Origin of the sequence: Nocardia brasiliensis (assembly GCF_042691675.1) — a bacterium.
Classification (GTDB): Bacteria; Actinomycetota; Actinomycetes; order Mycobacteriales; family Mycobacteriaceae; genus Nocardia; species Nocardia brasiliensis_D.
On the sequence record NZ_CP170507.1, the window covers coordinates 5,065,315 to 5,122,313 of the forward strand.

A 56,999-nucleotide genomic window follows, 5' to 3' on the forward strand; every position below is an offset into this window, starting at 1 on the left:
TCGCGCAGCGCCTTCACCGAAACGCCACTGCGGCGAGACAATTCACCGATCGTCATCTGCTGCGTACTGGTCCTATCCATCAATGCTTCCTTACCGATCAGCCCGAGTTGTCTGCGCAGCACAACACCTCAGCCGTGGACAGATACGGCACCCAGGCGTGGGCGAGCTGATCCCGCCATACCGAACCGCTTGACTGTGATGATGGCCTTCGTGATGTTCCGGTGGGTCTGATTCTCCGCTCGATTGACACTTCAACGCCAGCATCGGGTGGTTGCCCTGATCGATGGGTGCTGCCGCAGAGCCGCAACAGCACACATGACCGCTTCGACATTGCGGGCTTCTTTGCGTCGTCGGGAGGGCACACTCCTCACCGCTGCCGACAACTCGATTGCGTTGTGTTGGTGAAGGTTCCGTGCGCGACTGCCATTGACACCGTCGAGGGGCCCCGATAGCCACCGTGAAACTCTGCGCACAAAGTCGCACACACGTCCGGCAGCCGGGGCTGGATAGAAGTCAATCCTCGATGCTCTCGGCTGGTCTGCGGAGGTTCATCAGCAGCGCATCGAGGTCTACGGCGGCGCCGTCAGGTGGCGCACCGTGGGACCGCACGTTCGCCAGGACCCACGTGGGCACCACATCGAGATCGCAAACCTCCACGCCGTATCGATCGCTCAACTCTGCTGCGGCTTGGGCGTGCACGCCCGAATCTGGCCACCGCGATGCCGACGTTGCCAATCGCAGCAACTCGATCCGCTCAGCGCGGACCCCGCGCAGGTCGACGAAAACACGTCCGGTGCACGCGACCTCGGCGTAGATCGGCGGATCATGGTCGTGGGCACTGTCGCTGAGGTATCCCGACAACGAGTCCAGTGTCCCCTCGAGCACCGCGTACAGACCACAGCGGCACCCGGGCGCCGGAGCGCGGTGATCCGCGTCGTGACAGGTGGCTTCTATGGTGCGCGAAGGGAAACATTCGAAGTCCGGGTTGTGGATCAGCGGCGCGGACAGCACGAAGCCGCTCGCCGAGCGGCGCACTCGGAACAGCCGCCAGCCGATGAGCGGCCGCGCCTGTGAACACCGCAGCTCTCGCTCCTCCATGGACCCGAGCATGCACGAAGTGTTCCGCGTAGGCCTGTGAAATCGAGCAAGGACATCGAGAGTCAAGGCCGCTGTGCAGAGTTCGGCTCACCGGCAACGGGCACGGGCAGTCAGCAACGTCGATACAACCGCATCCGGGGCAGTCAGCATCGCCAGATGGTGATCGGCATGCTCGAGCACCGCGAAGCCCAAGTCCCGCGCTCGAGCCGCTTGCTCCTGGTACGCCTCACTGAGCACCACATAGGCCGCTGGACCCGACCAGACATCCAGCGACAACGGCTCGGTGAAGTAATCGAAAGCCACACACGGTATCTCAGCGACAAAACACCTTCGCAGCTGATCGTCCGGCAGCATCTCGGCAAGGACCTGCGGTGGGAACCATTCGTGCCAGGGCGGCAACACACCATCTGTCACCATGGCGCGCAACTGTGCGACCAGGGCCTGCGGCATGCGCGCCACCTCCGGCTCACCGGGGTGCGGCAGCGTCGCGTCCACGTACAGCATGGCGCGCACCCGATCGCCGAGAACCGTAGCGATGCCGGGCAATTGCGGCCCGGCGCCGCTGTGCCCGACAAGCACGAGGTCGTTGTCGAGTTCGGACACACTCTGTCGCACCGACTCAGTGATGGCGGGCTGGTACGGCGGACCCCCACGCTCGACTGCACCTGTGAGGTCAGGTACGACCGCGCCATGACCTCGCTCAGCCAGAGTCGCGGCGACCGGACCCCATGTACATCGCCCGACCAACGGACTGTGGACGAGCACGAAAACCTTAGCACCCACAACGACAACGATACGACCGCACGCCCACCTCTCCCCCGGAGCAACAGACCCGACGTACCGTCCGCGAATCCGCCCAGCCTCGATGAGCTTGCCTTCGAGAGCTGTTCGCGATCCAGCCGCGAATGCTCCACTCGGCAAGGAGGTGGCCCCTACCTCGCGCCCGCGTTGTATTCCGGGTTGTCAGTCGGCCGTCAGAGTGCCAGGTCGTTGACCGCGATACGGTATCCATCGGTATCCGGGCTGGAAGACAACGTAGTCGTCACCTAGACCGAGCTCAGCGTGGAGCGCGTCGCACAAAACGAGACCGTCGATCGCCCCGGCGCGCAACTCGTCGATCCGGTCACTTTTGAGCTCGGCGGGATCGATAATGTCTTCGCAGTCCCAGCCGACCAGCGCGGCGATGTATCCATCGAACGTAGCGAGCAGCGTATACAGGCTGTTTCCGAGTTCTGTCAGCTCCGCCGCGGTAAGAGGAAATCTGGGGATCGAACCGTCCAGTGCGACGCCATACCCGACAGCCACCGGCAGCACCGACAACTCGATGTACGGACCATCGGAGCGCAGTATCGGCATGTGCAAGGGTATGCGCCGATCTCCCGCAACCAGCGTCGTTCCCGTTCTACGGCCCGCGCAAGTAAGCAATGCTGATCGAGCCGCGTCGATGTTGTTGCCGAAGTTGACCACCAGTTCGAAGCAGATCGCCACGCTCGCTCCATCTTTCGCGTCGATCAACTCTAACCATTGCCGAGCGATACGCACTGCAAATGCCGCGACCCGCGCGTTCGAGCAGGCAGAAACGTTGGCCCGCAGTTGATCTCGCGAACACGCGCACATGCCGATTATCGTGGGAGGTTCGGGAAAGGCTCATCGGCACCGTTCCGGCACGTCGTTCCCGATCTTCGCGTAGGTCTCGGCGAGCGGTACGACGCGGGTCGACGGCGTCTGAGTCCGCACACTTCCTAGCACTGTGTCGACACGCGACGTGCCGGACAAACTAGGGTCTCGCGGGACCGGTGTCGGTGCACAAGTATTGCGCCCACGCCGGTTTCGCTGGGGGCTATCGCGAGGCGAAACCGCCTCGATGCCATGCCACCTACTAGCCGCGGTCATTTGCGTTTCAGCGGGCTCGGCTCGCAGAGGGAGTACCAGAGACAGATGAATATCAAGCTAGCCGCCGCTGCCACGCTCGCCGTGAGTGCGGCAGCCTTCGGTAATGCCGCGCCGGCGTCGGCATACCCGGTCAATTGGGGCGCCATTGCGTTTTCGCCCGGGGGCGGCAGGCTCGGCTACGCAACCAACTTCCCGACCGAGGACGCCGCTGTGCAAGCAGCCAAGGCGAAATGCGCAGGCGCGAGCTTCGGCTCCGGCAATTTCGGTGCCCAAGATTGTGTAATCCGCGTGACGTTCACCAACGGATGTGCGGCAGTCGCGGAGAGCAATCTCATCTGGCTCAAAATCCGAATCACAGGCTTCGGCAAGGGCGCAACGCCCGAGGAAGCGGAGCGCAACGCAATCGCTGATGTGGACCGCGCCGCCCCTGGCACCGGAAGCGCGGGCTCCAGGACCATCGGCACGATCTGCAACGGGCCGACTGACTGACCGACACCGACCCGCGCGTCCCCGGATCGCAGTGAACCGTCCCGAATCCGGGACGGCACAAAACTATGGCCCGCACTGTAATACCTTGCAGCTTTGTTGCATTCGTGGGGCTACGCGGTCAGGAATACAGTCGCTGACGCGTCGCTTCGAGATCAGCGGCGCGAGGATTCGCGCGAAGACGTGGGAGACAACCGGTTTGGCGAGGCGGCGAGTGTCTCGTTGTGGTTCGGATACCCGACGGCCTTGGTCGGGGACAGCGTCGAGGCCGCCGACGAGAGCAGGCAGTCTCGCTCGATCCAGTCGGGGTGGGGTTCGAATCACCGCGGCGATTGGCGACTGCCTCGGGCGCTGAGCCTGCGGATCGGTCCGATCAGCACTCGGAAGATGGGTCGCACTACGCGTCCGGGGAGGAAGCGGTGTCGTTCTTCCTCGGCGGGGACAGGCGGAGGCGGGTGATGGAGATGTGTGCCGAAGCGCGGAAATCCGTCGACAGCGCGTTGGTCTGGGGGAAGTTTCCTGCCGATCCTCTTTCATTCGGTGCCGTGGCTTTGTCGAAGGGCTTCTCTCACGTCCAGAAACCTCGGTACAGCAGGTAGCAGCCGAACGCCGCGGCCCACCCTCGATCAGGCAGCCCGGGCGATCATGGCATTCGGCGGTATTCAGGACTGCTGCCTGCAACTGCCCGACGTCCCGCCCGAGCGACTACGTACGGCTGCGGTCGGTGCCGCGCTCACGGTGCTCGGCGCGGCGGCATAGCACGGTCGCGCGCTGATTTTTACACGAAATCGGTGCACATGCCGATGTCCTTGGCTGCGCTTGCGGCATTTCAGTGCGTTGCCGATGCTCGAGATGGTCTCCGCCCGTTGATATTTGGGGAGGGTGCCGGGTGGTCGGTCGAACCGCGCGCGGCGTGTGCGGATGTTGCGAGGCAAGCGGCCACCCTCCGGCTAGCGCTACCTCGGGTGGGTAGTCAGCAGGATTCCCGCTGTGCCGGTTCGTCTCGATGATGGTGTCCGAACCTTTTCGTACCTGCCCTGGCGCTCGCGCTCGCCGTACCGCCACGGCTCGCCTTGCCACGATCGGAGAGACGATGTCGCGACCTCGGAAATCGACACTGCCTAGTGCGCTGGCCACGGTGGTGCTGGTGGGCCTGGCAACAGCGTGTGATCCCGGTGCTGGTACTAACTCCAGCGCGACGAGTGAACCGCCCCCTACCGCGTCGAGCACGGCTGCACCGAACGCTGCCCCATCGACGGTGGGCGGGCTGGATCTGGAACGCGTCACGATCATCGATCTCCAGCACGCCATGGACGCCGGCAGGTTGACGTCTGAACAACTGACCGGGGCCTATCTGAAGCGGATCGAAAGTCTCAATCCCCTTCTGCACGCTGTGATCACGGTGAATCCGGATGCGGTCGCGATCGCGCGCGACAGCGATGACAGGCGCCGCGCACAGCGGTCGCGTGGCCCACTGGAGGGCATCCCGGTCCTGGTCAAAGACAACATCGACACCGCCGACAAGCAGCCGACTACCGCCGGCTCGTCGGCGCTGCGCACAGCCGAGCCCGCCACCGACGCTTTCCTCGTCGGTCGATTGCGTGCGGCCGGAGCGGTGATCGTGGGCAAGGCGAACCTCTCCGAGTGGGCAAACTTTCGCTCCACCAACCAGATCGCCGGCTGGAGTGCCACCGGCGGACAAACTCGCAATCCGTATGTCCTCGACCGCAGCCCGTGTGGATCCTCCAGCGGGTCCGCCGTGGCCGCCGCTGCCGCTCTTGCGGCGGTAACGATCGGCACCGAGACCGACGGGTCGATCGTGTGCCCGGCAAGTGCGACGTCGACGGTCGGCATCAAACCGACGGTGGGTCTGGTCAGCCGCAGCGGCATCGTGCCGATCACCTTGCGCCACGACACCGCCGGACCGATCGCGCGCAACGTCGCCGATGCCGCACTGACCCTGTCGGCTATCTACGGTGTCGATCCCAACGATCCCGACACTGCCGTCGCCCAGGACATGCTGCCCACCGACTACCGGTCCCTGCTCGACCCGAACTCACTGCGCGGCAAGCGAATCGGCGTGTGGCGTACCGGACGTGTCGGGATAGACCCCGATGTGGACCGGGTCTTCGATGCGACCGTGGCGCGGCTGCGTGCCTCGGGCGCTGTCGTCGTCGACGACATCGAGGTCCCCAACCCCGACGAGGTGGTGACCCGCGACCTGCTACCGGCCGTCTTGACCGAGTTCAAACACGACCTGAACGCCTACCTCGCCGCCACCCCCGGCGAGCACCCGAAGGACCTGGCCGGACTGATCGACTACAACCGCCGCCACGCCGACACCGAACTGGCCGGTTTCGGCCAAGAACTGTTCGAGATGGCCGACCAGACCGACGGCGACCTGACCGATCCGACCTACCGTGCGCACCGGCAAGCCGCGACCGATCAAGCCCGGCGAGCCATCGACGATGCGCTGACCCGAGACCGGCTCGATGCGATCGTCACCCCGACCGAGGGACCAGCCCCGAAACTCGAATATCAGGGCGGCGGAACATCATTCGCCAGTTCCACGCGCAACTCCGCGATGGCCGGGTACCCGATCGCCACCGTGCCCGCCGGATATGCCCGCGATACGCTGCCGCTCGGCCTGTCCTTCATCGGAACACGGTTCAGCGACGCACAATTGATCGCCTACGCCTACGCGTACGAGCAGGCGACACCGGTTCGCAAGGCTCCGGACTATCTGCCGACCCTGCCCTGAACAACACCGCCACAACCCACCGACGCGATCACGCGAGCCGCACTACGCCGACAATTTTCGGCGCTGCCATAGGTGGACACCCGGTGGTGCGCGTCAGCTCGGTGCCTGGAAGCCGCCGATCTTCTGTTCGAGCAGTTCGGCCAGCCGCAGTGGGGTGCGGTCCTCGAACATCGGACCGATGAGCTGCACTCCTACCGGCAGCCCCTCGGGCGACCGCCCTGCGGGTATCGCGGTGGCGGGCAGGCCCGGCATGGTGGCCACACCGGCCCAGACGAGCTGGTCGAAGTACGGGTACTCGACGCCGTCGATGTCGATGTGCCGGTTCTCCAGACTGCCGTTGTGGTCGTGCGGGAAGGCGGGAGTGGGCGTGATCGGGCACACCACGGCATCGAATTCGGCGAAGAGCTGCCGCCAGCTGTGGCGGTGGAGTTCGCGACGGTTGTTCGCCTCGACCCAGTCGCGGTGGCTGAGCACCATGCCGCGCAGCCGCGCCGCATCGAGACTCCGGTCGCCCGCGCTCAGGGCGGCGGCCTGGGTCCGCAGCTGTTCGTACACGTCGACGGAAAGACCCGCGGCGGCGTTCGACAGCATCAGCAGCATGTAGAGCGTCGCCGCTTCGGTCAGATCGGGCAGCAGCGGACTATGCCGTTCGACGCGGGCGCCCGCGTCGACGAGCGCCTCGGCGACCCGGTGCACGCCCGCCCGCACCGCCGATCCGGTCGGAATGAGCGGATGGTCCTCGATGATCAGGACGCGGAAGTCCGACAGCCGCTCGTGGCGCGCGGGTGGCAGTGCGACGTCGTAGGCGACGCCGTGGGTCAGCGGGTCCGGCCCGGCCATCACATCGAGCAACAGCGCCAGGTCGCGGGCGGTACGCGCCATCGGGCCGACGACGGCGAGGTCGAGGTCGACCGGCAAGGCCGGCGCGGGCGGCGCGACCATGCCGCGGGTCGGCGCCAGCCCGAGGGTCGGCTTGTGCGCGTAGACACCGCAGAAATGCGCCGGAGTGCGCAGCGAACCGGCGAGGTCGGAGCCGATGGACAGCGCGCCGAATCCGCACGCCAGGGCCGCCGCCGATCCGCCGGAGGATCCACCCGACGTGCGGCCGTGATCCCACGGATTGTTGGTGGTGCCGTAGATCTCGTTGAAGCTCTGGATATCTCGCAGCATCACCGGCACATTGGTCTTACCGAGCACCACCGCGCCCGCGGCCTCGAGCCGCGACACCTGTACCGCGTCCTCGGCCGGGATGTAGTTCGCGTGCTGCGGCATGCCCCAGGTCGTGGGCAGCCCGGCCATGTTGTAGGACTCCTTCACCGTCACCGGAATACCGAGCATCGGTTGCTCCTCGCCACGGGCGCGCGCCGCATCGGCCGAGCGTGCCGCAGCCCGCGCACGGTCGAAGTCCGGCACACAGATCGCGTTGATCACCTTGTCGTCGCGCTCGATACGAGCGATCGCCTCCTCGGTCAATTCCACCGAGGTCACCTCACCGGCCCGCAACGCCGCCAACAGTTCTTCCGCCGACTGAAGATTCCATTCCATGAATCCGACGCTATCGGCGCGCCGGAGAAGCCATAAAATGCCGATTCACACAACGGGAAAATCGAACAGGCCGCCGAAGTCACGCACTCGTTCTGCCTTCGTAGAAGGTTTGCCCAGGTCGCAGGGTCGACGATGGACCAACTCCACTGGCCCAAGCCATGAAATGGCGCTTTGTGCAACGGGATAGATGTCTCAATGCTCATCATGCTCCTCGCCGGTGTCGGCCTGGAAGTTCAGGAGACCTTCATCGGACACCCGCGCGTACTTCACGAAGCTGCGAACCGACGTATGCGCGGACAACTTCATCAAATCGACATGAGCACCGATTGCGTAGTCGATGCCGCAGCCGTCCGCCCGGCAGCGGCATGTGCGTGCGTCCTGTGATTCAGCCGCCGCCATGCCGGGGCAAGCGGTCGGCAGCGGTTGATGGACCGTGCGCCACGCAGATATCGTTGCGTGCTCCCGGTTGACGTGGTGCCATTACCGCGAACCGAAACGTAGTGCAAGACAGTACATTTGATGTCAGCTTTGCGCTGATTCAGGAATGCCGGACGTCGGTACGCCGGGATAGATTGGGTGGTGCCAACTGGCCCGGCGCTCCCTGGCCGAGTCTATTGCGCTGAACTTCCCGACTCGACGAAAAACCGGTAAACCTCGTGCCCGTCGCAGAACTGAACAACCAGACGTCCCGGCAGATCGGTGGTGGCCCCCGCGGGGCCTGGGCCGTTTATGCCATCGCGGCCGTAATCGGCCTGCTCGCACCACTGACAGTGACCAATTCCTGCGATTACCTGCTGTGCCGAGAAGCGCAGGTGCCCGTCGCACCCGCGGTGACCTTGGTCGGCGTCCTCATCGTTCTGGTCGCGACCGGCGTGATGATGGCAAGGTCTCAGGGTCGGCCGCGGTTCAATCGGGCACTGATCGCGTTGGCAGGCGTCGTGTTGACCTGCTGCGGCAGTTGGGCATTGATGGCTGTACCGCTATGGGATAAGCGACCGGCTCTAAGCCGAGAGTCTGCGGAAATCGAAGCCGCTCTCGGTCGGATGCCCGGAGTCCACACGATTTCGATCAATACCCACGATACGTTCGCAGCTGTAGTCGTACTGACCGAGGAAGCGTCGGCAGAGCAGACCAAGGCAGTGGTCCAGGCTTTCCGCGACCGGACGACCGGGTCGAACTTCCGTCCGTGGGAGATCGACATCGAGGTTCGGCGCGGTGGTACCAACAGCACCTTCAAAGTGGGTAAAGAAGGGTTCGACCAAGCACCGGATCGCGCTGCACGCTGGTTCGCCCTGCACGAGGCCTTCCCCCGCGCTGAGGTGAAGTGGACAAACCACACGTGGGCATCCTTCTTCTGGATCGGGCAGGCCGACAATTACAAAAACGGCGATGTCGGGATAGGTAATATTTCGCTGAAGCTGTTGAACACGAACGGCTTCAACGCAGTCGACGAAACGTACCGGCGCCTGATACGGGAGTTTCCCGATCTCGCCGGGGCTCGATGGGATGTCGGCGATCTGACCGGGACTCGATGGAATCGCGGTGCCTCGGCCCCCGGAAGTGGATCCCTGGCGACGACCAACCGGTACCCGACCGAGCTCGAACTCTCCGTCTGGAACCGACTCACCCAAGACCAGAACGTCCCCCACGCCGTCCTGATGAATCCCGTCCTCGGTGTCATAGTGCGGCCGCAGTCACCCGATCTCCGCACCATGGAACTGCTGGCCGAGAAGCATCTCCCGATCGTCGCGGAGTTGGGTGAGTCTGTCCGCTACATGGCCGTCGACAACGTCACCCCCTACGTCGGCAACCCCATCACGCCGCTCCACTACACCACCACCGGAAATCCCAAGGGGCCACTGCACATCACCATCGGTGGATGCACATCCCGTGACTACACACCCAGCGCGGCCGAGCAGCAGCTCGCGGATCGGTATGAGAAGTGCTGACCGACTAGCGAACACGCACTGGCCAATTGGAATTGGCACGCGTGGCGGCCGATCGGTTCGATCAATTCGTCGACCAACATCCTGAACCCGCAGGCATTACCGCGTGTTCGTTCGTTGTGGGCTCTGGTCGAGCCGCTGCTGCCTCGGTCCAGTCCACGTGATCACCCTGGGTGAACAAACGTCGCCCGAATTTCCGAGTCTCGGGCGCAACCGCGGTCTTCGGGGAATGGTGATCGTCCGGTGGCGTTCGGCCTGTCAGGCGCGGTCGTGGAGTGTGACCTGGTAGCCGTCGGGGTCGGCGAAGGTGAATGTCCGGCCGAAGGGGCCGTCGATCGGTGCGGAGACGATGGTGTGACCGTCGGCGACGAGAGCATCGTGGATGGCCTGGACATCTGTGGCGTGGAGCCAGATCGCGGCACCGATGCCGGGCTGGGCAACCGAGGCGAGATCGGTGCCGGGAACGATGTCGCGGAGTGCGAACGCGATCGGCTCGGTCTCGAAGACCACGGCGTGCGGCGGTCCGGCCGGCGAGCGGACCAGGCCGAGGTACTGCTCGTAGAACGCCTGCGAAGCGTCGAGGTCGCGCGCTTGAAGCGAGAGGAAGTCCGGGCCGGTGGCGGGCATGATGATGCTCCTTCATTCGTGTCAGTCTTCTGACACGGACCCGCAGGCACCCGTCGGAAAGGTTCTGCCCACCCGGCTCACCCCCCGCGGCCGACGCAGCCTCGAAAAGGCGACCGTAGCGGTCCGGTCCGTCGAGGTCAGAATGCTGGCCGGTATGACCGAGACCGAGCAGGCAGACGCGTTCCGGATCCTGCAAAACATGATCCACAACCTGCGCGAAGGCAACGACGGCGCATAGCTCGTCCCCCGCGCACATCTCGCCGCGCCCGGATAGAAGTGCACTGACCATGATCAAACCTCGAGCAGCGGTCCGCATTTCGAACCGATCGAGCCGGCCCGTCTTTCTATGCCGATTCCAGCACGTCGGGCACCGTAAATCGGAGGAAATACCGGGTTGGCTCTGCTGTAGTGACCAGGTGATCAAGATGCAGGCAGTCGTCGAGGTGCCGAACTCTCGATTTCGAGCCACCACAGCCGTGGCCGGTCGCTTCGGCCGAACCGTATTCATGGATGCCGATCGATGGTGGTTGCTCGGACGCCGAAGTCGGGTTGTTCGTGAGCGGGCTGTCTAGTGGGCTCGAGGTCGCCCAACCGGGTAGCCGAGAGGATGTGGTGGCGAGCTTGCTGGCCGCGGAGGCCCTTATCCAGTGTGGGGGCCTGCGGTTGACCGACACAGTCGGTGGGCGGTGGTGGTGCCGGGATGTTGTGCCGGGCTCGAGGATTGGCGAGCATGGGCCGGTACGCTCACGGGCACATCGCCGTGGCTGGGCCATGACCCGACCCCCGAAGTCGAGATCGGGGTCGACGAGCTAAGCGTGTGGCAGGACAGCGGTGCGAACCGCCGCGCCGCGGAAAGTGTCGTGGTGGCGCGCTCTTTGTTGCCGACTCTGCTGAACGGCGCGCACCGGGACTTGGTCGAATTCCTGTCGCGTGTGCAGACCTGGACTGAACGTAATGGGTTGGGAGCTATGGAACCGCCCTTGTCGAGGTCATCGACCGCGACTTCGACGTGACGGCTCCATTGAGGCTCCCGGCCAATTGAAGCCGCCATGGCAGACTCAGGTCCGCGTGTTGGTGATGGGCTGCGGAACATCCTGTCAGGCCGCGACCGCGCGTTGCTCGGCTGTCCAAACCGGTTGGCTGACAGCACTTCCCAACCCCCGCCATTGCCAAGTTGCGGATGCTTGTGGCCGCCAGGTTTGCTGCAGCAGCACAGGACATCTGGTTGTGCCCACCCGGGCGGCGTCACGTTCTACGATCTCGGATATGGGGGAATCCAGCTCGACAATGGAAACGACTCGAACCGCCAGGTGGTTGTTACGCCGTCCGACCATTGCGGATATCGATGCGATCTTCACGATCCACAACGATCCACTCACCTGCATCCACAACCCTTCGGATGCGCTGACCGAGCGGGAGCAGGCGCAGCAGCTCTTTGCTCGCTGGGATGATCAGTGGCAGCGCCACGGATACGGCTACTGGGTCGTGCTGCGACATAGTGCGGCAGAGCCTGTCGGGTTCTGCGGCGTCAAGCCAATGGAACTGTACAGAACACCGGTGCTCAACCGCTTCTGCCGCTTCGCGCCCGCAGCATGGGGGCGAGGTTACGCAGGCGAGACTATGGCCGCCGTCGTTGCTCGGGTGTCCCAACACGTTCCCCACGTGCCATTGATAGCCCGAATTCGACCGGACAACATCGCATCTCAGCGTTTGGCCCTGCGCGCAGGACTGACCCGTGCACAACACCTCGACAGCCCCGGCTATGACGGCTTGGACTGGATCTACACAACGGAGACGCCGGAGTGATCCACAACGCAATCGGCCATCTCCCATACCGCGACCCGCGGTCCGAAATGGCCACGCGGCGGCCCCGAAGATCAACGGGCTAAGTACATCCCAGCCGCCCGAACGCACTGAACTGCCGATATCCGCACGCGGTTCTTTGTCTTCAGTGCCGAGCAGCCACTTGACGCGACGAGATCCCCGCTGTTCGTGGAGGTCTCGTACCAGTCATGATGGCGGACGCACGAGCTGTGTTACCTGCATCCGGTCGGCATCGAAGTGTGCCGTGATTTCCCGGCCGCGCGCATCGATGATGCTGATCGTGTTGTTTCCCGCGAAGGACACACGCTGTGGACATCGCTGACCTTCAGGCGCTATCCACACATCGGTCTGCCTGCTGAAGAGGCCGCCGCGCTCCCGCAGCCGGACGGCGCAGAGGGTGTCGATCATGGCGTCCACATAGTGCGTGACGGCCTCGTGACGACCGTCTGAGCTCACCTCGACGGCCACGGTCTTCCTGTCATCCGAATCAAAGGCTGCCCACAACATTGTCAGCGGTACGAGAGGCACCACCGCCAGCACCAGCACGGCGGCGGGCACAAGCCAATCCCGCGTGCGCCGCCAACCCATCCTCGGTCCAAGGACAACCAGCGCCGCCAGCCCGATCAAACACACCGGAAAAGCCCAAACGGGGACATCCTGAAACCGATAGAAGCGGCCCGACGACCAGATCGCAGGTGCTGCCGCGAGGGCCGTCACCACCAGCGCGGCGACCGCGAGCAGCCAGGCAATCCGCCATCGGCGCGGCACCCTATCCGTCGCGCGCCCGTGCCCACTCGGCGCGGGAATCGTCTCGTCAGCCGTCTGCTTTGTCAACGATCGGCCCAACTCGTGCAATCCGTACTCGGCTCCGGCAGCCGAACTCACCGCCAGCCTATCGGCGTCGTCCGCCACACCCGATCTCGGTGAATTGTCATCTGTTTCGCGATCACCACATCCCACGCGGCCCCCAGTTCGCGTAATGCGGGCGACGAACCGAACGTCCGGAAATGCCGCTGGGCGCTCGTTGGTCAACTGTCCGAAAACTGGCTCGGATCGATTGGGGTGGCACGGACCTTTGCTCGCAGCCATAGGGCTGCGGAGAGGTACTCGCACGGGGGCGACGCGGCTCCAGGCCTGATCACGAAGTGTGGGCCAGATCCCAGGATTGGTGAACAGAGCCACGTGTCCCGGCGAAACGCCGCATTGTCCTGCCGCCGGGGTGCCGGAGCCAGGTTGGTGGTGATTCCCCGACCTCAAGGGAGTGACTGAAGGCTGCTGACATCCTGATGTCGCTGCACCGCTGACATTTTCATCTCGCCTCTCAGGCGCTGAGCTACAGGGTTTCTCGATTGATGTCAGTAGGTTCCCAATAGATGTCAGTTGTGACGACAGGTTTGGCGTGTTCACTTGCAAGTTCTATCTGACCGATGACCGGTTCTTCGGGGCTGTGGCGTTGCTGATTGCCGTCTCACTGATCGGGTTTATCGTGTGGCTCTGGTCAATCCCTCCGGGATCGGTCCAGCCGACGTGGTGGTCGTGTCGATCTGGGCCGCGCTGTCGTTCGGCGTATTCGCCGCCATCATCCGGGATGCCTACCACGCCCACGCCACCTCTGTTGGCGGCGACTGATGTCGGCCGTTCTGGGAAGGGGTTGAGCACACCGGTTGTCTGGTGGCGGTCATTGGGATCCCGGGAGACAACTGCGACACTAGTACCATTCCGTGTACCACGACCAGACGAGCCAGACGAGCGCGGCGAGCCGCAGCACGACGAATAGGCCACCGAATTCCAAGCCCGTCAGTAGTGAAATCGCCGCGGCGACGGCGGCGACCACAATCAGCAGCCCCAGCAGGGTGCTGAAGATAAAAGCAAGAGCCACGACGCCGACAATCGCCAGAAAGACGAACACAACCGCTTCCATACTCGGTGTACCGAAACGAACTTTCCCCGCGATACGAGGCGATCGTCTGCACCCGCGTTGAATACATGCCCGGGCAGGGCTGCTCACGCCCGAAGCAGCTTGGCTCGAGGGATCTCCACTGCATCACCACGTGGATGATCCGTAGCCGCTGGCCAGCGAACGCCCCCAGCTCACGCCCGAATTATCAACCGGCCCTGCCGCAACCACCGCAACGGAGATCGCGTGAAACGTGCTGATCCACAGGCCTTGACGATATCTCGGGCTCAGCGGAGCCAGAAGCCTGGTTCCCGGGGCTTGTGCGTCAGGCGGATCGTGTGACTGCGCTGTTATGCGGGCGATCTCAGGGAGTCGTACCACCGCGGGCCACGCCGAGGGTGCGTGCTCTCGAGATTCTCGATGCCTCCAGCGCGACCTTAGCCCTCGTCTCGTCTCGGAGCTGGGAGTCTTCGATACTGTTGATCATTGCGATGGTGAGCGCAAGGTTCCGTGCTTCCTTAGCTCGATTGCTGACCAGCAACGACACGCCGCCGAGCGTTCCGCTGGCCAGCGCGGCATAGACGGTGCCGGCCTCGCTGACCAGCCCCGAGGTCCCCAGCGCGACCGAGACGACGAAACTGATGACCGCCAGGAACGCAAGCAGTTGCCCGACCCACAGTGTTCTGCGCAGGTTGGCGTTGGCGATTTCGCCGAGCTCGGATTGGAAGACTGTCGACATGACCGCGCCGACGGCCGGCACTGAAGCTGCTGCTACAGCTGCGATATCGATACCTTGATCACCGCCGGACAAGGGGGCGGCAACCGCCAGAATGGCGCTCAGGCTCATGCACATTCCCATCAGGATTCGTATGACAACAACGGAACGGCCGCCGCCAGGTAGCGACGGCATACGCGGATTCGGCGGCCCGCCTGCCGGATTCGAGTATCTCGCCAACTCGCTGTCGGCCCGGGCCAAGGTGTAGCGGTTCTCGGCCGGACCTGGCGCCGGTTCCAGGCTCGAGGTCGCTTCGCTGTCCCATAGGTGACGGTTGATCGCTCGCATTGCCACGTTCAGCCGCTCCTGGGTGGTGGCGTGCTCCAGGCGCGTGAGCAGCGTGGTGCGCTCGGTAACCTGCTGCTGCAGCATCAACGCGCTGTGCTCGACCTCTGTCCTCGCTGTATCGGCAGCCCGCTGCGCCAGATCATTCACCGTCTCGAGCTGTTGGATGGACTCTTCGGTGATCGGCAATTGCGCCGTATACGCCTCATAGGCGTTGCGATACTGCAGGATCTTCTCCGTGTCCCCGATCGCTACGGCCTGGTCTGCCAGTTGCCCCGCTTGGCGCGCGTTGGCGGCCAGTTTTTCTGCCTCGTCTCGCCGACGACCCAGCTGTTCCTGGATCTCACGGTGATGTTCAATGATCGCCGCAGCCTGTTCGGACAGTGTGTGATGACGGCGTCGTTCGGCCTCGATCATCTGCTGCAGTAAGATATTCGGGTCGATGTCGCGATCGGAGTCGGCAGCGTTGCTGTTCTTCAGGCCAAGCCGAGACGCAAGGTGCTTCCAGCCGTTCACAATAACCCCCCACCCGACATCCTTGCGCGCATTCAGTTGGCGTCTACCGGTCGCATGCCCCATCGGAGCTGTAGATGGGGTTCGGTGCTGCATGCGCCGAACAGTCTTTGCAGGTCGGGTCTACCCGTCTTGGCTGTACGCCACTTCAGCTGCGCCGCGGCGCAGGTGGCGCGGACGTCGATGTCCTTGTCTGCTCCGCGGTTGGTTACCTTGGCATCTTGGTATCCAAGCCGTTGCATTTGCTGTGCTGCGTTGACCTCACCGGTGTCCTCGCAACCAATGTATTCCACGTGCGCACTCCCCTGCCGCGCAACGCCTCTAGGCGCTACCCATCTTACTGCGGGCGTAATCTGGCCCAGCCCGTCCACAGTAGCGGTCGACGGCGGGCCAGCGGCGAGTTCGTTCGAGCGGGTGTCCCGTGATCTCCACCGCTGTCCAGCGATCCGGCCGTTCACTGGAACATCGAGCGGGCAAGGCCCGGGGCGCTGCGCCACCACTGCCACCAACCCCCACGGGCAGAGAACTTGTCGATCTGGTCCTTCGAAGCTCCGGTGATGCCGCCAATGTAGCTGTGGGCCAGTCCAATCTTGGTCTTATTAATGGTGGCGGGCAGCGGCGCCCAGCTGTGGTCCGACGTGCCGACGTCTGCGGGCGGGCAGCCCCGGTCATCTCCGGTCAGCTAGCGGGGAGAGACGGCCAGGATCTCGAGTTCGACTGTGGCGGCAGCGGCATGTCGACCGATCTGAGCAATTCTTTCGCCTGTGCCGAGGACAAAACTCGAGTTCAAAGAATTCCAGTTGTCCGGGTTGTCATGGCCGCCAACAGGATCAGGTAACGCACCTTTGTGGTTCCGGAGCCCGGCTGCGGAGGGAGCTGATCGTTAGACAACGGTCCATGTCCACCACTGAGCAGCGGATCCGTCGCACCGCTCCAATGTCATGTGCCTGTCAGCGCGCACATGCAGGCAAGCGTTGGGCCATCCTGGATCCCGGCTGCGGATATTACCCGCGTTCTCTGCCAAGACATGGAGCACCCACTGCGATTTCGGTTCCCCCCTGTCGCAGAGCGTGAGTATGGCGAATGTGGCCCCAATGCCTAGGCAACCGCCAGTCTCTACGTGTCGGATTTGCGGGTCGCGAAGAGGCATGGTCCACCGGGACGCACTGTCATAGACGGGAAGGCAGGGTGGCACGCGGACGTATGGACGTTCTGCAGGCACGAGACACCCGCCGTTCGATGAAAAGAATCTGAGCGCATTCATCTGGTCAGGTGTGTCCGCTGCTGCGGCCGGAAACCCGGACAATACCGTGAACAGCACGGTTATGGCCGCGATGACCGGAGCTGGTCGCCTCGATCGCCTACCACGATGTAGTCGCATGACTGTCTCCTCGACTCGCTGGAGCGAAGGTCCAGCCCCGCTCGGATTCGTTGTTCCAAGAGCGCCGATCAGCCCTGCGTGGTGTCGTGCGACATCGGGTGACGGCGTCGATCGAGAATGCCTCCAGTACCGCGTGAATCGGAAGTGCCCGGTCAACTGAATGGACCGTTGTGTAAGGCGCTCACCGCAAGCCACTCGCACACGGCGGATTATCGAAGCCCGAGGTGGGCGCTGGCCTCGGCAAGATCGGATGCTCTACGCCACGGTTGATCTCGTTGTGCAGAACGCCCGTCCAGCGGCATGATGAGAGGACATTGTCGAGACCAGTCCGGCTAACCGCACGTAGTCGTGAACGAATCCCGCACTGGGTTATCCGCTCAGCGCGGATGGGTGAATGCGCCCGCGGCTGCGGCGAGCGTGGCGCTGGTGGCCGCGCGGTCGGGCAGGTGCGGGTCGGGCGGGGTGCGTAGCAGCACCCTTTGGTGGTAGAGGGGTGCGGTAGCGGCGATCAGCAGGGCGCGGGCGTCGACGTCGGAGGGTAGCTCTCCGCGCTGGATAGCTCGCTGAATGATGATCTCGGACTGCGTGTATCGGTCCTCCCACAATTGCCGTAGGGCTCGGGCGGCTGCCTCGGATCGGAAGGAGACCGCGATCAGCGCCACCGCGATCGAGGACTCTTGGCTCAACTCGGATGCGGGCGGTTCGCCCACCCGGGCGGTGGTACCGCCCGCTAAGCAGACGGGGTCGACCGACGCTGGCGATAGGCACGTTGCTGACAGGCCCTCGAGCAGTAGTCCCGTGGCCGTCCCCGCCCTCCCCCGTCCAACGGCTTCCCGCACATTACGCACTTCGCTCCCGCATTTTCGTCACGCATTACCTCACGACCCTGGCTTTCGACGAGCACCTGGACACCATCGAGCGTGCGCTGCAGCCCGAACTCGAACGGGTCGAGTGGCTCGTCCATCCCGCCGCTCTCCCACAGCCTTCCCAAGGCCGGATAGGCGTCCAATCGCTCGAACAGGGACTCGCGTTCACTCCACCAGCGCTCATGGGAGATCCCGGTGCGCCGCTGAAGTTCCGCGGTCTCCCCCGCCTGACGCGCGACCGACTCGACGAACCCACCCACGAGATTCACGACCGCGATCACCTGAGCCGGCGCCAGACCGCCGCGTGAAGCGAGGTCTAGCGCGTGGTCGTACCCGGCCATGATGTTCGGCCCCGGCAGGCGGCGGGTTCCCGCGCTGTAGACCAGCCAAGGATGCCGTTGGTGGATCTCCCACGCCCGTCGCGCCCAGCGTTCGAGGCCGGCGCGCCAGTCCAGCCCGTCCGCGGGCTCCAGAGGCGCCTCCCCGTAGACGGCGTCCCGCATGAGTTCCACCAGTTCCGCCTTGCCGGGAACGTAGCGGTAGAGCGACATCGTCGTGGTGCCGAACCGTTCCGCGACCTTGCGCATGGACAGTGCGCCGAGCCCCTCGGCGTCAGCGACCTCGATCGCCGCCGCGACGATCCGGCCGAGGCTCAACCCTGGCCGGTCCGGTTCGCGCGCGCCCCACAGCAGCTCGATCGCACGTTCCGGATCCGGCTGCGCGTCGTCTTCAGTCACCCGCTACTCCCTTGACGCTTGTCACTCGACCGTGTTTAACTGATAAACCTCAGTATATCCCATAAACCTCTGCAGGAGCGCCTCACCATGCCCGAAAACAGGTTGTACGTGTCCCCTGACGGCCAGGACGACTGGTCGGGCACCCTCGACCGGCCGTTCGCCACCCCACACGCGGCTCAGCGAGCCGTCCGCGCGCGCACCGCCGAGATGACCGGCGACATCGTCGTCGCTTTCCGAGCCGGTGTCTACCACCTCGAAGAACCGCTCACTTTCGACGACACGCAGGCCGACTCCGGAACGAACGGCTTCCGGGTGGTCTACCAGGCCCACGGCTACGGAACGGCCGACCAGGAGAAGGTCGTGCTCAGCGGCGGCCGCGAGGTCACCGGCTGGTCCGCGGGCGCCGACGGCGTATGGACCGCCCCGATCGGCGAACTGGAACCACGACGGCTCTCCGTCGACGGTCGCCCCGCTGCCCGGGCGGCCCGCACCACCGGGCTTCCGGGAAGCGTGACGAAAACAGCTACCGGTTACGTCACGGACAGCGTGGAGCCTCAGTCGTGGCCGGATCCCTCAGGACTGGAGTTCGTCTACCCAGGCGTCTATCCATGGTCCGAAGCTCGCCTGGCGGTCGCCGCGATCTCCGGAGACGGCTCCTCGACCACCATCACCATGGCTCAACCCACCTTCGACAACGCTAAGTCCCTCTACGACGCGAAGTGGTACGGCACAGAGGGTGACGGGACCTGGGACGGCCTCGCCGCACCGTCTGTGCTGGAGAACAACGTGGCCTTCCTCGGCGAGCCGGGCACCTTCGCCGTCGACCGCTCCGAACCGGGCCGACACGTCCTGCACTACCGCCCGCGCCCTGGCGAGGCGATCGGCAAGACCACCGCGATCGTGCCCGTTCTCGAGACGCTCGTCAGCGCGAAGAACGTGCACGACATCGTGCTGCGCGGTCTCACCTTCGCCGAGACGAACTGGTCGGGCCCCAACCGCACCGGTGGTTACCTGCACTATCACGGCAACGGCCGCCACGAGCAGGGCGAATTCCAGAAGATCGACATGGGTGCCGACGTGGGCTATGTCCACGTTCCGGCGGCACCGACCCAGTTACCGGCCAACATCATCTTCGACTCGGTCAGCCGGATAGTGCTGGAGGGCAACCACTTCACTCGCCTCGGCGCGGGCGGGCTGGCGATCGACGGCAGTACCGCCGTCGAAGTCCGGGGCAACGTTTTCGATGAGATCTCGGGCAGCGGGATCGCCGTCCAGGGCTCCACTCGCGTCACCATCGAGGACAACCTCGTCCACCACATCGGCACCGAGTACCGCGGTTCGCCCGCCATCCTGGTCTTCGTCTCCGAAGAGACCACCGTGGCGCACAACGAGATCCACGATGTACCGCACAACGGCATCGTGATCACCGGCGGCGAGCGGGCCAACGGCACCCAGGTGATCGGGAACCTCGTCGAACGGAGCATGAGCGTGTTGATGGACGGCGGCGGGATCTACCTGTCCGCACCGCAGGGCTCGTCGTTCGCCGGCGGGGCGGTGGTCCGGGGCAACGTGATCCGCGATGTCCTGACGTCGTACAACTTCGGGCTCTACGCCGACTACGGCGCCGCGTGGATCACCGTCATCGGGAACATCGTGTGCCGAGCCGACACGCCGATCGTGCTGCAGGTGGGCCCGCCGCTGGAGAACGTCGCCTTCATCGGCAACTTCTGGGACGTCCTGCCCGACGGCTACGACGACCCGCCCAAGACGGTGACCGTGGCCGGGAACACCGTGCTGCCCAAGGAAACCTTCGACGAAGCGATCAAGGCCGACCCGGCGGCGGCCGACATCCTCGCGCGGGCAGGACGGCGCGTCTGAAACGCTGATCGGGACTCCTGCCGGACGTACAGCTCGTACGCCCGGCAGGATCAGCCCCGACACGAACCCGGCTTGTCACACGCGTCGACCCCTCTAGCCATGTGCAGGACTGATGCTGGAGGTGTGGGGTATGCGCAAAATGCCCCGGTGCTGGCATCCGGGGTCGGGCAGACCGAATGGTTTGTCACCGACTAGTGGAGGAGTGATCAGTCATGAGTGTGAGTTTGGCCAAGGGCGGCAATGTGTCGCTGTCGAAGCAGGCGCCGAATCTGACGGCAGTCTCGGTGGGTTTGGGGTGGGACGTGCGTTCGACCACCGGCGCTGATTTCGATCTGGATGCCAGTGCGATCGCGACCGGTGAGGACCGGAAGGTGGTGTCGGACAAGCACTTCGTGTTCTACAACAACCTGCGCTCCCCCGAAGGCACGATCGAGCACACCGGCGACAACTTGACCGGAGCGGGCGAGGGCGACGACGAGATGATCAACGTCGATCTGGCCGCAACTCCGCCTAACATCGCCAACATCTCCTTCGCAGTGTCGATCCATGACGCCGATACCCGTCAGCAGTCGTTTGGGCAGGTGCGTAACGCGTTCATCCGGGTGGTGGATCGTGCGACCGGTGCGGAGTTGGCGCGCTATGACCTGACCGAGGAATCCTCGACCGAGACTGCCATGGTCTTCGGAGAGCTCTACCGCAGCGGAGCGGAGTGGAAGTTCCGGGCGATCGGTCAGGGGTACGCCTCAGGTCTGGCCGGTATCGCCCGTGACTACGGCGTCAACCTCTGAGACCGAGCCCAGATTCGACTGGAGAGGCGGCACACATTGGGTATCGACTACAACAAGCGTCCGGACACCTCCGGCGCCGAGCCGTCAGCGGGCTCGGGGGTCAGCCTGAACAAGCTGACCCTCACCAAGACCGAGCGCACTGTCACGCTCACCAAATCCGGTGAGCGCCAAGGTGTGATGCGGGTAAACCTGAACTGGACCAGCGCAGCGCCACCCAAGAAAGGCTTCCTGGCGAAACTGACCGGCGCCGATCGCGGGATCGACTTGGACCTGGGGTGCCTCTACGAACTCGCCGACGGATCCAAGGGCGTTATCCAGGCCCTGGGAAACAGCTTCGGGGCCCTGAACAAACCACCGTATATCGCATTGGACGCCGACGACCGCACCGGTGCGGCGATCGGTGGGGAAAACCTGCACATCAATCTCGAACGGCCGGAGGCGTTTCGGCGGTTGCTGATCTTCGCGATGATTTACGAAGGCGCGGCGAATTGGGCCGCTGTCGACGGAGTCGTCACGATGTATCCGACCTCGGGCCCCCAGGTCGAGGTCCGGTTGGATTCGGCTGTCACCGGCGCGCGCATCTGCGCGATCGCATTGCTGACCAACACTGGGCAGGGACTGACCGTTCAGCGCGAAGTCGGATACATCACCGGCAACCAGGCCGACCTCGACCGCGCCTACCAGTGGGGTCTGAAATGGGCGGCGGGCAGCAAATAGGCCGGAGGTCCTGCCCGTACAGGGACGGACGCGACGTTGCCCCACTCCCCTTGCGGTCACGCGGGTTCGAGTCTCAGCACCTGCTCGGGCCTGCGGCGGCGGGTTTCCGGGGTCGGCGTGGCGTATTCGTCGACCCATCCGACGCGAACCATTGCGTGGGGATAGGTTCCGCCGCAGGCGAATTCACGGATTCGATCGCGAATGTCGGGAAGCTCCAGCGGCTCGGTCTGCACTCCCGTCGACAGCCCGAGATGGGTTGCGGCCAGAAGCAGAGCGCTGAGTGTCTCGCCGGCGCGGATGCGGGCCGATCGACCGTCCGTGGGGGTGCACACTGCAAGCCATTCGGCGCCGTCGGGTTGCGCGGAGAATTCCGCGCAGGCCGCTTCGCCCAGCTGCGGTCGGGCCGCCACGCGGATCCGCTGAACTGTTGCTTTGCCGTAGTTCTCCGCGCAGATCGAGATCATTGTGAGGTATCCGGCGGGCACCGCCCGCGGGAGGTAACGGCGGCGGTCGGTGCGGCGCAGGGGAATCGCCGCGGCGAGATAGCGATCGATGTCCCGGGACGGTCGTGGCCGCAGTGACAGCCTGGCCAGATGGGTCGGGTCATCGGCGTCGGGCAAATGGTGCACCCTGGTGGCCCAACCGAGTCCGGCGAACGCGGCGCGGAGGTGGTGCAGTGCCACGCCGCAGCTGATCTCGAGCTGCCGCCGCTGCTGGTCGGAGGTAGCGAGCTGCCGATCGAGGTCGGCGTAGAGGTCGATGGTCTCGGCCCGTTGCGCCCACCGCCACGGCTGCGTGTTGTGTACAGATGGGGCGCGGGCCGCCAGTTCCATAGCGGCTCTGATTGTTTCGCTATCCGGTTCGGGAGTATTCATCGCGTTTCCTTTTATTCTGGGTAGGGTCGGGATCACCCCCAGCGAGAGACAAAGCGCTTCGGGCCAGAGGCGGAAAGAAGCGGGATCGCAGGGCTGAGAGGACGCCGTGGCGACCTCATGCCCGGTTCGATCAGAACCGCCGAACCCTCACACTCCAATACCGATACGACATGAACCGTATTCAGTAGATCCCACAAGCGGGTCGCGCTAGAACCTGGAAAGCACGGTCCCACAACATGTTCGACGCTATCGTCATGCGTATTCGATCGCGGGCGCGGGTCGGGCCTGGTGCGAGTTGACGGACGGGCGAACCCATTTCTGTGCGCAGCCGATCGGCAAGTGCGTTCGGCCGATCCGGACGCCATGCTGCCCGCTGCGCTAGTGATGCGCATCGATGTATTCGATGACCTCTCCCGCACTGGTAAGCCGATTGGCATCCTGGTCGGGGATGTAGATGCCGAACTCTTCCTCGACGTCGCAGATGAAAGCTGCTACGTCATATTCGTCCATGTCCAGTTCGCTGAAGAGGCCGGTATCCGGTTCGTCACCGACGAGTTGGGCGAGCACTTCGAGGACACGCACTCGAATCTGATCGGAGCGAGGTAGCAGCGACAGTTCGGGGCTGGCTTGGATGCGTCGATCGATCCAGATCGACGAATTCCGGGTCACGTCCTCGGATGCGTCGACCGTAGCAGCCGTATTGGTTACCTGCGGCTGCTCTACGACGGCGGCGCCGCTGTCGGAAAGGACGATCCCCGCGGCGGCTGGCACGGCGGCCGCCGCAGCACCTAGGGCATGGCGAATACGCACGATAATCAACTCGATTCTCGTTGTCGATGGGGTATCTCGGGTAAGGCCCAACTCGGGCTCTGCATCAGATCTGGTATATAGTTTACCATTTATGGTTCACAGATGGCAATGGCGTATCCACACGGCAAAGCGGCGCTGAGTGGTTCCGGGTTATCCAGCTCTAGGGGCAGTCGCCACCGCCGAATGTGTCCCGCCTACCAAACCAGGCTGTTCCGCACCGATTTTGTGATGGTGTCCTCGCCGCGGAATCAACCCGGTCGCGGTCAGTCGTGATACGGCTCCACGGTGAAAGAGACCTCGCCGGACTCCGGGATATGCGCCGGACCGACCGAGACCGTGCCGACGAATCGACCGAAGCCCGGGTAGAAGATGTGCGACCGGCCAGGCGTCATCCACACGCCCGGTCCATTGGCGGTTTGGGTAAATGCGCCGGTGTCACCCGTATCGACGTTACGCCAGTTCAACGTGACATCGAGATGGCAGGAACCCACGCCGAGCATCATGGTTTCCACCGTGAATCCGGCGGCGTTGGGGTAGGCCGGGCTGTGCACAGAGGATTTGACTTGCGCGACGCACGGGCCATCAGTGAGCGAGTAGATGGTCGCGAAACTTCCGCCCGAGTCGGCAGTGGCCGGTGCGGCGCTCGCGAGCGCCGCGGCGGCGGCGATGACCGGGGCGGCAATCATGATTTTGGTCGGGTACATTACGAACCTCCTAGGTCGACGTGATGACACGCACAGGTGGAACCTTACGCGCGCCGTATCCTGTTTCTTTGCTTTTCTTTTCGTACGGTCAATGCCCATATCGCAGCAGCCGTAATCACTAGGGCGGCCACACTCACGACCGTGGCGATATGCATGCCACTGACGAAAGCATTTCGAGCTGAATCAATGGTTGCCATGTCACCGTTCGCTGCGACAAGGGTGTCCTCCAACGTGGAAGCGAAGTTGCCGCCCGAACGGAATATCGTCATGGTCAGCGATCCGAGCAGGGATATGCCGAGTCCGCCGCCCAGTTCGAGGCTTGTCTCCGAAATGCCTGCCGCCGCACCGGTCTCCGCCGCGGGGACGGCAGACACCGCCGCCTCCGAGGCGAATGTGAACAAAACTCCATAGCCCAGGCCCGCGGTGGTCGAACCGGCTACATACCAGGGCAATCCCGCGCGTGCGCCCGTTGCCAACAACAGCAGGTTTCCCACCGCCGCCGCGACGAGCGCAAGCAGAATCGTCCGTGCCGCGCCCAATCGCGACCCGATGCGAACACCGACCACGGCGGCGATGAATACTGCCGCGGCCATAGGTATCCCCAGCAACGCTGCGTTGAGCACGTCGCAGTCGAGCACCGACTGGCGATAGATGCAGGTGAGGTAGGTCATCCCCGCCCACGACACCGCCCCGATCGAGGCTGCGGCGATTGCCATTGCGAACAACGGCCGTCGGAATAGCGACAGATCCAATAACGGCGCGGCCAACCGGCGCTGCCGGCGCACAAACCACAGCAGCATGCCCAGCCCCACCAGCGCGGTGCCCGCCGCGGTCAGGTCGACGCCTTGAACGGCGGCGCGCTTGACCGCGTAGACCAGTGGCAGCACGGCGGCCCCGAACAGCCCGACGCTGAGCACATCCAAGGGCCCGAGCCCGGTTTCCCGGTATTCGGGCAGTACCAGCGGAGCCGAAACGAGCACGACCAGCACCACCGGCAGATTGATCAGAAACACCGAGCCCCACCAGAATTCGCCCAGCAGGGTCCCACCGATTACCGAACCCGCGGCTGCGCCGCCCGCGAAAAATGCTGTCCAGATGCCGACCGCGGCACTGCGGGCGCGGCCACGACTGGGAAACACGTTCGAAATAAGTGCGAGGCTCGTCGGAAGAAGCATCGCGCTTGCGACGCCGAGCAACGCCCGTGCTGCGATCAGCACGCCGACGCTCGGCGCGAACGCCGCCAGTGCCGAGGCCACACCAAAGACCGCCGCGCCGATCATCAGGATTCTGCGGCGGCCTATTCGGTCCCCGATATTGCCCATGGTCACCAAGAGCGCGGCAAGGGTGAAGCCGTAGATATCGATGATCCACATGCCCGAGGTCGCCGACGGGTGTAGCGCTCTCACCACGCTCGGCATGCCGAGATACAGAACCGACATATCCATCGCGACCACCAGCGCGGACAGAACCAGTACCGGCAATCCGAGCCAGGCCCGGAGCGTGGCTTTCGATGTGTCCGTAGTCGAGTCGGTCATCACTACTCTCCGGATACTCGAGATGAATAAGTCGGTGTGGTCAGGGCGGGTGTATCCGCGCCAGCGGCAAGCTGGCCACGAGTTGTCTGGAATGCGTGCCGACGCCCACGGTTAGCGGCGTGATACTCAAGCGGGCGCAGCCAGTCCCGCACCTCAGCGGTGCATCGATCGGGTCACCACCAGGGTTGGGCCGCCGATCAGCGAATCGGGCCCGGGGACTGCGAGATCCGGTGAACAGACTGTCGAACCTCGCCTCAATGTTTCGTTTACGAGACATACTGTGCCAATTCTGAGTCAGCACTGCAAGTCTGCGTCGCCTCGAATCCCTAACGATTCACCATCGGAAGCACCAGAAACAGGCTTCCGACCGGGTAACATATGCGGCAGTGAGTCATGCTTCACACTTTTGCTCGCGCCCCAGAATTGAGACAGTGACTGATCCGCCGAGGCGTGAGGAAGCGCTAAAGCTGGCGCCGCACCATGGCGGCCCGAGCAGTGGCGTCGGGCGGGGCCGCGGCCAGCCAGCCAGCCACCGCGCCCGGCACGGCCGCAGCTACTCGACGACCTCATTCGGCGAAGAGCAACGATTGCGCCGGTCTGACATTTTGTCGTGTTCGACAGGCCTGAACGACGCAGTCAACAGAGGGCGGGGTTTAGCCGACGTCACACTTTTGATGCCGACGCGGAGCGCCGTTTGCGGAGCAGATTGTCGATCCCGGCGGCGGAGACTGCGAGCAGGAAGATGGTGTCGAGGGGGTATCGCAGGTCCCAAAAGGCATCGGAGAAGCGTCCGGGATCGATGGTCGCGACGATGCGCAGGGTCGCGACGATGAGACCGGCCAGCGCGGCGAGGCCGAACCACAGCTGGGTGCGGGCCAGTGGCCGAGCGACGATGACGGTGACGGCCATGACCACGTCGGCCAGGAGCAGAGTGCTCGACACGATGAGCCCGTGCACGGTCGCGGTGGGACTGAGTTCTTCGCCGATGTAATGGCGGTGCTGGCCGGTGTGCTCGGCGAGGGCATAGGTGATGGCCAGCAGTGCCGCGAGGACGAGTGCGGCGAGTTCGGCGATCCTGGCCAGCCGGGGGTGTCCCCAGATCTGGGCCAGGTACGCACAGAGCAGGCAGACCGCAGTCAGCAGCAGCACGTCGTACCCCATGCCGGACCAGCCCGGATCGTCGAAGAAGGCGTCGAGCGCATCGCTGACCTGGTTCTGCGCGAACGCCGCGGAGGCGGCGAGTAGCCCGAGTACCGCAGTGAGCAGCCGAGTCTGCGGCGCACTGCGCCAGAGCGAGAGACGGGCGAGTGCCGTCAGGGCCGTCACTGCGACCGCGATGCCGAACAGGGCGTCGGTCATTCCTCGCGCAGTCCTTTGCTGAGCCTTTCGCGGCGGCTCCGGTTGGGGGTGGGTGGTGCGGTATTGGCGGCGAGGCGCCGCCCGACTTCCTCGGCGAGTTCGGTTCCGGTGGCCTCCTGCAGAGCCTCGCGTACCGATGCGCGCTGCACCTCGGCGCGGGTGAGGAACCCGGCTGCGATCAAGCCCTCCACCGGGCTCACGCCATAGGTGCGGCTGAACGCGATGACGGTCTCCGCCACGGGTGTATCGCTGAGGTGACGTGCCACCCGCATCTGGTTCGTACCCATGCGCGCGGCGATGGCACGGTCACTGTCGCCGTGCGAAACGGCCTGTTTCCAATTTCGGAAGCCCACACCCCCGAGTGTGTCCCGTAACTGTGTCATCGTGCAAGACACCCTATCGGGTGCCGGGAGGGCGTCGACCCCGACTCGCCGCAGCGAATCGGGGTCGTGAATTCGGTGTTACCGACTTCCAGCTGTTCAATTCTGCGGTGCGGTGACCGCACCGATGCCCGCGCCGAGTCCGGCGCCGGCCGCTGCGCCCACGCCCACCGGGATCGCCTCGCCCGCGGCGAAGCCCAGCGCGCCACCAGCCAGACCGCCGCCGACCGCACCGACCGGCATGCCCACGACCGTGCCGAGGGCGCCGCCCACCGCGGCACCCGCGCCGACGAGTACCGGCGCGATAGCGATCGCCTCCGGGAGTGCCTCGGGCGCTGTCACGGCTGTTCCCGCGACGATCGCTCCCGCCGCGGCACCACCGGCCGCGGCACCGGCCGCACCGCCCACCGCGCCACCGGCGATCGTGCCGACAGTGCCACCGACCAGCGCACCGACCGGGACGCCGACCGCCGCACCGGCGAGCCCGGCCGGCAGTCCGACGATGCCACCGGCTACCGCACCTACACCGGCCCCGACCAGCGCGCCATTGGCGACGGGATCGACAGCGGTCGCGCTGGAACCGGACGTCGGTTCCCCGGTCACGCCTGCGGCATTGTCGAGGAAGGTCGGCACCTCGACGGCGCTGACGTCCGCGGGCACCTCGGCCGCCTGCGGCTGGTCGATGCTCGCGGCGCTGGCGGCACCGGTACCGGACAGAGCGACCCCGGCCGCGACGGGCAGGGCGACAGCCGCGGTGCACAGGGCATGGCGAATACGCATGATGAAACCTCGAATCTCGTTGAATGTGGAATGTTTCGCATCTCGTTCCGGAGGCTTGCCGTGAATCGGATACGTTTCATAGAGTATCGATAGTGGTTCATTGAAGTCAAAAGCAAACGCGCATCGCAACGCCTTCGGGACGATGCAGACTCTGCAGAAATACCGCATAATGGCTGTCAGAAGAAGGATTCGGCCCCATTTGTGCAGTGTGCCACATCCGCTCATATCCGTCACAAAGACGCGTCACCGATGTCGCTCAAGTGGGATTTGAGTCGTCGCGAGTCACCCAGTGTGATCTCCAGCCGCGCAGTTGACCGCCGATTCAGCTGTCCGTCGCGTGATCGGCGACGGCGATAGCGGGGGCGACCACGCCAATCGCGCAGGCCCGTCGTTGCGACGACACGACGACACATCCATGTGTCATGTCGGTCCAGGCGGCTACGCCTGGTTGGAAGCGGCCGTTCTGGGTGTAGTCGTTCTGGGTGTAGTACTTCAGCAGAACAGCGAAGCCCAGGCGCGTCGGCCCGCGCTTGCCCGGCCCAGCTTCCTGCTCGTCCTTCAGCCACATGGACCCGTTCTGGACCGGGGAGCAACATGGCCAGGCGGCGGCCCATAAGACGCGGGGTGAGGGTCGTACGGCCGGACAAGGTCGGCCAGGCCACCGGCGAGGAATGCCGAGCAGATTCGCCAGGCCCGTGCGCTGCTGACCCGTCCCGATGAGTCAGTTGCCTCGATCGCGCGCCTGCTCGGCATCTCGCGGTCCACGCTCTACATCTACCTGCCCGAACTCGGCACCGGCCAGCGAATCCTCGAACCCGGCACCACCTCGATGGCCTGATCGTCCGCTGCCTGAAAGGAGTCCGTCGCAAGCAATTTCGTCAACTTCGCACGGATTTGCTCCTGCGAATCTCAGGACTCGCGTACGTAGGTCTGGTCACCGTTATGCAAGGTTTCGACCGTTGATTCGCCCTGCTTGCAGGTGGCCGTCAACTTTTGCTTGGCGGGCATCTGCCCGGCTTTGCCCTCGAGTAGCAGCGCACCCGGGGATGTGACTTTGTACTTCCCCTTGAAGGAGGTCGTGAAAATCGGGTATTTGGCTGAGTTGTCGAAAGTGCGGTCTTCCTTGAGGGTGAGTGTTCCCGTCGCTTTGCTGACGGCTCCGTCCTCAGTCTTCGCCAAGATCTCCTCGAACTTGAACGTGCCCACGTAGTCCTGCGGCTTCGCACCGCATCCGGCCGGGGGAGCAGCTAGTGCGTCAATGGATACGCTCGAGATGGCGGCCACGCCGACGACCGCAGCTGCGAGCACCCGCTTTACCTTCATGCCTCTCCTTCATGTTCCTTGTCGTACCCAGCCGTGGCACCGTACGCGATCGCGGGTTCTGATCGCGGGATTCCGTCACCGCGTCGGCCCGCGAAATTCGACCTATGATGCTCGATGTATGCGGGTGGACGAGTCGTCCAACCGGCCGCATCCAGCGATCTGAGGTTTCCGCCCCCTGATCCACCGCATCGAGCTTCCCCAGCTACCTGCCAACCGTCCGGAGTGCGCGCTGGACGGCGGGATGCACCTACGCCGCCACCCAACCGGAGACCCCTGCTTGTTCCACTCAATGCCCACCTCGGCAACGGGGTGGAGCAAAGCCCGCTGTGTGAAAGTCGCTGCTATTCATCAGAATTGACGCATGCCAAGATCTTCCCGACCAACGCCTGAGTCAATCGTCCTGACGTGGACCATCGGGATTCCGATCCTGATCACGACCTACCTCTTTGTGGGCCTCTTCGCCCTGGCGGTCGTCCTGGTCTGCGTTCTTGCCAACCTCTACTTCGTGGGAGTCGGACGGCTGTTGAAGAACAGTCCCGCTCTGCGGGACCCGTTGTGGGGTCGAGTCATCGCGACAGGCGCCTCGGCCGTCCTGGTGATCAGCGTTGTGCTCACGATTCAGTTGATCGTCACTCGCTAGTCGGGGGGATACGACGAATCCGGAACCCATAGCCCGAGTGCAGTCGACTGGCCTGCTTTTCCGTTGTTGCCACGCCGCCTCCTCGCCGGTTCCGAGAACTCAAGCATCAGAACGGAACCGGCTCCGCCTTTGAGCTGTCCCGCTCTGCAACCGTCACCGAGTTGAGCTCCGAAGGGCGCTCGGTATTCCTGAACACGCCGGAGACAGTGGAGAATCGCAGGGCGTTGCCGCGAGTTGCCAAAGCCGCCGGACCGGCACACCCTGGGATTCAGCGATAGCTGTGGTTGATCGTCAACACGTTCAGTTGCTGGTGGTTTGGGCGTATTGCGCGCTGAACGCGTACGCGTTCGGCGGTGATGTGGGCGCGCCGCTGCGCCATGGCCGCCGCGGGTGATGTACCGGCGGCCAGATCCGTGACGTGCACGACATCGGTGTCCGCCAGGAACGTGTTGACCAGTTTCTGGGATGTGAGGGTTGCCGCGACGACGACGGTGCTGGCGGCGGTGCCGTCCCATCGGCGGCGAGCTCGGCGAAATAGTGCAGTACTGTCGGCTCGGTTCCGGGTCTACTGGCGTCGTCGTCATCCCGTAGAGCACGACGTCTACGACCGAAACCGTCTGGAGGACAAGACGCACCGGCAAGCGGTGATCGCCCTGGCACTGCGACGGGGTGAACGTGGTCGGGCATTGATGCGCGAGCAACGCCGCTATGAACGACGCCCAGCCCTAGCGTGAGCGGCATGACCAAGTGGCACCGACCGCTCGACTCGCAACCTGCGCGTATGCCTACAGCTTGAGGCTGTCGTCGCAACGGTTGGTCGATGTAGTCCTCAACGGAACTGTCTGGGGAGGCACTTCGTTACGGGTCGGTACGTTTGATTCGTAGTCACATCGAGCGGGGACGAGGTGAAGGGGTCCACATGATGACACCGGGTGCTGGCGAACAAGCGAGGGGATCGTCCCGGCGCACGGCGGAGCCGTCCACACCGCTCCCCGATCCGCTGTCGTGGGTGATTCGGTTGCGCGCGTGCATGGTTGATACCCCAGTAACCGAGTGCGAGTCCAGACCAGAGGCGGCCTAGGTGTTCACGTGGTGGGGTGATCTGGTCTATCGGCTGCGATTCGGGGTCATCGGTGTCGCGGTGGCGGGGCTGTTGGCGTTGGGTGCGTATGGATTCGGGTTGGAGGATCATCTGGCCTCCGGTGGCCTGTTCGATCCGGGATCGGAGTCATCGCAAGCCGCGCGACTGGCGGATGAGGCCTTCGGTCGCAACCATGATGTCGATGTGGCGCTGCTCTTTACCGCGCCTGACGGCAAGACGGTCGATGATCCGGAGTTCGCGCGCACGGTCACCGACCATCTCAACAGCCTGCCGCGCGAGTATCCCGACCAGATCACTGGGATCAACGCCGCGTACTGGCGGACCGAGACCGGCAAGGCCAGCGGCTCTGTCGCGGCCACCAAGGACCGCAAGCATGCGATCGCGTTGATCGCCATTCGTGGCGATAGCGACACCGAGATGGTGCGCAATTACCGCAAGGTCAAAGACGTCTTCGCCATCTCCGGTGTCGACGTGCAGGTCAGCGGGATACAAGCGATCGCAGGCACTTTGAACGATCGGATGTCCGACGATATCCGCCGGATGGAAGTTATCGCGCTGCCTGCGGTGGGGTTGTTGCTGTTCTTCATCTTCGGTGGGATCGTCGCCGCGGCATTGCCCTTGACCATCGGTGCTTTGACGATGATCGGCTCGATGGGCATCATGCGGATCTTCACCAACTTCACCGAGGTGAACTCCTTCGTTTCCTCGGTGGTGACGATGATCGGCCTTGGTCTCGCGATCGACTACGGGCTGTTCATCGTGAGCAGATTCCGCGAAGAGATCGCCGCAGGCTATGACACGCGCGCAGCGGTCCGCCGCTCGGTGATGACCGCGGGCCGCACCGTGGCGTTCTCCGCGACGATGATCATCGCCAGCCTCGGCGGCATGCTGCTGTTCCCCCAGGGCTTCCTCAAATCCATGGCCTACGGCGCGATCACCACGGTGACGCTGGCCGCACTCACCGCGATCACCGTGCTGCCCGCGATGCTCGCGGTCCTCGGCAAACGAGTCGACGCGTTGGGGCTGCAGCGGTTCCGCAAGACCAAGACCGCCGAGCAGATCGAGAACGGGTTCTGGGGCCGGATGACGGTCTGGGTGATGAAACATCCGATAAAGATCACCATCTCTATCTGCATCGCGCTGGTCTTGTTGATCCTGCCGGTGCAGCATCTGCTCTTCGGCGGGTTCAGCGAGAAGTACCTGCCCCCTGGCGACGAGGTCCGCCAAGCGAAAGAAGAGATCGACACCTACTTCCCGCTGCGCAGATCCGACCCGCTCGAGCTCGTCTTCGTCGCCGGCGACAGCACTGCGGTAGGAGCAGTGTGGAAACAAGCCAACCAGGCACCCGGGCTCACCACCCCATTCGAAGTGCCCTCCCGCGCCAGCGATCGACCCGAGGTCTACCGCACCAAGGCAAGCGTGGCCGACATCAACGACGCAGGAAAGACGATCGACTACCTGCGGTCCCTCGAACTGCCAGACGGGGTGACCATGCTGGTCGGTGGACTGCCCGCGATGCAGAAAGACAGCATCGACGCACTGCTGGTTCGCATACCGTTCATGGTGGTCCTCGTCCTATTCCTCACCACAATGCTGATGTTTTTGACCTTCGGCTCCCTGGTGTTGCCGATCAAGGCTGCTTTGATGAGCGCACTCGGATTGGGTTCGACGCTGGGCATTTTGACCTGGATCTTCATCGACGGGCACGGCGCGGACCTGCTCAACTTCACCCCGCAACCGATCATGGCACCGGTACTGGTGCTGATCATCGCGATCATCTACGGCTTGTCCACCGACTATGAAGTCTTCCTGCTGTCGAGAATGGTCGAGGCACGAGCACAAGGCGCCTCAACCACCGAGGCGGTGCGCATCGGGACCGCGCATACTGGCCGCATCATCACCGCGGCCGCACTGATCCTGCTGGTAGTGACCGGCGCGTTCGCGTTCTCCGATCTGGTGATGATGCAGTACATGGCCTACGGCATGATCGCCGCACTGTTCATCGACGCCACCATTCTGCGCATGCTGCTCGTGCCGGCCACGATGAAGCTGCTCGGCGACGACTGCTGGTGGGCGCCGGCCTGGATGAAGACGATCCAGCAAAAGATCGGCCTCGGCGAACCCATACTCGAACACGAGCATCCCGGCGGCGAGGTCATCGACCTGGTGAAAACCACCCCTATCACCGACCCGGTCACCGAACAGCTCACCGCGATCGGCGGTGTGCGATCAACGACGAGTAGACCGATCTCGCACAGCCCTCTACCGAGGATCGAACAGCCTCGTGGGCACCGAATCCCACCGCCACCACGAACCTTTCACACCGACGACTCCAACGCACCCACACGACCGATCGGCAAATGACCCCGTGGACTACTCCTCAGCGACGCGAACAGAGCAGGGAAAGCTCCACATCCCGGTCGAGAAGTCCTACACACTCGCCGAGGCCGCAGCGCGCACATCGACAGCTATGCCGCTCACACGCGCGGGCGGCGGTCTGCATCAGAGCTCGAAAGGCTTACCAAAGGCGTCGGGTCGGCGGGCGGGCTCGAACCACGGGCAATTACATCCCTTGATGGCGGCCGGGATCGGAAGACACACCGCACCAACCGAACCCGGCCGCCGGGCTCGCATCCGTCCACAGCGCCCGCCGCCTTTAGTGAGGACTCTGCGATCCGAGGGGATCCACAGGAGTCACCGAGACGGACCGTACACGATAAGTAGGGGAGCCATTATCGGAAGTTCGTTGGTGCGGCCACCTATAAGAGTGGTTAGCCCGGTCGGGTTCGTCGGGGCTTGCGTCGTGTGGGAGGCTGGGCTCCGCTGGTGAATTCGGTTCTGCGGAAGCCTATTACGGGTTCTGAACGATCTTGGGCGAGGATGGGCTTGATGGAAGCGACGTTCGATGTGGCCGGGCTGGTAGGGCATCACTATCGTGCGGATGACTACTACGAAGTGGGTCGGGAGAAGGTCCGCGAATACGCGCGAGCCGTGCAGGATTTCCATCCGGCGCACTGGAGCGAGGACGCTGCCCGCGAGCTGGGGTACGCCGGTTTGGTCGCGCCGACCACGTTCATCTCGATTGCCGCGATGCTGGCCAACCGCAGGCTTTTCGAAACCGTCATCACCGGCTACGACGTGTTCGTGCAGACCGACCAGGTCTTCGAGACCTACAAGCCGGTGCTTACCGGCGACCGATTGGTCAGCGACGTCGAGCTGAGTGCGGTTCGTCGGATAGCGGGCAAGGATCTACTCACCATCACTAATACCTTTACCGACCAAACAGGCCAGGTCGTGCAGATCATGCACACGACCGTCGTCGGTATCACCAGCGAGGACGTCGACGCCGGCATCAGCGATGCGATCGCGCGCGTGATCATGCACGGCGTCGAAATGCCCTCCCCCGCTTCGGCGGCCTGTGCGGGCGCGAACGGCGAGATGATTTCGGAGCCGGTTTCAGAGACCGGCCTACGCCGTTCCTCGATCGCCCGGACCCGAACCCCACGCACCGCGATCCGATTCGAAGACATCGCGGTCGGTGACGAGCTTCCGCCGAGGATCGCGCGGCTGTCGCGGGGTGATCTGGTGAACTATGCCGGTGTCGCCGGTGATGCGAACCCGATTCACTGGCACGCCGATGTCGCCGCGCTCGCCGGTCTTCCTGATGTGATCGCGCACGGCATGCTCACGATGGGCCTGGGCGCGGGATTCATCACCGGATGGCTCGGTGACCCAGGTGCCTTGACCAGGTATGGGGTCCGGCTGTCGAACTACACGGTCATCGAAGCCACCTCTACCGGAAGCGTCGAGTTCACCGGGCGCGTAAAGTCGCTCGACCCCGAGACCAGAACCGCTGTCGTGGTCATCGTCGCGAAGTCCGCAGGACGCAAGATCTTCGGCCTCGCCACAGCAGATATCCGCCTCCTATAGCGCCGAATCACACGCAAACAACACCAGCGGGCGGAAGATCCGGTCGCGATCCAGCGCGGTGTGGGGATTGAGGCGTTCGCTGGTGCCCGGGCTGAGTGCGGCCTGTGAACGCTTACGAGATTGAACACGTGTTGTTCGATATTCGGAAATTCAGTGCGTTCGCCGCCGTCAGATGCCTGCGGCCCGTTGATCTTCCGAGGTGCCACACTGACCGGCTCAGTCAGAAAGTGCTCGAATTCCGCCGTTGTCGGCGTGAGGACTCAGGAGATGCTTGACCTCACCAGATTCTTGGCGGTCAAGATGACCAGTCACCTGGTGCTGCAGTTTTGGCGGGATGTCTCGGCAGCCATAATGATGTCGGTGACGATCACCCTGTCTGTGCCGCAGAGAGATTCTGCGGCCGCGATTCGATTGCGTCCATGGCGGCTCGACGACTTACCGTCTTTAGTTGCGGCGCATCGTGATCCGGAGCTACATCGCTGGCTGACCACTTCACTTGTTGACGAGGCGAATGCTCGGGACTGGCTGGCTGTTCAGGCCGTCGGCTGGGCTGACGCCACCCGGTTCAGTTACTGAATGAACAGGAAATGATCCAGCTGACCCGCCTGGATCTACTGCACACGACGGATAACCACGCCTCATGCCGAGTCGCGAACAAGTGCGGCTACGTCCTGCGCGACCTGCTTCCAGCTGCGCCACCGGCCTTCCCGCGCGATGGGCACCGACATGTGCGCACGACCGGGGAGGAGCTCTTGAATAAAAGTTCCGCTGGCGAAGTCGCCAACACTCTCGCCTGGATTCACGTACTGGGGTGAGCAATGGCGCCTTGGCAATAGCGATCAAGACTCTTCCCGACTTCGTACGATCTCACCGGACCGACATCACCGCCCGAATCAACGTCGGCGTCGATGGACACAAGGACATACGGATCACCGCCGCCAACGCTGAGGACGCAGTCCGCATGATCGAACAGGCGCTCAACTGCCAATCCGATTCAAGCGCCGAGCTTCCGGAGGCTGACGCGTCTGCGGAAGAGACCTAGTCGCCCCACGCCTTTCAGACCCCGAAACCCGTACGAATTTGCCAGGCCCTAAGCCAACTGCCTGGGTCGCGGCCTGTGAGTGCGTTCGGGTCACCACGCATGGAGCAGCCGGACAGTGCGATCGGCGCGTCGTCTGCGAGCCTCGCAGGATGCGGCATCGGCTGCTGCCTACCGTATGGTCGGTGGCGTCATGCTGATCTTCTTACTGACACTGGCAGGGTTCGCCTTCCTCGATTCCCTTCACGTCCTGAACATAGCGATCACCGCGGCGGTGGTCGTCGACAGCCGACTAAGTCGTCGCTCGCCAGTCCCCGGAGCGTTGAGCTTCATCGCGGGAATCTTCGCTGTCACAACCGCTTTCGGCATCTGCACCGTACTCGGGCTGAGCTTCTTGACAGATCTCGTTCACTTCGACATCACGCCAACTGTTCGTAGCTGGGCAGAACTCTTCGTCGGTGTAGTTCTGCTAATTCTCGGTAGCGTTCGGTTGCCGGGGAGCTCAGCGGGGGCAATACCGCCCTGGGCGATCGAGGCACGACGGCGACCCTTGCTTCTCGGGTTGGTGGGTGCAGGCGTCGGCCTCGGCCAGGCACTGACCGCTGTCCCGTACCTGGCGGCGCTGGCGATGCTCTCGGTGCGAGAACCGCGACCGGTGCTGTGGCCGTTGGTCGTGGGCGCGTACTGCCTGATCGCGTTACTGCCGCCGATCCTGGTGCTGTTCACTTCCACACGTCGCTCTGCCCGTGCACGGCGGTTCTACCGCGCCTTTGTCCGGGCGCTGAGCCGTTACGGACCGATGTCGGTTCGCGTTCTCTTCTTGATTTTCGGAGTCGTGCTCGTTTTCGATGCACTCCGAAATTACTCGTCGCTGTAGTGATCTACTCGCTGGAGTGGGTGCAGGCGTGCGCCCTGAGGGGCGACACCAGTAGGCGCACTGCAACGACGATCCGGATGCCTGCCTGAGTCTGCCACCCGAGCAGACGCGCACATCGGCAGTAGAGCACGATCGACCGGCCGATGTTTGTCCGGGTCCCCACTGCGGTTCGTGGGAAGCGGTACAGGTCGGGCAGCCTGGTCTGCGCGCTAGATTACCGGTTTAGCGATGGTCTGATACGCGTCGTCGTACACGATCTCGCCTGGGTTGTCCGAGTCCACACAGGTCCATTCGATCTCGTGTGCGTCCAAGATCATGAGGTAACCGCGAGCGCGAGCAATCATTTCAAGGGCAGAGGACTTGAACCACGCGCTGGCGCCCGGATTCAGCTTCTGGTCGTAGACGGATCGATCCACAGTACTGGGATCGACGAGATGAGCGTGGTACCAAGCATTCTCATGCAGGCGGTACTGCTCCTCGACGACAGACAGTCGCCCTGCCCAGGACAGTCCGTTGACCAAGGCGAAGACTCCCGGATACCGACCACGGCGATTCGGCACCCCCGCTTGGAAGCGGATGAACGACCGTCCGGCGGTACTAGTCTGCACTACGTCGTCCACCCGACAACCTGAACAAATCATTGGTAACCACGCAAGCCAGAGACGAAAGTTCCTCGGTGCGGGTTCAGGCACTCCCGGTCGTGGGAAACAGCGGGGTCGAATGGATGAGCGCGGACTCGTTGGCAGCGAGATCGAAAGACACTGCAGCGCGAAGACGGCGGGAATTTCGCAACCGCACGGCAGCGGCAGTTGCCGTGACAAGCCGCGGACTGCGGATCTGACCGAGGGGCGGCGGCGACCTGCCGCGCGTCGGGTTACCACTTCCAGCCCGCGCAGCGGCATTTCGGTGCGTTCGGAGCGCGTTGTCCCTGACACTCGCTGCGATGTCGGTGCCGTCAGCTCCAGCAGGCCAGGAAGTCGGCTGACCGTCCTGTGCTTCCGAGGCGAGGAACGTCGGCGCGCGTGTCGGGTGACTCGGCAGCTACCGTGAGGCTGGGGGCAGGAGCCGGCCGCTGAGCACGGGACGGTTGTTGAGGTCATCCAAAGGCACCCCGACGCCGAGGTTCTCTGCAAGCCCGTAGAACATTCCGCGGGACCCCCAGGGGCCGTATTCGTCATCTTCGGGTCGGGCGCCGAGGGCCTGCATCTCGGTGTCGAAGCGGTGCGGGTCGCTGCCTGTCCGTTTGAAGAGGTCCGTGGTGTTGAGTCCGGTGGTGAGGCGGCCGTCCTCGGCGTACTGGAACACCGCTCCCGGTTTCTCGCTGGCGTTCAGCGTCAGTGCCGCGGTTCCGATCGAGGCGCGCAGCACCAGTCCTCGGTCTTCGATGCATTTCCAACTACCGTGCTCCCACGCCCAGGCCCAGCTTCGGCAATGCCCTGCGCTGACCACATACCCGTCGTGTTCGTAGAGAAGGCCGCCCAGCTCGTAGTGGAAGTCATCCGGCCCGCGCACCGCCACGGTGTTGTGGTCGACGCCCATGCGCTCCAATAACTCTCGGGCGTTGATCTGACGCGCGAAGGTGAGGTTGACCAGCGGCAGATCCCTGCCGTACATCCACCCAAGGCCACCGGTCATGGTGTTCACACCGCCCCCGGTTCGGTGATCGCGATCAAGGTCGGCAAACACAGTCCATGATCATGAACCCAGGCGTCGTCATCAGCTGAAGCAATCACAGCGGCTGACACTGCCATGAACCACCGACATCCATGGCCGGGCCCGCCCGGAACCGTCGTCTAGTAGCGACGGCCACTTCGGCGGACAAGCCGGTTCTACGCGGGCTGTTGCGAGACTCGATGGAAGTCCAACGTCCGGAAATGCCTGCGGGTTCAGGCCGTCATCCACAGCCGCCGGGCAGCGTCATGATCTCCTGACGAGAACGCGCCGACTCGACACGGGGGGCCGACCCATCGGCCGCCTGAGCATGTAACACCTTGCGCCACAATTCATTTCGAACTGACCCACCAACTCATCGGACGGGACGTCGGTAATGTCGCCGCTTGGGGCCGATGGCACCACCCACCGGCCCCAAAACACTAAGCCCGCAGCTGACGGGAGGTAGCGGCGGCCATCGCGGCATACCCGATGTCGTTGGGGTGCAGGTGGTCGCCGGAGTCGAAGCGGGGGTCGAGATGCCGCGGGTCGGCCGGGTCGGCCAGCGCCGTGTCGAAGTCGACGAGTGCGTCGTATTCGCCTGAGGTTCGGATCCAGGTATTGACGGCCTGCCGTTGGGCTTCCCGCTCCTCGGTGTAGTAACGCGAACCTTTGAACGGGGCAAGCGTGGCGCCGATCACCCGGACGCCCGCAGCTCGGGCTTGCTGGATCAGACTGCGATGTCCGGCAATCAGCTGTTCGGCGGACACTTGCGCCTGCGGGGCACGGTCCTGCCCACCGCTGAGGCCGATGTCGTTGATGCCCTCGACGATCACGACAGTGCCGACTCCCGGCTGTTCCAACACGTCACGTCGGAACCGCGACAACGCGCTGTCGCCGAGGGTGGGGGAATCAACGGTGACACGGTTGCCGCCGATACCCAGGTTCAGCAGCGGCCGCGGCGTGCCCTGCGCGGTCAGCTGCTCGGCGAGCTCATCCGGGTAGGTGTTCCTAGCGTCCGGTGTCGCGCCGTAACCGTCGGTAATCGAGTCACCGAACAAGGCCACACCCGACTGACAAGGGAAAGCGACCGTCTCGACGGCGGACAGGTAGTAGTAGGACACCGACGTCTCGGTGAAGGCATCGGCGGTGACGTCGGCGCGGTGATCACCGTATCCGCGGTAGCTCGTCCCCAGCGCCTGCGCGTGATAGGTGGACGGCCCCGTCGGTTGTGCGAAATACATCGTGACAGTAAGGGAATCCAGCGGCGCTACCGGGAAGATCACTGGGTCGGTGACGATTTCGTCCCCCGGATCGATCACGAATGACCGGTTGAGGCCAACAGCCAAGTGCTGCATTGTTTCTGGTTGAATCGCCGCCCCGGACGCCGTGCGCCCGACGGTCAGGCCGGTCACTTGAAGCGGCTGTGTGCCGTAGGTGTTGGACAACCGCAGCCGCAGCGCAGGTCCGCCGCTGGTAACCCGAATAACCTGGCGCACAGTGTGGTTGGCGAAGCCTTCCTCGGACCAGTTGAGCGTGTAGTTCTTCCCCGCCCGCATCGGGGCCGTCGCCCACACCGCTTCCCAGCCCTGCGCGGGCGCCGCCGCCGCAACACCGGAGGAGCCCAGCAGCAGGGTCGCCGTCACCACGGCCACCACAGTCTTTCTACGCACGAGTGCGATTCCTTCCTTATCAGTCATATCGTCGGGTCCATTCGGACCGACAGCTACCGACCCATCGGCTGCATATACGAGACGACGGGCGAGTCGAACGTGTTTTCACGGCACTCCAGCGAATATCCCCCCGTGATGTAAAGAGCTAGGTGGCCGCCGCGACCGGCATCTCCCGCATGCCGGCGTCCGATTCGCGGCTCACGACCCGCAACGCGAGGAAGATCATCAGCGCGAAGGCGATGAGTGCTGTGCCGGTTCGCAGGTAGTGGAAATAGTCCCAGCGCGTGAGGATCTCGGCGTAGTCGGTGGGTGCGCCTTCGGTGACCCACCTGTTGATCTGGTGGTTGATCGGGACGTTGCCGAAGCGGGTGATCACAAAGCTCGCCACGACCAGCGTGCCGGACAGCGCGGCGAGTAGGCGGGGCCGGCCGCTGGTCAGCGCGGCGAGAGCCACGCAGGACAGCGCCGCCAAGGCCATGGTGAGTTGCATGCTGACGCTGTTGTTCCGCATCAGATCGGTGTGGAACTCGAGCCGCATCTGAAGCGGTACGCGACGGAAGGTGGGCGCGAGGTTGGCAGCGCCGTAGCCGAAGGCGCCGGCAAGAAGTCCGGTGGTGAGCAGTGCGAGGGAATGAGTGAGTCGGACGCGGTTCATGGCACTCCAGCGATAGAATTCTTACAGTGCTGTAAAGGCTAGAGCGTTCCACTAATTCTGACAAGGATGTAAGAGTTGACTGAAAACCGGGGACCGAAGCGACGAGCCGACGCCGAGCGCAGCCGGACCCTCATCCTCGAGGCGGCCGTCCGACTACTCGCCGAGCGGCCCGGAGCCGGGATGGCCACGATCGCGGATGAAGCCGGGGTGACGCGCCAGACGGTGTACGCCCATTTCGCGTCTCGGGACGAATTGCTCACCGCCACCGTCGATCACATCACCGGCCAGGCCAAAGCGGCGTTCGATGCCGCCCAACTCGACGATGGTCCCGCCACCGACGCCTTACTGCGGCTGCTCGACATCGGCTGGCGGTTCTTTCGGAAATCGCCGATCCTGCACCACGTCGGAGCCTTCGCGGGACCGAGCGACCGCAGCCGCGGCGTCCCGCTCAATACTCGCCTGCTGACCCTGATCCGCCGCGGGCAGCAAGCAGGTGAATTCGAGCCCGCCGCTTCCCCGCAATGGCTGGTCACCGCGATCATCGCCCTCGGCAACGCGGCCGGAGACGAGGTCCGCAACGACCGCATGACCGTCACCGAGGCCCAGAAGGCACTGCGCCACAGCGTGTTACGGCTCGTGAGTAGCCGACCAGCACCCGATACCAAGCGGCGCTGACGGGTTCCCATCCATCGACCTCACCGATCAGCGGCCAGCACTGCCGCAAGGCCGTCTTGCAGGTCCTTGACGAAATACTCGGGAACCTCCAGCGACGGGAAATGTCCCCCGGTTTCGGGCGACCTCCATCGGACGATCTGTCGATATCGCTCCTGCGCCCAGGGACGCGGACACTTCTCGACGTCGCGGGGATACATAGTGAGTGCGGACGGGACGTCGACCCGAAGTTCGGGATCGAGCGAGTTGTGGCTTTCGTAGTAAATACGGGCCGCCGATGCGCCGGTCCGCGTCAGCCAATACAGGGTGACGTCGTCGAGAACGCGGTCTATGGAAATCGTCTCGAACGGGCTGTCTTCGGTATCTGTCCATTCGGCGAACTTGTCGAGGATCCAGGCAAGAAGCCCGACCGGCGAGTCGACGAGCGAGTAGCCGACGGTCTGCGGTCGGGTCGCCTGCTGCTTCGCGTATGCCGCGCGGTGACGCCAGAAATCGCGGGTTTCCTCGGTCCATGTCCGCTCGACCGCCGTCAGCCCGTCCGTTGTCAACCCGGGCGGTGCCTCCGCGAACGTTGTGTGGATACCGAGCACGTGCGCCGGGAACCTGCCGCCGAGAACCGTGGTGATATTGCCTCCCCAGTCGCCGCCGTGGGCGGCGAACTTGCGGTAGCCGAGTCTTCCCATCAGTTCCACCCATGCGGCCGCGATCTTTTCGGTTCCCCACCCGGTAGTGGTCGGCTTGTCGCTGTAGCCGAACCCTGGCAGGGATGGGACCACGATGTGGAACGCGGGCGCATCCGCGTCTTTCGGATCTGCCAGCTCGTCTATTACATCGATGAACCGAACAATGCTGTCCGGCCAGCCGTGCGTCAAGATCAGCGGAGTGGCATCTGCGCGCGCGGATCGGCGATGCAGGAAATGGATTCCCAAATCATCAATGGTCGTGCGGAACTGGCCGATCCGGTTGAGGCGCTCTTCGAACGACCGCCAGTTGTATTCGGTGCGCCAGTAGTTCACGACATCGACGAGGTCGGCCAGGGGAACGCCCTGTTCCCATCGGCGCGGGTCGGGCCCGGCGCGATAGACCGTCTCGGCCTCCGGTAGCCGCGCCGCGGCTAATCGCGTGTGCAGATCGTCGAGGTCAGCGTCAGTTGCGTGGGCTTCGAATGCTTGCACGTCGCTGATTGGGCGGGGCATGAGACCTCCTGGCCATCGGGGAACCGGCTACGACCCACCATGAACCGGCTTAGACGGTTCTAACATGGCTTCATGCCAACCCGCAACCGGCTAAGGTGGTTCCATGCCTGCTGGATTCCCTGACTTTCGCCTCGGTAATGTGCTGGCGACCAGCTTCACGGGGACGCTGTCGGAGCGTCATGGCGACGCTGTGGAGCGCATTCCCACACCGCAGCGCCTCATCGACTGGCTGGCAGTGAGCGGCCTTGCCGTGGAGTCCTGCACCCCCGCCCAGCTCGAACGCGCTCGGGAACTGAGGAAAGCAATTCACGCCGCCGCGACAGCGGCCGCGACCCAGGACGCTCTCCCTGCGTCCGCTGTCCAAATCATCAATGACTGCAGCATTCAGGGTCGGGCCGCGGCGATCCTGACGCCCGAGGGCAATCGGCGATGGCGACTCAGCTCGGCTTCCTGCGTAGAAGATGCCCTAGGCGTAATCGCCGCCGACGCGATCAGCATCATCGCGGGCGAACGAGACGGAAAATTGGCCTTGTGCGCATCGCCCACCTGCCGAGCCGCCTTCTTCGACATCAGCCAAAGTCGCACCCGCAAATGGTGTGACATGAACACGTGCGGGAATCGTCAGAAGAAAGCGCGCTTCAATGCCAACCAGCGCAGAAACGCCAGAGGCTGATTACCGAAGCGGACGACCATCCACGCGAACGCTCGGCTGGGATACCCAGCCGAGCGTTCGCGTGATCTACTCACCACCCGAGAAACCAGGCAGTGTGGCGACGACTGACACTCAGCTCAGTCGTGTCCGGATCAGTTCGCCAACCAGACCGCGGTCCACCCCTGCGCACCGAAGTCCCTGCAGTCGTACTGATGGCGATCGTTGCCCTTCTCCGACAACACCCAATTGACGCACTCCCCCCACGATGAAAACCCGGTACGGACCGGGAACTCGCTCTTGGCCGAAGCGAGTCCGGCTGTACCGACTCCCATCAGCGTGAGCCCGGCGATCATGGCGGTAGCAATAGCTGTTTTCACTTGCGTTCTCCCCCGTAGGTGTTCTGATCAACGAGGAACAGCCTGTGGCAAGATCATTAATGAAACCTTGGCGAAAGCTTTCAAACCCATTGTGCGGCAGATTTTTCCGTCGATACCGGCGGACCTGAGCGCACACCAGGGCGACCACCAACCCTGCGAAACTTCCCGGCCCGCAGCGCCGCCACACGGGCACCCCGAGCGCGGCCACACTCATCGAAATCGGCGGCCAACGCGCGCACCGCGGGCCTGCCTCCAGCACGACGACCTGCCGTAATGGGTTCTCGGACAGCCGGGTCGCGAGCACACATCCGGCCGTTCCGGCATCCACAATGAATTGTCGATGCCCGCCATAACCGAAACCAACAACCGCAGCAACGCTCGGCTTGGAAGAATGGAAACTGGTCTCACGGGCGGACCGGCCTCGCCCAGGGCAACGACCTCGCGTAGGAGCCCACGCAGCTCAGCGAAGCCACTGACAAGTGGGTCCGCGGGCGCGGCCACCGCCTGGGAATCATTTGTAATCGACCGACCACCGCGAAAGATTAGGTCACGTATATGGAGGGCGAGATCAACCCCGACGATCTGCTGCTGAGCGACGCTGAACGCCTGCATGCGCTCAACGTCGTTGGCGAGCATTTCGCTGCGGGCAGACTGGACTCGACGCAGTTCTACGACCGGTCGGGGGAGATCGCCGCGGCCCGCACACTGGGCAGCGTGCGCGCCGCGTTCCGGGGCCTGCCCGGAGGTGTGCCACTCGAAAGTGTCGACGGGCGTATCCGCACCGTGCCGAGTGCCGAACACCTTCCGGCAGTGCACGATTCGGCTCTCCCCGCGACGGCATCTGCGGCGGATGCGCAAGCCGAACTGTCGTCGTTGCGCCGACGCGGCAGCATGGTCGAGTCGATCGACTGGGTGATCATCGGCATCACACTGATGGCGTTCCTGATCCTGCAGTTCGTCGCCAACTGGAGCTATGCGTGGGTGGTGTGGCCGTCGCTGGTCCTCACGCTGAGTATTCCGCGCGTGATCCTGCGGTTCAGCGATGCCGACGAAAAGATCTACGAGGAGCTCGAGGAAGCCGAGACAACCGCGCGTAAACAGCGGCTGAGCCAGGCGGCCGAACGTATCCGCGAACTCGAGAACAAACGCGATACGGGTACGGACTGAACGACGCCGAATTGCCGGAATCTCCCCGTTCGCATTGGCTTCGACGGCGGGGGCGGTCACGTGTTCACCGCCTCGAGCTGCGGCGGTTAGCGCTACCCACGCCCCAACAGCGTGCATGCTGCGTGCGGTGCGAGCGATCGCGGGTCGTCGAGTTCATCCTCATATCGTTCGTACTGGCGTTGCCGACCTCGCCGACAGCGACACCGACGCGCCGGGGCCGGAGGCAGACGCGTAGTCCTGATCCGACAAAGGTCAGGCCTTCGCCACCCAGTCCGCATCCGCCGAACAGGCAGAGGATGACTCAGGAGCGCGCCGCCCGGATGCAGTCCGCCGCCGCATGCAAACCACGAAACGACTCGGCCCGCTCAGGGTTCGCCGCACGAGCGCAGTCGAGCGCCGAGAAAGCTGTGGTTCTCGAGGATCCGGAGCTGCCGGACTACCGATAACCTACGTTGTCGCTGGCGAGCGCATGTCTGCGACGAGCACGGCTTGCAAGCACCAGCTCGACTAGCGGCTACCCGTCGGAGTCGTTGTGCTGCTGACGGTTTCGGGTGCGTTCGGCCCACAGCTTCCGGTACCACGGCTCGTACTCGGTGCCGACCATGTCGTCATGGAACCGTTCGGGCAGAGGTTCGCTAGCCGGGGCGGTCTGTGCCCCGGCCGCCCGTCGCGGTCGATTTCAGCGGATTCGGCCAGCGCCCGGGCGACGAGGTCGGGGTCCGGTGGGGTGTCCCACGGCTGGAAGGTTTTTCCGGCGATCCGGAATCCTCGCTCATTCTCGTTGGTGCTCATGTAATGTGCCCTTCCCTTCAGCCGGCCCGCTCGACCAGTGTGATCACGACGCGACCGGAGACGAAGTCGTCCACGCGTCCGATGACGTCGAATTTCGTACCGGATTTGAACAGGATTTCCGGGTTGCCCGACGCCAGCTGATCCGGCCACGCTCCTTGTCCGAGAGCGCTTCTGTCGAGTTCACTTCCGGCTCCGGCCAGCCCACCACCTGTGCAATCGCCGCCCAGATCCACGCCCCCTGCCGCCATGTCCAGAGTCTCGGGTTAGGTTCTCGAGATTGGTGCGTGCCCTGTCTTCGCTAGAAGCGTTCCCGAGCGTCCGGAAGATCGTCCGTGCGTGCTGGTAAAGGCTGGCCGCTCGTCCGCTGTCTCCCCTTTTCTCGTACCAGACACCGATATTGTTGAGGATGCTGGCTTCGCCCGCGCGGTCGCCGATGTCTCGATAGAGCGCGAGCGCCTGCCAGTACAGGTCCAGGGCCTCGCCAGAATGTTCGGTCCTCACGCAGGCCAGGGCGACATTCGCCAGGCTCTGTGCCTCGCCGCGGCGCTCGCCGATCTCTCGGCTAATCGCCAGCGCCTCTCGGCACAGGCCGAGAGCCTGGTCGTAATCCCCGATATTCAAGTACATGGCGCCGAGGTTGTTGAGGGTCGATGCCTCGCCGGAGCGGTAGCCGATCTCCCGGGTGATCGTCAAAGCTTGCAAATGCAGATCGGCAGCCTCCCGGTAGTCCTCGATGGTCTCACTCACCATCGCTAGATTGGCCAGCGTGCTTGCTTCGCCGAGACGGTTGCCGATCTGTCGGAAAATTGCCAGTCCCTGCCGGAGCAGATCGGCGGCCTCATGGTAGTCCTCGGTGCTCCGGTGGGCGATGCCGAGGTTCGTGAGGGTGATGGCTTCGCCGAGGCGATTGCCGATTTGCCGATAGATTGTCAAAGCCTGCCGCCATAGGGTGCTCGCCTCGCCAAAATCCGACTGTCTCAAAGAAACGAGGCCGAGGTTGTTGCGGGCGCTTGCTTCGCCGAGCTGGTCGCCGAGACCCTGATATATCTTCACCGCTTGCTCGTGTAGTTCGGCAGCCTCCCGATAATCCCCATTGGTGTCACGGACCAGGCCCAGGTTGGTGAGGGCGTTGGCTTCCCCGAGCCGGTTGCCCGCCTGTCGATAGATCGTCAACGCCTGCTGGTGCCATTCAGCCGCTTCCCCGTAATCCCCGGTGTTCCAGCACACCGTGCCGAGGTTGGTGAGAGCGTTCGCTCGACCGATCCTGTCGCTGAGCTGTCCGGCTGTGGCCGCTGCGCGCTGGTGCAGTTCTCGTGCTTGCGGCCACGGTCCGTCTCGTTCCAGCAATCCAGCCAGAGTGGCGGTCAGGTCGACCATGCGTGCGGGTTGAGCGGTGGCCAGGTAGTCCAAGCAGGCCAGCAGATTGGCTCGCTCCCTTCGGACCCATGCCAAGGCGTCGATCTCGTCGCGGAAGTTCCGCACTGCGACAGTGGAGGGGCTTGGTGCTAAGGCTATTGGGCGGGTACGTCGAGCGAGGTAACGGTCCGCGACGGTGGCACTATGCTGGTAGAAGTCGAACAGTCGGTCCAAAGCGCGATCGGTATCGTCCCCGGCGGTGAGGCCGGTTGCGTAGTCGCGCAGCAGGTCGTGTTGCCGATATCGGTTCGGGGCGATCTCATCCAAGAGATGGTCGGTGTACAGCCGGTCCAGTTGTCGTCGGGCCTCGTCGACAGGGATGTGGGTCAGTGCCGCGGCGGCATGTGTGTCAATCTCTGTTCCGGGGTGCACACTCAATAACCGAAAAAGCCGCTGGGATGTGGGTGGCAACGCCTCGTAGGACATGGTGAATGCCGCACGAACCGCGCGATCACCCACCTCGAGCTCGCTCAGCCGGTCGGTCGCCGCGGCGAATTGGTCGGCTAGTGCGGCGATCGTCCATTTCCCGTGCCCAGCCAACCATCCCGCTAGCAGCACCATCGCCAACGGGAGATATCCGGACATCCGGACGATCTCGGTCGCGGCGGCACCTTCTCTCGGGTTGTTTAGCGTGCGTTTGGCGTGGGCGGTGAACAGCCGCACAGCGGTGGTTTCATCGAGCACGTCCAATGACAGCGGCCGCGCGTTCTCTACCGTGATGAGACGCCGTCGGCTGGTCACCAGGGTGAGGCATTCCGACCCCGCGGGGAGCAGGGGTTCAATCTGTGTGTGATCGCGGGCATCGTCGAGGACCAGCAACACCCGCTTTCCCTGGAGCCGGCTCCGCCACAGGGAGCTGCGCGCTTCGAGGCTGTCGGGGATATTGCGTGGGTCGATGCCGTAGTGGAGGACAAGCCGCTGGGCCAGCACATCGTGCGGGTCGGCGGGGCTCTGCCCAGGTGTGTGGCTGTGCAACCTTACGAAGTACTGCCCGTCGGGAAATAGCGGGGCCAGGGCGTGCGCGAGGTGAGTCACCAACGCGGTCTTGCCGACTCCAGGCATGCCGTCGATGGTGTATATCGGCACGGGCCGCCCCGACTCGACGGCGCCCCGTATGCTGTGCAGCTCTGCCTTACGGCCGACGAAGTCGATCTCGTCGCTCGGCAGGTCGCTGACCACGATCGGTCGCGATGGGGGCGGGGCTTCGATCGACAGTGTGATGGTGCCGTTGTTGTCACCCAGGACAACAACCTGCCGGGAGTTGCCGGATGCCTCCGCCCGCACCACCCCCGTCACCGACTCGACCTGCGTCGCCGACAGCAGCCGCCGCTCGATCGCGACGGCGAAATCGATGTCGGCGCGGACCTCGGAAGCAACGCGCTCGACCACCAGCTCGCAGTTCACCTCGGTCGGATCCTCGACGAAAGCTGCCAGTGCGGACCAGCTTTCCGGATCTCGCACGAACCGCTCGGCAATAACCGCGGGCAGGCGCTCGGCCACGTTTGCGACGTTGTCGCGCGCCGTGTCGGCGGGTGCATCTCCAGACTGTGCCGCCACCAACGCCGCGACCGCAAAGCCTAGCCGATCTGCGCGATCGTACCTGGCCATCACATCCCCGAAGTCAGCTTATGTTGATGGTGCCGTCGTTGTCCCCGCTGATGTTGACCTGTCTAGCGTCGTCATATGCCTGCGCGACAAACATATCGACCTGCCGATCGCGACGGGCCGCCGCTACCAATCGCTCGACCTCGTTGGCGAAACCTGGATCCGACCGCGCCGCAGCGGCGACTCGCTCAGCGATTACCGTTCTGGCCTCCGGCGTCGAGTTGTCAATGAAAGCTGTTACGTCCGTGTTTATTTCGGAGTCACCACTTAACTTGGCCGCAATCGCTTCCCTGAGCCGCTTGACCGCACTCCAGGTGTTGGATGCGGCATTCTGGGCCACCTCCTCGCCGAATTTCGACGCCAGCAGCGCTGCCGCTGCGATGCCCAATGAGACCGGATCCATGCCATCCTCCCCAATGCTGCTCGATCAGCCTCCAGCCTAAGGCGAATTTAACGGCAGGGCAGTTGGATCAGACCCTGTCGCACCGAAGACCAGCCGACCGACACGGTCGGCAAGGATCCCTAAGCGGGCCATCCCGGATGGGCGCGGTTTCGAATACAGAGAGTCTGCTGATCGAGGCGTGCCGGTGATGATCGGTGGCGAGGTAGCCGATGTGGTCATGCCGATGGCGGTCGAGTGTGCCCGTGGAGGTCGGTGGCGAGTGGATAGGTGTTCGGTTGTGTGGAATTCACGAGACGGCAGCGGTCGAAGCGTCGAACGCGGCGTTGGGGAAGCCGAAGGTGTCTTCCATTCCCTCGATCGCGGAGATCAGGAAGGCCTATGTCGCCTGCGATGAAAGACCAGCACGAATCACGATCTCGCGGAGTGCATGAAGACAATGGACTAGATGTTCAGCAACCGGCGAGCTATACGTTGAACGGGACACTGGCAACGGCGCACCCGACAGTTGCCGGCCCAAAGACCGCGATCTGGGCCGTGTGCCCGCAGCCGAAAACCACGACTGACTGAACGCGTATATGCGGGTGCGAACCTCGGTTGGGTCGGCGCGGGCCGCACCCTGTCAACACGTCGCGTCTGACGAAAGTCACGAGGTTTCGTGTGTACCGGTGGCTGACCAGGCCACCGGTATCGGGCGCGAAGGTCTATTCGTTGACCGCGCTGTTGACTCGGAGGGTGGCCTCGAGGGTGTCGAGGACGCTGTGCGGGCTGATGCGGTTGTCCTCGTCCCCTCGTAGACAGGCCAGGACGTGGTCGATCATCGGGCCGTAGGGGTCGGCTGCGGGGAACTCGTCGGCGGATGTTCCCTCGGCGGTGTAGGTGGTGACGGTGGCGGTGGGTTTGCCGTCGAAGCCTTGGGTGAAGGAGCAGTCGAGGACGGCGTCGGCGAAGGTGGCGCGGTAGCCGCCGCGCGAGCCCCAGGCTGTGGGCATGAGGGAGGATCCCGAGCAGCGGGCGGTCGCCGCGGGGTAGCGCAGGATGGCTTCCACGGTCGCGGCGTCTTGGTTCGCGTCCGCGCTGGTGACCTCGACACTCTGCGGTGCGCCGAGTGCGGTGACGATCATGTCGAGTCCGGAGTGCATCATCTCCAAGGGGATCGCGTGCAGGCCCAGGCTCGCGCCGGGCCACAGCAGCGCGGTGGCTTCCTCGACCGCCAAATGCCTTAGCGCGCCGTAGGTTCCGGCCGAGACGGTGTCGAGCAGTAGCTTGTTGGCGGGCAGGAAGCGTTCGTACATGTCGACGAAGACCTGCCGGTCGCTGTTCGCGGCGGCGTCGGCGACCTTGCGGGCCGAGGCCATGTCGGCGGCGAGGGGAAGCTCGGTCAGGGCGTGTTTGCCTGCGGCCAAGGCGCGCAGCACGGTGTCGGCGTGCAGGTCGGTGGGCAGGCAGACGTCGACGAGATCGACGCTGGGATCGTCGAATATCGAGTCGAGATCGGTGGTGGTGGCGAACCCGAATTGTTCGGTGATCTTGTCGAGGGCCTCCTGGCGGCGGCCGAATACGATTACCTCGACATCCTTGCGGGCGGCGTACACACCGGCGTGAGCCTGTCCGAATCCGGTGCCGAGCAGAGCGATCTTCATAACTGACTCCTTTTCAGTGGGTGAACGACTACAAACCCCACGGTAAGAAGGCAATAGGACGATGAAAGACCTATTTGGATTTCGCGGGCATAGAGCGAGCGAGATCACGTCGAAGATATTCGGCGGTGTACGAGGTCTTCGCCTGCACCAGTTCGGCGGGTGTGCCTTCGAAAACGACGCGACCGCCGTAGCGGCCGCCGTCGGGGCCGAGGTCGATGATGTGGTCGGCGTGCTCGATGACGTCGAGATCGTGTTCGATGACCAGCACGGTGTTCCCGGCGTCGACAATGCGATCCAGCAGGCCCAGAAGGGTGTCGATATCGGACATGTGCAGACCGGTAGTGGGTTCGTCGAGGATGTAGATGCCACCGGATTTGCCGAGCTCGCCGGCCAGTTTCAGGCGTTGCCGCTCACCACCGGACAGCGTCGACAGTGGTTGGCCGAGGGTGAGGTACCCCAGTCCGACCTCGACCAGTGAGCCGATCTTGCGGCCGATGCCGGCGTCGGCGAAGAAGTCGGCGGCTTCCTCGGCGGTCAACGCGAGGACCTGCACGATGTTCTTGTCGCCGAGGGTGTAGTCGAGGACCTCGGGGTCGTAGCGGGTGCCGTGGCAGCGCTCGCAGACGGTGGTGACCGGATCCATGAACGCCATATCCGCAGTCGTTTCGCCGCGGCCGCCGCACTCCCGGCAGGCGCCTTTACTGTTGAACGAGAACCAGCCGGGCTCAACATGATTGGCCTCGGCGAACGCCTTGCGGATCCCGTCCATCGCGCCGAGATGGCTCACCGGGGTCGAGCGTGAAGAGGAACCCAGACCGGCCTGGTCGACGATGATCGCCTCGGGGTGTTGGGCGGCGAACACCTCCGACACCAGCGTCGATTTGCCCGATCCGGCGACGCCGGTGAACACCGTCAGGACACCGGTGGGAATGTCGACGGTGATATCGCGCAGGTTGTGCAGGTTGGCGTGACTTACTCTCAAATGGCCTGTAGGAGTGCGGAATTGCGCTTTGAGGGTGTGGCGGCGGCGGAGCGCTTTCCCGGTGAGTGTGGCGCTGGTGAGCAGTCCCCGGTAGGTGCCTTCGAAGACGACCCGGCCGCCGTGGATACCGGCTCGGGGGCCCATGTCGATGACATGGTCGGCGATGGCGATGACGTCACGGTCGTGTTCGACGACGAGCACGGTGTTGCCGTGGTCGCGCAACTGGGCGAGCAGATCGTTCATCCGGCCGACGTCGCGGGGGTGGAGGCCGACGCTGGGTTCGTCGAAAATGTAGGTCATTCCGGTCAGCGAGGAGCCCAGGAACCGCACCATCTTCAGCCGCTGCGCTTCGCCACCGGACAGTGTCGGAGTCTCACGTCCGAGGTTCAGATATCCCAGTCCGATGTCGTCGAGCCGTTGCAGACCGGCGATCGCCTGCTCGGCCAACGGTGTGCCGAGGGGGTGGTCGACCTTGCCGAGCACCGTGATCAATTCGATGACTTCCATGGCCGTGTAGTCGGCGATGGTGTAGCCGTTGATCTTGGTGCGCAAGGCCTTCTGGTTCAGTCGCGCGCCCCGGCATAGCGGGCAGATGCCCTCGGTCGTGAAGTGCTGCACGGCATCGCGGGTCTTGGCCGAAAGCTTCGACAGGTCGCGGTTGAGATAGAGGCGGTTGAACTTCTCGATCACACCCTCATAGGTGACGTTGGCGACGCCCATCTTGGAACCCAACGGCACCTTCACCTCGCGCCCCGGACCGTCCACCAGATCACGCCATTCGGTCTTGGTGTATTTCGACAGCGGCTTGGCCGGGTCGAACAGGCCCGACTTCACGAACATCTGCCACTGCACCGATCCGACATTGAATTGCGGAAACAACAACGCGCCCTGATCGAGGGATTTCGTGGTGTCGAACATCGCCTCGATATCGATGGTCGTGGTACGGCCGAGCCCGTCACAGCGTGGGCAGGCGCCTTCGGGGGTGTTGAACGAGTACATCGTGGCCATACCCGCCGAGGGCTCCCCGGCGCGGGAGAACAGCAGCCGGATGATCGAGTAGATATCGGTGGCGGTACCCACGGTGGAGCGGGCGTTGCCGCCGATGGGTTTCTGATCGACCACCACCGCGGTGCTCAGCCCGTCGATCCGGTCGATATCCGGTTTCTCATAGCGCGGCAACCGGTTCCGCACGAAGGTCGGATACGTTTCGTTGAGCTGGCGTTGGGATTCCACGGCAATGGTCGCGAACACGATCGAGGATTTGCCAGATCCCGACACGCCGGTGAACACCGTGATCGTGTTCTTCGGGATCCGCATCGACACGTCCCGCAGATTGTGTTCGCGGGCGTGCTCGAGGGTGATCTCCCGCATCGGATCGGCTTGGCTTTTCGAGGAACTGCGCCTGGAATTCGAACGGGCGGCCATCTGTTCTCCCTTCGACCTGCGACGCCGCCACTCGGCGCCCACGTGCGACGGTAGAAAACTAATAGGTCTTTCAACGTCCTATCAGTGCGGCAAGATGAGTGATGTGCGTGATCCCTCTGGCCGATTGCTTCAACTGCTCTCGCTGCTCCAATCCCCGCGCGAGTGGACCGGCATCGAGCTTGCCGAGAAGTTGCAGGTAACTCCTCGTACGATACGCCGCGACATCGAGCGGCTCCGTGAGCTCGGCTACCCGGTCCAGGCCACTCAGGGCAACATCGGCGGCTACCGGCTCAGCGCCGGGAACGCCATGCCGCCGCTGCTGCTCGATGACGAGGAGGCCGTGGCAATCGCTGTTGGTTTGCGCTCGGCGACCACCAGCGCGGTCGCCGGTATCGAGGACGCGGCGGTGCGAGCGTTGACCAAGCTCGAACAAGTGCTGCCGAGCCGGCTGCGTCACCGCGTGGCGGGGTTGTCGCACACCGCGGTCCTGCCCGCAGAGGTCCACACACCTGAGACCGACCCCGACACTCTGGTAGCACTGGCGACAGCGAGCGCGGCCTGCGAACGCGTGCGGTTCACCTACACAAAACCCGGTGCGGAACAGGACAAACGGTTCGCCGAGCCGTACCGGCTCGTCGCCGCGGGGCCCCGGTGGTATCTGATCGCGTTCGATCTCGACCGCGGTGATTGGCGCACCTTCCGCCTCGACCGGGTCAGTGCCGTGCATCGCACCGGCGTGCGGGTGCCCGCGCGCGAACTTCCCGATGGGCTCGACGCGGCCACCTGGCTCACTCGATCGCTGCGACGCAGCGGGACGATGCAGGCCCGGGTCCTGCTGCACACGCCCTTGGACCGGGCACGCGAACTGCTCGGATCGCGCCCGGGCCTCCTCGAAGCGGTCGATGCCGACAGCTGTCTGCTGACCACCTACCCAGCGGCGCAGACCTATACGGCCGCCACGCTGGTAACGCTGCCCTTGCCCTACACCCTGCTCGAGCCGGACGAACTCGCTCCACTACTGCGCGACATCGCAGAGCGGGCGATCGCGGCGACGGGTCCGGACCCACGTTTGAGTGAGTAGCGACCAAGATCGCCACGGCTCAGAGATTTGGAGCGCATCGAAGGCACAACCCGGCCCCCCATCCGGAATCGGTATTTCCGAACGTCCGGCCCGCTCAGTGTCCCCGCTGGTCGGTGAGCCCGAGTCCCTCTTTGGCTTTGATGCGCCGGTGCTCGAGCAACAGCCATACGACGCCGAGAGCGGCCAGTGCCGCTGCTGCGATGCCGCCGATAAGGGCCCAGCCCGCGAATCCATAGCCAGCTGCGGTCAAGCACAGCGCCAGTGCGACGATTCCCAGCGCACACAGGACGATGCCCGGAATGTTGTACCCGTCTTTGATTCCCTCACCCGCATGGCTCCTGGTCGTGCGGGCCTGGTCGGGTAACTCGTCGCGTCGAGCGAACGCCGGGAGCGGTTGGTTGGAGACAGTCATCGGAGCTTCCTTCCCGTGGTCAGATCCTGTCTTCGCCCTCGTTGGCCGAAGGGTTGCCGGTCGACAAATCTGTGTCGCGCCGCCTGCCCGACAGAATGCGGCGCAGCACAACGGCGGCGACGAGCGCCAAAAGCACGATGATCACGAGTATTTCCATGATCGGTCCCTACCCGGCATGCTGGCAGTTATTCATCTATTCATCTGAGTTCTGCACTGCATCGAAAGAGCTGCCACCGGGCCGAGACAGTTTCGTCCCGCCATTGACGTGGGTGAACACGTCCACGCTGGGTACCCGCGGCCCATGCTGAGAAACAGTCTCTGGGAAGGGCTGCTCGCTGGAGCGGCAGGAGCAGCGGTGATGACGGTGGGCGAGAAAATCGAACAGCGCATGACCGGCCGACCTGATTCCCACGTACCGGCCCGGGTCCTCGAGCGACTCACCGGAATGTCCGAACAACCCGGTCGCCAGCCCCGAACTCGGAACCTGGCGATGCATTTCGGACAAGGGGCACTACTGGGAGTGCTGCGGTCGATCATGGCCGAAGTCGGTTTACGCGGACCATGGGCCTCGGCGAAGTTCACCGTCGTGCGGCTGACCAACGACCAAATTCTGGAAAACGCCACCGGAGTCGGCGCGCCACCACAAACCTGGCCCCGACAAGAACTGATCCTGGACGTGCTACACAAGGCTGTCTACGCCTTCGCGACCGGAGCGATCGCCGACGCACTCGCCGCCCGCCGAGGGCCCGGTCCAGGCCGACGCCACGCCAACCTCGCCCCAGGCCGACACGCGAATATCGGACCTATCCCCCGCGATCAGGCATTCAGTCACTGACCGAGCCACCCGCCGCCGCGTGCACGCAATTCACGTGACAGCATGTGCGCCCCCGACCAGCCCCGTGCGTCCGTGGCGGGTGAGTGGACAGCGCCGCCGCGGCGGAGGAATAGGACGCGGCGGCGGCACCTCGCGTCGACCACATCTAGGTAGCCGACCCGTTGCTGGCTAATACCCGCTTTCTTGCGTCGAAAACACCGAAGCTGCCGTGCCTCAAATGCCCTGCCCGGTTTGGCGCGGATGTCGCGGGGCTAGGTTTGCCGCAACCATGTGACGATCCAGCCGATTTCATGGCCGCGTCGAGCAGATAAGTCTTGGGTATGGTCCCCGCCGGCACGTAGATGAGGTCGATTCCCAACAACGTTCCCGCGGTGAGGATGCCGAGTCGTCGCGCATGCCGAGTACCTTCGGCGGTGTCGGCGGCCAGCAGCTGCGCTACTCCGTTGCTGACCAGGAGTCGGCAACCGTGTATTGCAGCCACTTGTCGTTCTTGCGTCCGAAGACCGCCTCGAAACTGCGTCTGCTCAGCAGGCCATACTCCACCGACCACGTTGAACGCGCCGTGCGCGCGAGCGATGCGAGTTGCGTCCATATCGAACCTCCTTTGTGGATCGAACTGGATCAGATCCCTGGGCCTTGCTGCCCTTGGACGAGCACCGATCCCGCACGGCGTCGCCAGCGGTTGAACGCCGCCAGCGGCGGTCCGGCGATAAACAACGAGCTATTCACCGAACTGGAGCAGACCGACCTGGGCAGTCTCGAGCATCTGCGGCTGTTCGGGCGTATCGCCGATCTGCTTCGACAGGATGCGCGGGATGAGGAAGACGTGTTGCTGCCGAAGCTGCAGGAGGCGCTCGACCCGCGGTCGTTGCGCCGGGCGGGTCTGCTGTGGCTGGCGGTCCGGTATACCGCGCCGACCCGTCCACATCCGACCGTCGAGCGTCGACCGCCTGGTAACGCTCTCGCCGCGCTACCGCTGACCGCGCTGGATCGGT

Annotated in this window: 54 protein-coding genes and 2 pseudogenes (2 of these 56 only partly in view); 22 read left to right on the plus strand and 34 right to left on the minus strand. The window is 64.1% G+C overall.

Translation table 11 applies throughout. From position 1 onward, the window contains the following. The 4 genes from ACFK0J_RS23185 to ACFK0J_RS23200 form a co-directional block, all read right to left on the minus strand. Positions 1–80: the 5' portion of a MerR family transcriptional regulator gene (locus tag ACFK0J_RS23185; RefSeq protein ID WP_378730607.1), read on the minus strand. It extends 355 nt beyond the left edge of the window; the window shows 80 of its 435 coding nt (coding positions 1–80); its start codon is at positions 78–80; its stop codon lies off the left edge, out of view. 433 nt (positions 81–513) lie between these two features. Beyond that, the gene (locus ACFK0J_RS23190) at positions 514–1,098 is read right to left on the minus strand and encodes a hypothetical protein (RefSeq protein ID WP_378730609.1); all 585 of its coding nucleotides are present in this window, start codon (positions 1,096–1,098) and stop codon (positions 514–516) included. Positions 1,099–1,185: 87 nt separating this feature from the next. Further along, complete coding sequence (locus ACFK0J_RS23195; protein WP_378730611.1) at positions 1,186–1,713, minus strand: alpha/beta fold hydrolase; 528 nt, start codon at positions 1,711–1,713, stop codon at positions 1,186–1,188. 348 nt (positions 1,714–2,061) lie between these two features. After that, positions 2,062–2,613, minus strand: a complete 552-nt coding sequence (locus ACFK0J_RS23200) for a hypothetical protein (protein ID WP_378730613.1) — start codon at positions 2,611–2,613, stop codon at positions 2,062–2,064. A 423-nt stretch (positions 2,614–3,036) separates the two neighbouring features. On the opposite strand from ACFK0J_RS23200, the gene ACFK0J_RS23205 reads away from it, so the two are divergent. Both ACFK0J_RS23205 and ACFK0J_RS23210 read left to right on the plus strand, forming a co-directional pair. Continuing rightward, positions 3,037–3,480, plus strand: coding sequence for a DUF4189 domain-containing protein (locus ACFK0J_RS23205; protein ID WP_378730615.1), 444 nt, complete (start codon positions 3,037–3,039; stop codon positions 3,478–3,480). A 1,090-nt stretch (positions 3,481–4,570) separates the two neighbouring features. Then, entirely contained in the window at positions 4,571–6,238 is a 1,668-nt protein-coding gene (locus ACFK0J_RS23210) for an amidase (protein WP_378730617.1), read from the plus strand. A gap of 93 nt (positions 6,239–6,331) precedes the next feature. On the opposite strand, the gene ACFK0J_RS23215 is transcribed toward ACFK0J_RS23210, so the two are convergent. Both ACFK0J_RS23215 and ACFK0J_RS23220 read right to left on the minus strand, forming a co-directional pair. After that, positions 6,332–7,783 carry an amidase gene (locus tag ACFK0J_RS23215; RefSeq protein WP_378730619.1) on the minus strand — a complete coding sequence of 484 codons (1,452 nt, stop codon included), beginning with the start codon at positions 7,781–7,783 and terminating at the stop codon, positions 6,332–6,334. A gap of 192 nt (positions 7,784–7,975) precedes the next feature. Beyond that, positions 7,976–8,182 (minus strand): hypothetical protein, encoded by a 207-nt coding sequence (locus ACFK0J_RS23220; RefSeq protein WP_378730621.1) that lies wholly within the window; start codon positions 8,180–8,182, stop codon positions 7,976–7,978. A 527-nt stretch (positions 8,183–8,709) separates the two neighbouring features. Between ACFK0J_RS23220 and ACFK0J_RS23225 the strand changes: the two genes are divergently transcribed. Next, positions 8,710–9,732, plus strand: coding sequence for a hypothetical protein (locus ACFK0J_RS23225; protein ID WP_378730623.1), 1,023 nt, complete (start codon positions 8,710–8,712; stop codon positions 9,730–9,732). A gap of 255 nt (positions 9,733–9,987) precedes the next feature. Here ACFK0J_RS23225 and ACFK0J_RS23230 read toward each other — a convergent pair whose 3' ends face one another. After that, complete coding sequence (locus ACFK0J_RS23230; RefSeq protein ID WP_378730625.1) at positions 9,988–10,356, minus strand: VOC family protein; 369 nt, start codon at positions 10,354–10,356, stop codon at positions 9,988–9,990. 43 nt (positions 10,357–10,399) lie between these two features. Here ACFK0J_RS23230 and ACFK0J_RS23235 point away from each other — a divergent pair. Both ACFK0J_RS23235 and ACFK0J_RS23240 read left to right on the plus strand, forming a co-directional pair. Further along, a pseudogene (locus tag ACFK0J_RS23235) lies at positions 10,400–10,594 on the plus strand (MarR family transcriptional regulator); the annotation flags it as partial. Between the two features lie 1,028 nt (positions 10,595–11,622). Next, positions 11,623–12,162 (plus strand): GNAT family N-acetyltransferase, encoded by a 540-nt coding sequence (locus ACFK0J_RS23240; protein ID WP_378730627.1) that lies wholly within the window; start codon positions 11,623–11,625, stop codon positions 12,160–12,162. A 204-nt stretch (positions 12,163–12,366) separates the two neighbouring features. Here ACFK0J_RS23240 and ACFK0J_RS23245 read toward each other — a convergent pair whose 3' ends face one another. After that, positions 12,367–13,092, minus strand: coding sequence for a hypothetical protein (locus ACFK0J_RS23245; protein WP_378730629.1), 726 nt, complete (start codon positions 13,090–13,092; stop codon positions 12,367–12,369). A gap of 576 nt (positions 13,093–13,668) precedes the next feature. Here ACFK0J_RS23245 and ACFK0J_RS23250 point away from each other — a divergent pair. Next, a complete protein-coding gene (locus tag ACFK0J_RS23250) occupies positions 13,669–13,809 on the plus strand; it encodes a hypothetical protein (RefSeq protein WP_378730631.1) in 141 nt (46 codons plus the stop codon). 79 nt (positions 13,810–13,888) lie between these two features. Here the strand turns inward: ACFK0J_RS23250 and ACFK0J_RS23255 are convergent, their stop codons facing one another. From ACFK0J_RS23255 to ACFK0J_RS23275, 5 genes are all read right to left on the minus strand, one after another. Further along, the gene (locus ACFK0J_RS23255; RefSeq protein ID WP_378730633.1) at positions 13,889–14,089 is read right to left on the minus strand and encodes a hypothetical protein; all 201 of its coding nucleotides are present in this window, start codon (positions 14,087–14,089) and stop codon (positions 13,889–13,891) included. A gap of 352 nt (positions 14,090–14,441) precedes the next feature. Continuing rightward, positions 14,442–15,653 carry a PspA/IM30 family protein gene (locus tag ACFK0J_RS23260; protein ID WP_378730635.1) on the minus strand — a complete coding sequence of 404 codons (1,212 nt, stop codon included), beginning with the start codon at positions 15,651–15,653 and terminating at the stop codon, positions 14,442–14,444. A 32-nt stretch (positions 15,654–15,685) separates the two neighbouring features. Beyond that, positions 15,686–15,943 (minus strand): restriction endonuclease, encoded by a 258-nt coding sequence (locus ACFK0J_RS23265; protein ID WP_378730637.1) that lies wholly within the window; start codon positions 15,941–15,943, stop codon positions 15,686–15,688. 1,465 nt (positions 15,944–17,408) lie between these two features. Then, on the minus strand, positions 17,409–17,741 hold the full coding sequence (locus ACFK0J_RS23270) for a TetR-like C-terminal domain-containing protein (protein WP_378730639.1): 333 nt from the start codon (positions 17,739–17,741) through the stop codon (positions 17,409–17,411). 20 nt (positions 17,742–17,761) lie between these two features. Further along, positions 17,762–18,634, minus strand: coding sequence for a TetR/AcrR family transcriptional regulator (locus ACFK0J_RS23275; protein WP_378730641.1), 873 nt, complete (start codon positions 18,632–18,634; stop codon positions 17,762–17,764). A gap of 87 nt (positions 18,635–18,721) precedes the next feature. On the opposite strand from ACFK0J_RS23275, the gene ACFK0J_RS23280 reads away from it, so the two are divergent. The 3 genes from ACFK0J_RS23280 to ACFK0J_RS23290 all read left to right on the plus strand — a co-directional run bounded on the left by ACFK0J_RS23280 (position 18,722) and on the right by ACFK0J_RS23290 (position 22,017). After that, positions 18,722–20,512: a right-handed parallel beta-helix repeat-containing protein gene (locus tag ACFK0J_RS23280; protein WP_378730643.1), complete on the plus strand. Its 1,791-nt coding sequence runs from the start codon at positions 18,722–18,724 to the stop codon at positions 20,510–20,512. A gap of 212 nt (positions 20,513–20,724) precedes the next feature. Then, entirely contained in the window at positions 20,725–21,300 is a 576-nt protein-coding gene (locus ACFK0J_RS23285; protein ID WP_378730645.1) for a TerD family protein, read from the plus strand. A gap of 36 nt (positions 21,301–21,336) precedes the next feature. Beyond that, positions 21,337–22,017 carry a tellurium resistance protein gene (locus ACFK0J_RS23290; protein WP_378730647.1) on the plus strand — a complete coding sequence of 227 codons (681 nt, stop codon included), beginning with the start codon at positions 21,337–21,339 and terminating at the stop codon, positions 22,015–22,017. A 56-nt stretch (positions 22,018–22,073) separates the two neighbouring features. Here the strand turns inward: ACFK0J_RS23290 and ACFK0J_RS23295 are convergent, their stop codons facing one another. The 8 genes from ACFK0J_RS23295 to ACFK0J_RS23330 form a co-directional block, all read right to left on the minus strand. Then, positions 22,074–22,892, minus strand: a complete 819-nt coding sequence (locus ACFK0J_RS23295; protein ID WP_378730650.1) for a hypothetical protein — start codon at positions 22,890–22,892, stop codon at positions 22,074–22,076. Positions 22,893–23,270: 378 nt separating this feature from the next. Further along, a complete protein-coding gene (locus ACFK0J_RS23300; RefSeq protein WP_378730652.1) occupies positions 23,271–23,702 on the minus strand; it encodes a phosphopantetheine-binding protein in 432 nt (143 codons plus the stop codon). A 263-nt stretch (positions 23,703–23,965) separates the two neighbouring features. Beyond that, positions 23,966–24,406 (minus strand): hypothetical protein, encoded by a 441-nt coding sequence (locus ACFK0J_RS23305; protein WP_378730654.1) that lies wholly within the window; start codon positions 24,404–24,406, stop codon positions 23,966–23,968. A 44-nt stretch (positions 24,407–24,450) separates the two neighbouring features. Beyond that, complete coding sequence (locus ACFK0J_RS23310) at positions 24,451–25,941, minus strand: MFS transporter (RefSeq protein WP_378742965.1); 1,491 nt, start codon at positions 25,939–25,941, stop codon at positions 24,451–24,453. 663 nt (positions 25,942–26,604) lie between these two features. Further along, positions 26,605–27,300 (minus strand): hypothetical protein, encoded by a 696-nt coding sequence (locus tag ACFK0J_RS23315; RefSeq protein ID WP_378730656.1) that lies wholly within the window; start codon positions 27,298–27,300, stop codon positions 26,605–26,607. Next, the gene (locus tag ACFK0J_RS23320; protein ID WP_378730658.1) at positions 27,297–27,653 is read right to left on the minus strand and encodes a hypothetical protein; all 357 of its coding nucleotides are present in this window, start codon (positions 27,651–27,653) and stop codon (positions 27,297–27,299) included. The genes ACFK0J_RS23315 and ACFK0J_RS23320 overlap by 4 nt, the downstream gene beginning before the upstream one ends. A 126-nt stretch (positions 27,654–27,779) precedes the next feature. Beyond that, complete coding sequence (locus ACFK0J_RS23325; RefSeq protein ID WP_378730660.1) at positions 27,780–28,460, minus strand: hypothetical protein; 681 nt, start codon at positions 28,458–28,460, stop codon at positions 27,780–27,782. A gap of 322 nt (positions 28,461–28,782) precedes the next feature. After that, positions 28,783–29,028: a hypothetical protein gene (locus ACFK0J_RS23330; RefSeq protein ID WP_378730662.1), complete on the minus strand. Its 246-nt coding sequence runs from the start codon at positions 29,026–29,028 to the stop codon at positions 28,783–28,785. 99 nt (positions 29,029–29,127) lie between these two features. Here ACFK0J_RS23330 and ACFK0J_RS23335 point away from each other — a divergent pair. After that, positions 29,128–29,298: pseudogene (locus ACFK0J_RS23335) on the plus strand (helix-turn-helix domain-containing protein); the annotation flags it as partial. A gap of 71 nt (positions 29,299–29,369) precedes the next feature. On the opposite strand, the gene ACFK0J_RS23340 reads toward ACFK0J_RS23335, so the two are convergent. Further along, positions 29,370–29,783 (minus strand): hypothetical protein, encoded by a 414-nt coding sequence (locus ACFK0J_RS23340; RefSeq protein ID WP_378730664.1) that lies wholly within the window; start codon positions 29,781–29,783, stop codon positions 29,370–29,372. A 361-nt stretch (positions 29,784–30,144) separates the two neighbouring features. Between ACFK0J_RS23340 and ACFK0J_RS23345 the strand changes: the two genes are divergently transcribed. From ACFK0J_RS23345 to ACFK0J_RS23370, 6 genes are all read left to right on the plus strand, one after another. Then, positions 30,145–30,423: a hypothetical protein gene (locus ACFK0J_RS23345; protein WP_378730666.1), complete on the plus strand. Its 279-nt coding sequence runs from the start codon at positions 30,145–30,147 to the stop codon at positions 30,421–30,423. Positions 30,424–31,504: 1,081 nt separating this feature from the next. After that, positions 31,505–33,889, plus strand: coding sequence for an MMPL family transporter (locus tag ACFK0J_RS23350; protein ID WP_378730667.1), 2,385 nt, complete (start codon positions 31,505–31,507; stop codon positions 33,887–33,889). A 516-nt stretch (positions 33,890–34,405) separates the two neighbouring features. Further along, positions 34,406–35,455, plus strand: coding sequence for a fused (3R)-hydroxyacyl-ACP dehydratase subunits HadA/HadB (locus ACFK0J_RS23355; RefSeq protein ID WP_378730669.1), 1,050 nt, complete (start codon positions 34,406–34,408; stop codon positions 35,453–35,455). A gap of 267 nt (positions 35,456–35,722) precedes the next feature. Next, positions 35,723–36,031, plus strand: a complete 309-nt coding sequence (locus tag ACFK0J_RS23360) for a GNAT family N-acetyltransferase (RefSeq protein WP_378730671.1) — start codon at positions 35,723–35,725, stop codon at positions 36,029–36,031. A 235-nt stretch (positions 36,032–36,266) separates the two neighbouring features. Next, positions 36,267–36,497, plus strand: a complete 231-nt coding sequence (locus tag ACFK0J_RS23365; RefSeq protein WP_378730673.1) for a hypothetical protein — start codon at positions 36,267–36,269, stop codon at positions 36,495–36,497. Between the two features lie 190 nt (positions 36,498–36,687). Beyond that, positions 36,688–37,371, plus strand: coding sequence for a GAP family protein (locus ACFK0J_RS23370; protein ID WP_378730675.1), 684 nt, complete (start codon positions 36,688–36,690; stop codon positions 37,369–37,371). Positions 37,372–37,580: 209 nt separating this feature from the next. Here ACFK0J_RS23370 and ACFK0J_RS23375 read toward each other — a convergent pair whose 3' ends face one another. From ACFK0J_RS23375 to ACFK0J_RS23390, 4 genes are all read right to left on the minus strand, one after another. Further along, on the minus strand, positions 37,581–37,991 hold the full coding sequence (locus ACFK0J_RS23375) for a hypothetical protein (protein ID WP_378730677.1): 411 nt from the start codon (positions 37,989–37,991) through the stop codon (positions 37,581–37,583). A 421-nt stretch (positions 37,992–38,412) separates the two neighbouring features. Further along, the gene (locus tag ACFK0J_RS23380; protein ID WP_378730679.1) at positions 38,413–39,057 is read right to left on the minus strand and encodes a DUF6461 domain-containing protein; all 645 of its coding nucleotides are present in this window, start codon (positions 39,055–39,057) and stop codon (positions 38,413–38,415) included. Positions 39,058–39,464: 407 nt separating this feature from the next. Then, entirely contained in the window at positions 39,465–40,694 is a 1,230-nt protein-coding gene (locus tag ACFK0J_RS23385) for an SGNH/GDSL hydrolase family protein (protein WP_378730681.1), read from the minus strand. 145 nt (positions 40,695–40,839) lie between these two features. Then, positions 40,840–41,349, minus strand: coding sequence for an anthrone oxygenase family protein (locus ACFK0J_RS23390; RefSeq protein ID WP_378730683.1), 510 nt, complete (start codon positions 41,347–41,349; stop codon positions 40,840–40,842). 75 nt (positions 41,350–41,424) lie between these two features. On the opposite strand from ACFK0J_RS23390, the gene ACFK0J_RS23395 reads away from it, so the two are divergent. After that, complete coding sequence (locus ACFK0J_RS23395; protein ID WP_378730685.1) at positions 41,425–42,024, plus strand: TetR/AcrR family transcriptional regulator; 600 nt, start codon at positions 41,425–41,427, stop codon at positions 42,022–42,024. Between the two features lie 20 nt (positions 42,025–42,044). On the opposite strand, the gene ACFK0J_RS23400 is transcribed toward ACFK0J_RS23395, so the two are convergent. After that, the gene (locus ACFK0J_RS23400) at positions 42,045–43,217 is read right to left on the minus strand and encodes an epoxide hydrolase family protein (RefSeq protein ID WP_378730687.1); all 1,173 of its coding nucleotides are present in this window, start codon (positions 43,215–43,217) and stop codon (positions 42,045–42,047) included. A 103-nt stretch (positions 43,218–43,320) separates the two neighbouring features. On the opposite strand from ACFK0J_RS23400, the gene ACFK0J_RS23405 reads away from it, so the two are divergent. Next, on the plus strand, positions 43,321–43,890 hold the full coding sequence (locus tag ACFK0J_RS23405; protein ID WP_378730689.1) for a CGNR zinc finger domain-containing protein: 570 nt from the start codon (positions 43,321–43,323) through the stop codon (positions 43,888–43,890). A 131-nt stretch (positions 43,891–44,021) separates the two neighbouring features. Here the strand turns inward: ACFK0J_RS23405 and ACFK0J_RS23410 are convergent, their stop codons facing one another. Continuing rightward, positions 44,022–44,246, minus strand: coding sequence for a hypothetical protein (locus ACFK0J_RS23410; RefSeq protein WP_378730690.1), 225 nt, complete (start codon positions 44,244–44,246; stop codon positions 44,022–44,024). Between the two features lie 555 nt (positions 44,247–44,801). On the opposite strand from ACFK0J_RS23410, the gene ACFK0J_RS23415 reads away from it, so the two are divergent. Continuing rightward, complete coding sequence (locus tag ACFK0J_RS23415) at positions 44,802–45,413, plus strand: DUF1707 domain-containing protein (RefSeq protein WP_378730691.1); 612 nt, start codon at positions 44,802–44,804, stop codon at positions 45,411–45,413. A gap of 972 nt (positions 45,414–46,385) precedes the next feature. On the opposite strand, the gene ACFK0J_RS23420 is transcribed toward ACFK0J_RS23415, so the two are convergent. The 4 genes from ACFK0J_RS23420 to ACFK0J_RS23435 form a co-directional block, all read right to left on the minus strand. Continuing rightward, a complete protein-coding gene (locus ACFK0J_RS23420) occupies positions 46,386–49,229 on the minus strand; it encodes an ATP-binding protein (protein WP_378730692.1) in 2,844 nt (947 codons plus the stop codon). Between the two features lie 13 nt (positions 49,230–49,242). Then, positions 49,243–49,629 (minus strand): hypothetical protein, encoded by a 387-nt coding sequence (locus ACFK0J_RS23425; RefSeq protein ID WP_378730694.1) that lies wholly within the window; start codon positions 49,627–49,629, stop codon positions 49,243–49,245. A gap of 701 nt (positions 49,630–50,330) precedes the next feature. Beyond that, entirely contained in the window at positions 50,331–51,269 is a 939-nt protein-coding gene (locus ACFK0J_RS23430) for a Gfo/Idh/MocA family protein (RefSeq protein ID WP_378730696.1), read from the minus strand. Between the two features lie 70 nt (positions 51,270–51,339). Then, entirely contained in the window at positions 51,340–53,676 is a 2,337-nt protein-coding gene (locus ACFK0J_RS23435; RefSeq protein ID WP_378730698.1) for an excinuclease ABC subunit UvrA, read from the minus strand. 103 nt (positions 53,677–53,779) lie between these two features. On the opposite strand from ACFK0J_RS23435, the gene ACFK0J_RS23440 reads away from it, so the two are divergent. Then, on the plus strand, positions 53,780–54,757 hold the full coding sequence (locus tag ACFK0J_RS23440) for a helix-turn-helix transcriptional regulator (RefSeq protein WP_378730700.1): 978 nt from the start codon (positions 53,780–53,782) through the stop codon (positions 54,755–54,757). Between the two features lie 94 nt (positions 54,758–54,851). Here ACFK0J_RS23440 and ACFK0J_RS23445 read toward each other — a convergent pair whose 3' ends face one another. Continuing rightward, positions 54,852–55,169, minus strand: a complete 318-nt coding sequence (locus ACFK0J_RS23445; RefSeq protein WP_378730702.1) for a hypothetical protein — start codon at positions 55,167–55,169, stop codon at positions 54,852–54,854. A 19-nt stretch (positions 55,170–55,188) separates the two neighbouring features. Next, complete coding sequence (locus ACFK0J_RS23450; RefSeq protein WP_378730704.1) at positions 55,189–55,326, minus strand: hypothetical protein; 138 nt, start codon at positions 55,324–55,326, stop codon at positions 55,189–55,191. Between the two features lie 144 nt (positions 55,327–55,470). Between ACFK0J_RS23450 and ACFK0J_RS23455 the strand changes: the two genes are divergently transcribed. Beyond that, the gene (locus tag ACFK0J_RS23455) at positions 55,471–56,004 is read left to right on the plus strand and encodes a hypothetical protein (RefSeq protein ID WP_378730706.1); all 534 of its coding nucleotides are present in this window, start codon (positions 55,471–55,473) and stop codon (positions 56,002–56,004) included. Between the two features lie 394 nt (positions 56,005–56,398). After that, a protein-coding gene (locus ACFK0J_RS23460; RefSeq protein ID WP_378730708.1) for a hemerythrin domain-containing protein crosses the window boundary here: on the plus strand, positions 56,399–56,999 show its 5' portion. The gene runs 152 nt beyond the window's last position; 601 of the gene's 753 nt are visible here — the first part of the coding sequence; its start codon is at positions 56,399–56,401; the stop codon falls past the right edge of the window.

Excerpts from the sequence above, each read along its gene's own strand:
- ACFK0J_RS23220 (WP_378730621.1), bottom strand. The coding sequence starts at position 8,182 with ATGGCGGCGGCTGAATCACAGGACGCACGCACATGCCGCTGCCGGGCG.
- ACFK0J_RS23315 (WP_378730656.1), bottom strand. The coding sequence starts at position 27,300 with ATGACCGACGCCCTGTTCGGCATCGCGGTCGCAGTGACGGCCCTGACG.
- ACFK0J_RS23360 (WP_378730671.1), top strand. The coding sequence starts at position 35,723 with ATGCTTGACCTCACCAGATTCTTGGCGGTCAAGATGACCAGTCACCTG.
- ACFK0J_RS23230 (WP_378730625.1), bottom strand. The coding sequence starts at position 10,356 with ATGCCCGCCACCGGCCCGGACTTCCTCTCGCTTCAAGCGCGCGACCTC.
- ACFK0J_RS23455 (WP_378730706.1), top strand. The coding sequence starts at position 55,471 with ATGCTGAGAAACAGTCTCTGGGAAGGGCTGCTCGCTGGAGCGGCAGGA.
- ACFK0J_RS23280 (WP_378730643.1), top strand. The coding sequence starts at position 18,722 with ATGCCCGAAAACAGGTTGTACGTGTCCCCTGACGGCCAGGACGACTGG.
- ACFK0J_RS23415 (WP_378730691.1), top strand. The coding sequence starts at position 44,802 with ATGGAGGGCGAGATCAACCCCGACGATCTGCTGCTGAGCGACGCTGAA.
- ACFK0J_RS23285 (WP_378730645.1), top strand. The coding sequence starts at position 20,725 with ATGAGTGTGAGTTTGGCCAAGGGCGGCAATGTGTCGCTGTCGAAGCAG.
- ACFK0J_RS23210 (WP_378730617.1), top strand. The coding sequence starts at position 4,571 with ATGTCGCGACCTCGGAAATCGACACTGCCTAGTGCGCTGGCCACGGTG.
- ACFK0J_RS23430 (WP_378730696.1), bottom strand. The coding sequence starts at position 51,269 with ATGAAGATCGCTCTGCTCGGCACCGGATTCGGACAGGCTCACGCCGGT.
- ACFK0J_RS23425 (WP_378730694.1), bottom strand. The coding sequence starts at position 49,629 with ATGGATCCGGTCTCATTGGGCATCGCAGCGGCAGCGCTGCTGGCGTCG.
- ACFK0J_RS23445 (WP_378730702.1), bottom strand. The coding sequence starts at position 55,169 with ATGACTGTCTCCAACCAACCGCTCCCGGCGTTCGCTCGACGCGACGAG.
- ACFK0J_RS23370 (WP_378730675.1), top strand. The coding sequence starts at position 36,688 with ATGCTGATCTTCTTACTGACACTGGCAGGGTTCGCCTTCCTCGATTCC.
- ACFK0J_RS23295 (WP_378730650.1), bottom strand. The coding sequence starts at position 22,892 with ATGAATACTCCCGAACCGGATAGCGAAACAATCAGAGCCGCTATGGAA.
- ACFK0J_RS23215 (WP_378730619.1), bottom strand. The coding sequence starts at position 7,783 with ATGGAATGGAATCTTCAGTCGGCGGAAGAACTGTTGGCGGCGTTGCGG.
- ACFK0J_RS23305 (WP_378730654.1), bottom strand. The coding sequence starts at position 24,406 with ATGTACCCGACCAAAATCATGATTGCCGCCCCGGTCATCGCCGCCGCC.
- ACFK0J_RS23330 (WP_378730662.1), bottom strand. The coding sequence starts at position 29,028 with ATGTGGCTGAAGGACGAGCAGGAAGCTGGGCCGGGCAAGCGCGGGCCG.
- ACFK0J_RS23405 (WP_378730689.1), top strand. The coding sequence starts at position 43,321 with ATGCCTGCTGGATTCCCTGACTTTCGCCTCGGTAATGTGCTGGCGACC.
- ACFK0J_RS23205 (WP_378730615.1), top strand. The coding sequence starts at position 3,037 with ATGAATATCAAGCTAGCCGCCGCTGCCACGCTCGCCGTGAGTGCGGCA.
- ACFK0J_RS23240 (WP_378730627.1), top strand. The coding sequence starts at position 11,623 with ATGGGGGAATCCAGCTCGACAATGGAAACGACTCGAACCGCCAGGTGG.
- ACFK0J_RS23435 (WP_378730698.1), bottom strand. The coding sequence starts at position 53,676 with ATGGCCGCCCGTTCGAATTCCAGGCGCAGTTCCTCGAAAAGCCAAGCC.
- ACFK0J_RS23310 (WP_378742965.1), bottom strand. The coding sequence starts at position 25,941 with ATGACCGACTCGACTACGGACACATCGAAAGCCACGCTCCGGGCCTGG.
- ACFK0J_RS23345 (WP_378730666.1), top strand. The coding sequence starts at position 30,145 with ATGCCAAGATCTTCCCGACCAACGCCTGAGTCAATCGTCCTGACGTGG.
- ACFK0J_RS23325 (WP_378730660.1), bottom strand. The coding sequence starts at position 28,460 with ATGCGTATTCGCCATGCCCTGTGCACCGCGGCTGTCGCCCTGCCCGTC.
- ACFK0J_RS23190 (WP_378730609.1), bottom strand. The coding sequence starts at position 1,098 with ATGGAGGAGCGAGAGCTGCGGTGTTCACAGGCGCGGCCGCTCATCGGC.
- ACFK0J_RS23340 (WP_378730664.1), bottom strand. The coding sequence starts at position 29,783 with ATGAAGGTAAAGCGGGTGCTCGCAGCTGCGGTCGTCGGCGTGGCCGCC.
- ACFK0J_RS23420 (WP_378730692.1), bottom strand. The coding sequence starts at position 49,229 with ATGGCCAGGTACGATCGCGCAGATCGGCTAGGCTTTGCGGTCGCGGCG.
- ACFK0J_RS23355 (WP_378730669.1), top strand. The coding sequence starts at position 34,406 with ATGGGCTTGATGGAAGCGACGTTCGATGTGGCCGGGCTGGTAGGGCAT.
- ACFK0J_RS23450 (WP_378730704.1), bottom strand. The coding sequence starts at position 55,326 with ATGGAAATACTCGTGATCATCGTGCTTTTGGCGCTCGTCGCCGCCGTT.
- ACFK0J_RS23390 (WP_378730683.1), bottom strand. The coding sequence starts at position 41,349 with ATGAACCGCGTCCGACTCACTCATTCCCTCGCACTGCTCACCACCGGA.
- ACFK0J_RS23400 (WP_378730687.1), bottom strand. The coding sequence starts at position 43,217 with ATGCCCCGCCCAATCAGCGACGTGCAAGCATTCGAAGCCCACGCAACT.